This is a genomic window from Catellatospora aurea, assembly GCF_042663325.1.
Lineage (GTDB): Bacteria > Actinomycetota > Actinomycetes > Mycobacteriales > Micromonosporaceae > Catellatospora > Catellatospora aurea.
The window spans coordinates 278,804-335,107 of sequence record NZ_JBHTAC010000001.1 but is presented as its reverse complement, the minus strand read 5'-3'; the positions used below and the strand labels follow the sequence as shown (position 1 = coordinate 335,107).

At 71.5% G+C, this 56,304-nt stretch carries 51 protein-coding genes and 1 pseudogene (2 of these 52 only partly in view); 31 read left to right on the top strand and 21 right to left on the bottom strand.

The genetic code is table 11. From position 1 onward, the window contains the following. Window positions 1–411 carry the end of a pirin family protein gene (locus ACFQO7_RS01570; protein WP_376804631.1) on the top strand. Its footprint begins 594 nt before the window's first position, so 411 of the gene's 1,005 nt are visible here — the last part of the coding sequence; the start codon falls outside the window, past its left edge; it ends in the stop codon at window positions 409–411. Between the two features lie 89 nt (window positions 412–500). On the opposite strand, the gene ACFQO7_RS01565 is transcribed toward ACFQO7_RS01570, so the two are convergent. After that, the gene (locus tag ACFQO7_RS01565) at window positions 501–674 is read right to left on the bottom strand and encodes a hypothetical protein (protein WP_360529100.1); all 174 of its coding nucleotides are present in this window, start codon (window positions 672–674) and stop codon (window positions 501–503) included. A gap of 306 nt (window positions 675–980) precedes the next feature. Between ACFQO7_RS01565 and pulA the strand changes: the two genes are divergently transcribed. Next, window positions 981–6,680 (top strand): pullulanase-type alpha-1,6-glucosidase, encoded by a 5,700-nt coding sequence (pulA, locus tag ACFQO7_RS01560; RefSeq protein ID WP_417281889.1) that lies wholly within the window; start codon window positions 981–983, stop codon window positions 6,678–6,680. A gap of 135 nt (window positions 6,681–6,815) precedes the next feature. Here the strand turns inward: pulA and ACFQO7_RS01555 are convergent, their stop codons facing one another. Both ACFQO7_RS01555 and ACFQO7_RS01550 read right to left on the bottom strand, forming a co-directional pair. Next, window positions 6,816–7,400 carry a calcium-binding protein gene (locus ACFQO7_RS01555; protein WP_376804630.1) on the bottom strand — a complete coding sequence of 195 codons (585 nt, stop codon included), beginning with the start codon at window positions 7,398–7,400 and terminating at the stop codon, window positions 6,816–6,818. 290 nt (window positions 7,401–7,690) lie between these two features. Next, window positions 7,691–9,136 (bottom strand): aminopeptidase P family protein, encoded by a 1,446-nt coding sequence (locus tag ACFQO7_RS01550; RefSeq protein WP_376804629.1) that lies wholly within the window; start codon window positions 9,134–9,136, stop codon window positions 7,691–7,693. Window positions 9,137–9,208: 72 nt separating this feature from the next. Between ACFQO7_RS01550 and asnB the strand changes: the two genes are divergently transcribed. The 4 genes from asnB to ACFQO7_RS01530 all read left to right on the top strand — a co-directional run bounded on the left by asnB (window position 9,209) and on the right by ACFQO7_RS01530 (window position 12,846). Beyond that, on the top strand, window positions 9,209–11,224 hold the full coding sequence (gene asnB / locus ACFQO7_RS01545; protein WP_361039433.1) for an asparagine synthase (glutamine-hydrolyzing): 2,016 nt from the start codon (window positions 9,209–9,211) through the stop codon (window positions 11,222–11,224). A 118-nt stretch (window positions 11,225–11,342) separates the two neighbouring features. Then, a complete protein-coding gene (locus ACFQO7_RS01540; RefSeq protein WP_376804628.1) occupies window positions 11,343–11,828 on the top strand; it encodes a hypothetical protein in 486 nt (161 codons plus the stop codon). Between the two features lie 9 nt (window positions 11,829–11,837). Next, window positions 11,838–12,272 (top strand): hypothetical protein, encoded by a 435-nt coding sequence (locus ACFQO7_RS01535; protein WP_376804627.1) that lies wholly within the window; start codon window positions 11,838–11,840, stop codon window positions 12,270–12,272. Next, complete coding sequence (locus tag ACFQO7_RS01530) at window positions 12,259–12,846, top strand: carboxymuconolactone decarboxylase family protein (RefSeq protein ID WP_376804626.1); 588 nt, start codon at window positions 12,259–12,261, stop codon at window positions 12,844–12,846. The genes ACFQO7_RS01535 and ACFQO7_RS01530 overlap by 14 nt, the downstream gene beginning before the upstream one ends. Window position 12,847: 1 nt before the next feature. On the opposite strand, the gene ACFQO7_RS01525 is transcribed toward ACFQO7_RS01530, so the two are convergent. Continuing rightward, the gene (locus ACFQO7_RS01525; RefSeq protein WP_376804625.1) at window positions 12,848–13,699 is read right to left on the bottom strand and encodes an MBL fold metallo-hydrolase; all 852 of its coding nucleotides are present in this window, start codon (window positions 13,697–13,699) and stop codon (window positions 12,848–12,850) included. Beyond that, window positions 13,696–14,082, bottom strand: coding sequence for a thioesterase family protein (locus tag ACFQO7_RS01520; protein WP_360529073.1), 387 nt, complete (start codon window positions 14,080–14,082; stop codon window positions 13,696–13,698). Before ACFQO7_RS01520 ends, ACFQO7_RS01525 begins: the two co-directional genes overlap by 4 nt. Window positions 14,083–14,262: 180 nt before the next feature. Here ACFQO7_RS01520 and ACFQO7_RS01515 point away from each other — a divergent pair, with 180 nt between their 5' ends. Beyond that, complete coding sequence (locus ACFQO7_RS01515) at window positions 14,263–14,889, top strand: hypothetical protein (protein ID WP_376804624.1); 627 nt, start codon at window positions 14,263–14,265, stop codon at window positions 14,887–14,889. Here ACFQO7_RS01515 and ACFQO7_RS01510 read toward each other — a convergent pair whose 3' ends face one another. The 4 genes from ACFQO7_RS01510 to ACFQO7_RS01495 form a co-directional block, all read right to left on the bottom strand. Further along, window positions 14,890–15,054: a hypothetical protein gene (locus ACFQO7_RS01510; protein WP_376804623.1), complete on the bottom strand. Its 165-nt coding sequence runs from the start codon at window positions 15,052–15,054 to the stop codon at window positions 14,890–14,892. It lies immediately after the preceding gene. A 75-nt stretch (window positions 15,055–15,129) separates the two neighbouring features. Further along, on the bottom strand, window positions 15,130–16,464 hold the full coding sequence (locus ACFQO7_RS01505; protein WP_376804622.1) for a PH domain-containing protein: 1,335 nt from the start codon (window positions 16,462–16,464) through the stop codon (window positions 15,130–15,132). Then, complete coding sequence (locus ACFQO7_RS01500; RefSeq protein WP_376804621.1) at window positions 16,461–16,991, bottom strand: PH domain-containing protein; 531 nt, start codon at window positions 16,989–16,991, stop codon at window positions 16,461–16,463. Before ACFQO7_RS01500 ends, ACFQO7_RS01505 begins: the two co-directional genes overlap by 4 nt. An 18-nt stretch (window positions 16,992–17,009) precedes the next feature. Beyond that, on the bottom strand, window positions 17,010–17,210 hold the full coding sequence (locus ACFQO7_RS01495; protein WP_376804620.1) for an acetone carboxylase: 201 nt from the start codon (window positions 17,208–17,210) through the stop codon (window positions 17,010–17,012). A 280-nt stretch (window positions 17,211–17,490) separates the two neighbouring features. On the opposite strand from ACFQO7_RS01495, the gene ACFQO7_RS01490 reads away from it, so the two are divergent. From ACFQO7_RS01490 to ACFQO7_RS01460, 7 genes are all read left to right on the top strand, one after another. After that, window positions 17,491–18,543, top strand: coding sequence for an AAA family ATPase (locus ACFQO7_RS01490; protein WP_376804619.1), 1,053 nt, complete (start codon window positions 17,491–17,493; stop codon window positions 18,541–18,543). Then, complete coding sequence (locus ACFQO7_RS01485) at window positions 18,540–19,550, top strand: DUF58 domain-containing protein (RefSeq protein WP_376804618.1); 1,011 nt, start codon at window positions 18,540–18,542, stop codon at window positions 19,548–19,550. The genes ACFQO7_RS01490 and ACFQO7_RS01485 overlap by 4 nt, the downstream gene beginning before the upstream one ends. Further along, window positions 19,547–20,506: a VWA domain-containing protein gene (locus ACFQO7_RS01480; RefSeq protein ID WP_360529052.1), complete on the top strand. Its 960-nt coding sequence runs from the start codon at window positions 19,547–19,549 to the stop codon at window positions 20,504–20,506. The genes ACFQO7_RS01485 and ACFQO7_RS01480 overlap by 4 nt, the downstream gene beginning before the upstream one ends. A gap of 658 nt (window positions 20,507–21,164) precedes the next feature. Further along, the gene (gene fabG / locus ACFQO7_RS01475) at window positions 21,165–21,878 is read left to right on the top strand and encodes a 3-oxoacyl-ACP reductase FabG (RefSeq protein WP_120315934.1); all 714 of its coding nucleotides are present in this window, start codon (window positions 21,165–21,167) and stop codon (window positions 21,876–21,878) included. 100 nt (window positions 21,879–21,978) lie between these two features. Continuing rightward, window positions 21,979–22,740: an enoyl-ACP reductase FabI gene (fabI, locus tag ACFQO7_RS01470; RefSeq protein WP_360529048.1), complete on the top strand. Its 762-nt coding sequence runs from the start codon at window positions 21,979–21,981 to the stop codon at window positions 22,738–22,740. Between the two features lie 185 nt (window positions 22,741–22,925). Next, on the top strand, window positions 22,926–23,969 hold the full coding sequence (locus ACFQO7_RS01465) for a ferrochelatase (protein ID WP_376804617.1): 1,044 nt from the start codon (window positions 22,926–22,928) through the stop codon (window positions 23,967–23,969). Further along, window positions 23,966–24,775, top strand: a complete 810-nt coding sequence (locus ACFQO7_RS01460) for an HAD-IIA family hydrolase (protein ID WP_360529042.1) — start codon at window positions 23,966–23,968, stop codon at window positions 24,773–24,775. The genes ACFQO7_RS01465 and ACFQO7_RS01460 overlap by 4 nt, the downstream gene beginning before the upstream one ends. On the opposite strand, the gene ACFQO7_RS01455 is transcribed toward ACFQO7_RS01460, so the two are convergent. Continuing rightward, the gene (locus tag ACFQO7_RS01455; protein ID WP_376804616.1) at window positions 24,772–25,554 is read right to left on the bottom strand and encodes a hypothetical protein; all 783 of its coding nucleotides are present in this window, start codon (window positions 25,552–25,554) and stop codon (window positions 24,772–24,774) included. The two genes, ACFQO7_RS01460 and ACFQO7_RS01455, sit on opposite strands and share 4 nt — an antisense overlap. Before the next feature lie 90 nt (window positions 25,555–25,644). Here ACFQO7_RS01455 and ACFQO7_RS01450 point away from each other — a divergent pair, with 90 nt between their 5' ends. Beyond that, the gene (locus tag ACFQO7_RS01450) at window positions 25,645–26,460 is read left to right on the top strand and encodes a DUF3097 domain-containing protein (protein ID WP_376804615.1); all 816 of its coding nucleotides are present in this window, start codon (window positions 25,645–25,647) and stop codon (window positions 26,458–26,460) included. A gap of 19 nt (window positions 26,461–26,479) precedes the next feature. Here the strand turns inward: ACFQO7_RS01450 and ACFQO7_RS01445 are convergent, their stop codons facing one another. Further along, the gene (locus ACFQO7_RS01445; protein ID WP_376804614.1) at window positions 26,480–27,796 is read right to left on the bottom strand and encodes a serine hydrolase domain-containing protein; all 1,317 of its coding nucleotides are present in this window, start codon (window positions 27,794–27,796) and stop codon (window positions 26,480–26,482) included. A 109-nt stretch (window positions 27,797–27,905) separates the two neighbouring features. After that, a pseudogene (gene tnpA, locus ACFQO7_RS01440) lies at window positions 27,906–28,137 on the bottom strand (IS200/IS605 family transposase); the annotation flags it as partial. 13 nt (window positions 28,138–28,150) lie between these two features. Between tnpA and ACFQO7_RS01435 the strand changes: the two are divergent. The 3 genes from ACFQO7_RS01435 to ACFQO7_RS01425 all read left to right on the top strand — a co-directional run bounded on the left by ACFQO7_RS01435 (window position 28,151) and on the right by ACFQO7_RS01425 (window position 30,997). Beyond that, window positions 28,151–29,359, top strand: a complete 1,209-nt coding sequence (locus tag ACFQO7_RS01435) for an RNA-guided endonuclease InsQ/TnpB family protein (RefSeq protein ID WP_376804706.1) — start codon at window positions 28,151–28,153, stop codon at window positions 29,357–29,359. 232 nt (window positions 29,360–29,591) lie between these two features. Continuing rightward, entirely contained in the window at window positions 29,592–29,990 is a 399-nt protein-coding gene (locus ACFQO7_RS01430; RefSeq protein ID WP_376804613.1) for an NfeD family protein, read from the top strand. Further along, entirely contained in the window at window positions 29,990–30,997 is a 1,008-nt protein-coding gene (locus tag ACFQO7_RS01425) for an SPFH domain-containing protein (RefSeq protein ID WP_203694539.1), read from the top strand. The genes ACFQO7_RS01430 and ACFQO7_RS01425 overlap by 1 nt, the downstream gene beginning before the upstream one ends. A gap of 75 nt (window positions 30,998–31,072) precedes the next feature. On the opposite strand, the gene ACFQO7_RS01420 is transcribed toward ACFQO7_RS01425, so the two are convergent. Further along, a complete protein-coding gene (locus ACFQO7_RS01420) occupies window positions 31,073–31,810 on the bottom strand; it encodes a polyprenol monophosphomannose synthase (RefSeq protein WP_376804612.1) in 738 nt (245 codons plus the stop codon). 56 nt (window positions 31,811–31,866) lie between these two features. Between ACFQO7_RS01420 and ACFQO7_RS01415 the strand changes: the two genes are divergently transcribed. The 8 genes from ACFQO7_RS01415 (at window position 31,867) to ACFQO7_RS01380 (ending at window position 41,993) form a co-directional block, all read left to right on the top strand. After that, window positions 31,867–32,766 (top strand): TrmH family RNA methyltransferase, encoded by a 900-nt coding sequence (locus tag ACFQO7_RS01415; protein ID WP_376804611.1) that lies wholly within the window; start codon window positions 31,867–31,869, stop codon window positions 32,764–32,766. 323 nt (window positions 32,767–33,089) lie between these two features. Further along, complete coding sequence (locus ACFQO7_RS01410) at window positions 33,090–34,940, top strand: PucR family transcriptional regulator (protein ID WP_376804705.1); 1,851 nt, start codon at window positions 33,090–33,092, stop codon at window positions 34,938–34,940. A 195-nt stretch (window positions 34,941–35,135) separates the two neighbouring features. Further along, window positions 35,136–36,437: an aspartate aminotransferase family protein gene (locus tag ACFQO7_RS01405; protein WP_376804610.1), complete on the top strand. Its 1,302-nt coding sequence runs from the start codon at window positions 35,136–35,138 to the stop codon at window positions 36,435–36,437. Then, window positions 36,434–37,927: a CoA-acylating methylmalonate-semialdehyde dehydrogenase gene (locus tag ACFQO7_RS01400; RefSeq protein WP_376804609.1), complete on the top strand. Its 1,494-nt coding sequence runs from the start codon at window positions 36,434–36,436 to the stop codon at window positions 37,925–37,927. The genes ACFQO7_RS01405 and ACFQO7_RS01400 overlap by 4 nt, the downstream gene beginning before the upstream one ends. A gap of 373 nt (window positions 37,928–38,300) precedes the next feature. Then, the gene (gene ngcE, locus ACFQO7_RS01395; RefSeq protein WP_376804608.1) at window positions 38,301–39,731 is read left to right on the top strand and encodes an N-acetylglucosamine/diacetylchitobiose ABC transporter substrate-binding protein; all 1,431 of its coding nucleotides are present in this window, start codon (window positions 38,301–38,303) and stop codon (window positions 39,729–39,731) included. 71 nt (window positions 39,732–39,802) lie between these two features. After that, a complete protein-coding gene (locus ACFQO7_RS01390) occupies window positions 39,803–40,714 on the top strand; it encodes a carbohydrate ABC transporter permease (protein WP_376804607.1) in 912 nt (303 codons plus the stop codon). Further along, window positions 40,711–41,646 carry a carbohydrate ABC transporter permease gene (locus ACFQO7_RS01385; protein ID WP_376804606.1) on the top strand — a complete coding sequence of 312 codons (936 nt, stop codon included), beginning with the start codon at window positions 40,711–40,713 and terminating at the stop codon, window positions 41,644–41,646. The genes ACFQO7_RS01390 and ACFQO7_RS01385 overlap by 4 nt, the downstream gene beginning before the upstream one ends. Before the next feature lie 155 nt (window positions 41,647–41,801). After that, on the top strand, window positions 41,802–41,993 hold the full coding sequence (locus tag ACFQO7_RS01380) for a PspC domain-containing protein (RefSeq protein WP_203694529.1): 192 nt from the start codon (window positions 41,802–41,804) through the stop codon (window positions 41,991–41,993). Window positions 41,994–42,064: 71 nt separating this feature from the next. Here ACFQO7_RS01380 and ACFQO7_RS01375 read toward each other — a convergent pair whose 3' ends face one another. The 4 genes from ACFQO7_RS01375 to ACFQO7_RS01360 all read right to left on the bottom strand — a co-directional run bounded on the left by ACFQO7_RS01375 (window position 42,065) and on the right by ACFQO7_RS01360 (window position 46,364). Beyond that, window positions 42,065–43,591, bottom strand: coding sequence for an ATP-dependent DNA ligase (locus tag ACFQO7_RS01375; RefSeq protein ID WP_376804605.1), 1,527 nt, complete (start codon window positions 43,589–43,591; stop codon window positions 42,065–42,067). Window positions 43,592–43,627: 36 nt separating this feature from the next. After that, window positions 43,628–44,860, bottom strand: coding sequence for a GNAT family N-acetyltransferase (locus ACFQO7_RS01370; RefSeq protein ID WP_376804604.1), 1,233 nt, complete (start codon window positions 44,858–44,860; stop codon window positions 43,628–43,630). Window positions 44,861–44,926: 66 nt separating this feature from the next. Next, complete coding sequence (locus ACFQO7_RS01365; RefSeq protein WP_376804603.1) at window positions 44,927–45,247, bottom strand: DUF6300 family protein; 321 nt, start codon at window positions 45,245–45,247, stop codon at window positions 44,927–44,929. 139 nt (window positions 45,248–45,386) lie between these two features. Continuing rightward, the gene (locus ACFQO7_RS01360; RefSeq protein WP_376804602.1) at window positions 45,387–46,364 is read right to left on the bottom strand and encodes an N-acetylglucosamine kinase; all 978 of its coding nucleotides are present in this window, start codon (window positions 46,362–46,364) and stop codon (window positions 45,387–45,389) included. A gap of 271 nt (window positions 46,365–46,635) precedes the next feature. Here ACFQO7_RS01360 and ACFQO7_RS01355 point away from each other — a divergent pair, with 271 nt between their 5' ends. The 4 genes from ACFQO7_RS01355 to ACFQO7_RS01340 all read left to right on the top strand — a co-directional run bounded on the left by ACFQO7_RS01355 (window position 46,636) and on the right by ACFQO7_RS01340 (window position 51,014). Then, window positions 46,636–47,562, top strand: a complete 927-nt coding sequence (locus ACFQO7_RS01355) for a MurR/RpiR family transcriptional regulator (RefSeq protein WP_239167626.1) — start codon at window positions 46,636–46,638, stop codon at window positions 47,560–47,562. A gap of 222 nt (window positions 47,563–47,784) precedes the next feature. Further along, entirely contained in the window at window positions 47,785–49,203 is a 1,419-nt protein-coding gene (gene ngcE, locus ACFQO7_RS01350) for an N-acetylglucosamine/diacetylchitobiose ABC transporter substrate-binding protein (protein WP_360535863.1), read from the top strand. Window positions 49,204–49,229: 26 nt separating this feature from the next. Then, the gene (locus ACFQO7_RS01345) at window positions 49,230–50,135 is read left to right on the top strand and encodes a carbohydrate ABC transporter permease (RefSeq protein WP_376804601.1); all 906 of its coding nucleotides are present in this window, start codon (window positions 49,230–49,232) and stop codon (window positions 50,133–50,135) included. Window positions 50,136–50,147: 12 nt separating this feature from the next. Further along, complete coding sequence (locus tag ACFQO7_RS01340) at window positions 50,148–51,014, top strand: carbohydrate ABC transporter permease (protein WP_376804600.1); 867 nt, start codon at window positions 50,148–50,150, stop codon at window positions 51,012–51,014. Between the two features lie 100 nt (window positions 51,015–51,114). Here ACFQO7_RS01340 and ACFQO7_RS01335 read toward each other — a convergent pair whose 3' ends face one another. Next, entirely contained in the window at window positions 51,115–51,762 is a 648-nt protein-coding gene (locus ACFQO7_RS01335) for a class I SAM-dependent DNA methyltransferase (RefSeq protein ID WP_376804599.1), read from the bottom strand. A gap of 66 nt (window positions 51,763–51,828) precedes the next feature. Between ACFQO7_RS01335 and ACFQO7_RS01330 the strand changes: the two genes are divergently transcribed. Next, window positions 51,829–53,490, top strand: coding sequence for a bifunctional 3'-5' exonuclease/DNA polymerase (locus ACFQO7_RS01330; protein WP_376804704.1), 1,662 nt, complete (start codon window positions 51,829–51,831; stop codon window positions 53,488–53,490). A gap of 3 nt (window positions 53,491–53,493) precedes the next feature. Here the strand turns inward: ACFQO7_RS01330 and ACFQO7_RS01325 are convergent, their stop codons facing one another. From ACFQO7_RS01325 to ACFQO7_RS01315, 3 genes are all read right to left on the bottom strand, one after another. Continuing rightward, window positions 53,494–54,306, bottom strand: coding sequence for a metal-dependent hydrolase (locus ACFQO7_RS01325; RefSeq protein ID WP_376804598.1), 813 nt, complete (start codon window positions 54,304–54,306; stop codon window positions 53,494–53,496). Window positions 54,307–54,427: 121 nt separating this feature from the next. Next, the gene (locus ACFQO7_RS01320; protein ID WP_376804597.1) at window positions 54,428–56,191 is read right to left on the bottom strand and encodes a M91 family zinc metallopeptidase; all 1,764 of its coding nucleotides are present in this window, start codon (window positions 56,189–56,191) and stop codon (window positions 54,428–54,430) included. A gap of 79 nt (window positions 56,192–56,270) precedes the next feature. Then, window positions 56,271–56,304, bottom strand: partial view of a hypothetical protein gene (locus tag ACFQO7_RS01315; protein ID WP_376804596.1) — the 3' end only. It continues 278 nt past the right edge of the window; 34 of the gene's 312 nt are visible here — the last part of the coding sequence; its start codon lies off the right edge, out of view — the gene reads right to left on this strand; it ends in the stop codon at window positions 56,271–56,273.

Here is a 56,304-nt window from a genome sequence, read left to right as displayed (position 1 = left end):
CCGATCGCGCTGGTGCACGCCACGCTCGCGCCGGGCGCGCAGCTGCGGCTGCCGTGGCGGCCGGACTTCAACGCGCTGGTGTACACGCTGGCCGGGTCGGGTTCGGTCGGCGCCGAGAAGCGGCCGGTGAAGCTGGGCGATCTGGCGGTGTACGGGGCCGGTGACGTGATCACCGTCGAGGCCGACGCGTCGCAGGAGAGCCGCAACGCGGCCGGCATGGACGTGCTGATCCTGGGCGGGCTGCCGATCCGCGAGCCGGTGATGGCGTACGGCCCGTTCGTGATGAACACCAAGGCCGAGCTGATCCAGGCGTTCGAGGACTACCAGGCGGGCAAGCTGGGTGTGATCCCGAGCGAGCCGCGCCGGGTCGACGTCGGCGAGGGCGACCACCCGGGCCACGACGTCCTCTGAGCAGGGCCTGCGGGCCGTAATGGTTAAGAAGGGCACCTTCTATAACGCGGAGCGTTAAGAAGGTGCCCTTCCTTGCTCTCGGTCCGGCGTCACGGGACCGGGGGCAGGGGCGGGAGGCCGGGGACGGGGAGTTCGGGCAGGCCGGGTACGGGCGGGAGGCTCGGGTCGACGGGCAGGCCGGGTGCGGCGCCGCCGAGCACGATGGAGATCAGGCTGGCCAGCAGGTCGTTGATGCTGGTCAGCAGTTCGGTGATGGCATCCATGGGACCCACCTTCCGGTAGCGGTCGCGGAGGTGTATCGACCGATTAGGACTATTTGATTACTAATACCCGACATGTGGCAAGGGTTGCCCTGCTTCCGGAGGACCACGGTTGGGGGAGGGTGTCGGCGGCGATCTTTCAGCCTCCTGCTGTTTACACGTCAAAGATTGCAAGGCCTTGCGGAAACATTTCAGTTACCCGTATGTTGCCGCTGTTGCTCGTGTGACGCCCCCGACACTTCACCCTCCCGGAGAAGGCCCATGGCAGCCCTACGCGCCCTCGTGCGCCCCGCGGCACTTCGCAAAGAGTTGAGAAACCCCCGGACCCTCCTCATCGGACTGCTGGCGGTGGTGCTGGCCGTGGCCCCATTCGTGGTGATCCGCTCGCTGACCGGCGGCGGCCCCGCGCAGTGGGTGCAGGCCGGTGACACCTACTGGGCCGACGAGCCCGCGGCGGCGGCGCTCGCCGCGGCCGGCACGCCGCGCCGCCAGGCGGAGCAGTTCTACTTCGTGCTGCCGGACCGCTTCGCCAACGGCGACACCCGCAACGACAAGGGCGGGCTGTCCGGCGACCGGCTCAAGACCGGCCTGGACAAGACCGACAAGGGCTTCTACCACGGCGGCGACCTGGCCGGCCTGATGGACAAGCTCGACTACATCGAAGGCCTGGGCACCACCGCGATCTGGCTCGCCCCGGTGTTCCAGAACCGCCCGGTGCAGGGGACCGGCGCGGACGCCTCGGCCGGCTACCACGGCTACTGGATCACCGACTTCACCCAGGTCGACCCGCACTTCGGCACCAACGCGGACCTGAAGAAGCTGGTCAAGCTCGCACACCAGCGCGGCATCAAGATCTACCTCGACGTCATCGTGAACCACACCGCCGACGTCATCGCGTACGAGGAGAACCAGTACTCGTACGTGGACAAGAAGACCAGCCCGTACACCGACACCGCGGGGCGGGCGTTCGAAGACGTCAACTACGCCGATGGAAAGAGCGGGTTCCCCAAGACGGACCGCTCGTCGATGCCGTACACCCCGGTCTTCAAGAGCGCTGCCGACGCCAAGGCCAAGACGCCCGCCTGGCTGAACGACCCGACGATGTACCACAACCGGGGCGACTCCACCTTCTCCGGCGAGAACAGCACCTACGGCGACTTCTTCGGCCTCGACGACCTGTGGACCGAGCGGCCCGAGGTGGTCCGCGGCATGACCAAGGTCTACTCGGACTGGATCGAGTCCACCGGCGTGGACGGCTTCCGCCTGGACACCGCCAAGCACGTGAACATGGAGTTCTGGCCGCAGTTCAGCCAGGGCATCGCGGTCGACGCCCGCAAGGCCGGCAAGCCCGACTTCTTCATGTTCGGCGAGGTCTACTCGGCCGACCCGAACATCATGTCGAGTTACGTGCGGCAGGGCCGCCTGCAGGCCACGCTCGACTTCGGCTTCCAGGCCGCCGCGCAGGGCTTCGTCACCGGCGGCTCCGGCCAGGGCCTGGGCGACCTGTACGCCGCCGACGGCCTGTACACCTCACCCGGCACCGACGCGTCCACGCTGCCGACCTTCCTCGGCAACCACGACATGGGCCGCATCGGCACGTTCATCAGCAACGTCGAGGCTGACGCCACGGTCGCCCTCCAGCGCGACCGGCTCGCCCACGAGCTCATGTTCCTGACCCGCGGCCAGCCGGTCGTCTACTCGGGCGACGAGCAGGGCTTCACCGGCAACGGCGGGGACAAGGACGCCCGGCAGGACATGTTCGCCAGCCAGGTCGCCGACTACCTCGACGACGACCTGCTCGGCACCGACCGCACCCACGCGGCCGACCAGTTCGACACCGTGCACCCGCTCTACCGCGCGATCGCCGAGCTGGGCGCGCTGCGCAAGGCGCACCCGGCGCTGCGCGACGGCGTGCAGGTGACCCGGCACGCGGGCGACGGCGTGTTCGCCTTCTCCCGCATCGACCCGGCGCAGCGCTTCGAGTACCTGGTGGCGTCGAACAGCGGCACCGCCCCGAAGACCGTCACCGTGGACACCGCCACCGCGAGCGCCGTGTTCGGGCAGCTCTACCCCGCTGCGGGCAACGGCCCGACGGCCGGGGCGGACGGCAAGGTGACGATCACCGTGCCCGCGCTGTCCAGCATCGTGCTGCGCGCCGACCGGGCGCTGCCGAGCGCCGGCGACCCGCAGATCACCATCACCGCCCCGGGTTCGGGCGCGGAGGTCGCCACCCGCGCCGCCGTCACCGCCCAGGTCACCGGCGACCCGCTCGCCACGGTCACGTTCGCGGCGCAGGTCGGCGACGGCCCGTGGAAGCTGCTCGGCACCTCGAAGGCGGTCGGCGAGCACACCGTGTTCCACGACCTGACCGGCCTGGCCGGTGGCACGGCCGTCACCTACAAGGCCGTCGTCCGCGACGGCGCGGGCCGCACCGCGTCCACGACCAGCGCCATCACCGTGGCCTCGCCCGCGCAGGCCGCGCAGCGCGAGTACGTGCTGGTGCACTACCAGCGCGGCGACGGCGACTACGACCCGTGGGGGCTGTACACCTGGGGTGACGTCGACGGTTCGATGCAGCACCCGTGGCCGCAGGGGCAGCCGTTCGCGGGAGAGGACTCGTACGGGCGCTTCGCCTGGGTGAAGGTCAAGCCGGGCGCGACGAACGTCGGGTTTCTCGTGGTCAACGGCTCGGGTAGCAAGGACGTCGAGGCCGACCGCAGCGTCGACCCGAGCCGGGTCGGGGAGATCTGGCTGAAATCGGGCGACGCGACGATCTACCCCTCCCGTGCCGCCGCGACCGGCAAGGTGGACATGCACTACCGCCGGGCCGACGCGAGCTACCCCGGCTGGGGCCTGCACCTGTGGGGTGACGGCCTGGCCGCCGGAGCGGGCACGGACTGGTCGAGCCCGCGCCAGCCGGACGGCACGGACGCTTTCGGCGCACACTGGAGTGTGCCCGTCGGCGACGCGACCAAGCCGGTGAACTTCATCGTGCACCGGGGCGACGAGAAGGACCCGAACGCCGACCTCGCCATGGACATGGGTGTCGGCGAGGCGTGGATCGCGTCCGGCGACGCGACCGTGCACCCGACCCGGGCCGCCGCCGAGAAGACCGCGGTGCTGCACTACCGCCGGGCCGACGGGAACTATGCCGGCTGGGGCCTGCACCTGTGGGACGGCAACGCGAATCCGGTCGAGTGGGGCAGCCCGATGCAACCGACCGGCACGGACGCGTTCGGCGCGTACTGGCGCATCCCGCTGGTGGACGGCGCGACCGGGGTGAACTACATCATCCACAAGGGCGACGAGAAGGACCTGCCGAGCGACCAGCGGCTGGACTTCGCGACGTTCGGCAACGAGGCCTGGATCCTGTCCGGGCAGCAGGCCTACCTGCGGCCGTCGGTCAAGGGCGCGGCGCTGGACATCGACCTGAGCAAGTCGTACGCCCACTGGCTGGACCGCGGCACCATCGCGTGGAACAAGCACGACCCCGACGGCAAGGTGTACGACCTGGTCGTCGCCCCGAACGGCGGGCTGTCCGTGGTGGACGGCGCGCTGGCCGGCGACTTCACTAAGATCCGGCTGTCCGCGTCCGGCGGCCTGTCCGAGGCGCAGCGCCAGAAGTTCCCGCACCTGTGGGCGTACGGCGCGTTCGACGTGAACGCCACCCTCGCGAGCATCAAGAACGCGCTGCGCGGGCAGCTCGTGGTGACCGAGAGCGACCACGAGGGCAAGCTGCTGTCGGCGACAGGGGTGCAGATTCCGGGAGCACTCGACGACGTCTACTCCGGCGCGGCCAAGGCGGCGCTGGGCCCGGTGTTCGCCAAGGGGAGGCCCAGCCTCGCGCTGTGGGCCCCGACGGCGAAGGACGTGCAGCTGGAGCTGTTCGACAGCCCGTCGGCGACGCCGCGGACCGTGTCGATGCTGCGCGACGACAACACCGGCGTGTGGAAGGTGACCGGGTCGAGTGACTGGACCGGTAGGTACTACCGGTTCCGGGTCAGCGTGTGGCAGCCCGCCAAGGCGCAGGTCGTCACGGCGTCGGTGACGGACCCGTACGCCGTCGCGCTGTCGGCGAACTCGACGCACGGCCAGCTGATCGACGTGGCGAAGCTGCCCGGCGCGGCGGTGAAGGCCCCGTCCTACACGGGCCGGGCGCAGATCCAGGAGCTGTCGGTGCGCGACTTCTCGGTCGCGGACTCGACGGTGCCGCAGGACAAGCGCGGTACGTACGCCGCCTTCACCGACCCGCGGACCGCGGGTATGCGGCACCTGAAGTCGCTGGCCGACGCCGGGGTCTCGCACCTGCACCTGCTGCCGGTGTTCGACTTCGCGACGATCCCCGAGAAGCGGACCGACCAGCAGCAGCCCGCCTGCGACCTGCCGTCGCTGCCCCGGGACTCGTCCCAGCAGCAGGCCTGCGTGGCGGGGGTCGCCGCGACCGACGGCTACAACTGGGGCTACGACCCGCTGCACTACACGGTGCCCGAGGGCGGCTACGCGACCGAGCCCGAGGGCAAGGCCCGCAACGTGGAGTTCCAGTCCATGGTGGACGGCATCCACCGGGCCGGGCTGCGGGTGGTGCTGGACGTCGTCTACAACCACACCTCGGCCGCCGGCGACGACCCGAAGTCGGTGCTGGACCGGATCGTGCCCGGCTACTACCACCGCCTGCTGGAGGACGGGGCCGTGGCCACCTCCACCTGCTGCGCCAACACCGCGCCCGAACACGCGATGATGGGCAAGCTGGTCGTCGACTCGCTCGTCACCTGGGCGAAGACGTACCGGGTGGACGGGTTCCGGTTCGATCTGATGGGCCACCACCCGAAGCAGAACCTGCTCGACGTCCGCGCGGCACTGGACAAGCTCACCCTGGCCAAGGACGGCGTGGACGGCAAGGCGATCCTGCTCTACGGCGAGGGCTGGAACTTCGGCGAGGTCGCGAACGACGCCCGGTTCGAGCAGGCCACCCAGGCGAACATGGCGGGCACCGGCATCGCCACGTTCAACGACCGGCTGCGCGACGCCGTACGCGGCGGCGGCCCGTTCGACGGCAACCCGCGGCTGCAGGGCTTCGCGTCCGGGCTGTTCACTGACCCGAACGGCGACGCGGTCAACGGCACGGCCGCCGAGCAGAAGGCCCGGCTGCTGCACCAGCAGGACCAGATCAAGGTCGGCCTGACCGGCAACCTGGCCGGGTTCACCTTCACGGACTCGGCGGGCAACCAGGTCAGCGGCGCGGAGGTGGACTACAACGGCGCGCCGGCCGGGTACACCAAGGCCCCGGCGGAGGCGATCACGTACGTCGACGCGCACGACAACGAGATCCTGTTCGACGCGCTGGCGTACAAGCTGCCCGCGGCCACCCCGGCGCTGGACCGGGCGCGGATGCAGGTGCTGGCGCTGTCTACGGTGGTGCTCAGCCAGGGCACCGGGTTCGTCACCGCGGGCTCTGACCTGCTGCGCAGCAAGTCGCTGGACCGTAACTCGTACAACTCCGGCGACTGGTTCAACGCCATCCGCTGGGACTGCGCGAGCGGCAACGGGTTCGGGCTCGGCCTGCCCCCGGCTGCGGACAACGAGAGCAAGTGGGCGTACGCCAAGCCGCTGCTCGCGGACCCGGCGCTGGTGCCGACGTGCGAGGCGATCGGCCTGGCCGGGGACCGGTTCGCGGAGCTGCTGCGGGTCCGCGCGTCCAGCCCGCTGTTCTCCCTGCGTACGCAGGCCGAGGTGCAGCAGGCGGTGTCGTTCCCGCTGTCCGGGGCCGCCGAGACCCCGGGCGTGATCACGATGGTGATCAAGAAGGACGGCAAGACGGTCGTGGTGGTCTTCAACGCCACCACGTCCAGCACCACCCAGACCGTCGCATCCCTGAAGAACGCACGCCTGGGCCTGCACCCGGTCCTGGCCGCCTCGGCCGACCCACTGGTCCGCCAGTCCGCGTACACCTCCTCCACGGGCGCCTTCACCGTGCCCGCCCGTACCGTGACGGTCTTCGTCACGAAGTGACACAAAGGGGGCGGCCCGCCACGCACGGCCGCCCCGAGCAAGGAAGGGCACCTTCACATCGCTATGCGTTGTAGAAGGTGCCCTTCCTATCGCCCTGGTGCGGCGTGAGCCGTGATGGAGCTGGTCAGGGCCGGGTCAGGGGCAGCCGGGGCCGATGGACGGGCGGATGCACGTGTCGGTGCCCGTGCCGCCGTCGTTGGTGTTCGTGCCGTCGCCGCCGTTGAGCAGGTCGTTGTTGGCCCCGCCGAACTGGTTGTCGTTGCCGCCCCCGCCGAGCAGGTAGTCCTCGCCGTTCCCGCCGATCAGGACGTCGCTGCCGGCGTCGCCGCGCAGGTAGTCGTTGCCGTCGGCCCCTTCGAGGGTGTCCGTGCCGTCGCCGCCGACGAGGTAGTCCGCGCCCGCGTTGCCGCAGAGCAGGTCGTCGCCGCCACGGCCGTCGATGTAGTCGTTGCCGCCCAGGCCGAAGATCACATCGGGACCCGGGGTGCCGACGAGGTAGTCGGCGCCGTTGGTGCCGACCCGGGTCGGCGTGGCGGTCGCGCAGGTCACCAGGGCCGCGGCCCGCTGGGCGGCGCTCGCCACGTCGTCAGGGGCCAGCGCATCGGCCGTGGTCGGCCCGGCCAGGCCGCCCGCCACCAGTCCGGCGGCGACCATCAATCCGGTCGCCAGCGTACGCACCCACGTGCGGCGGCCCTGGAAGTCTTCACTCCTCGCGAGCATCGCTCACCCCCGGACGGACCGTTCACGCCGGGCGATGACCCGCCCCGCGCAGGTCGGCGTGTGTATTGGCCGTCCGATGTGCTCCAACGCGAAGCTTCTGACCAGGTTACGGCCATGATCGGAACACGTGTGCGGGCGGGCTGCCGCACTCGCCGCCCACTCTCACGGCAAAGGGCGGGCGCCCCGTGGGGGATGCCCGCCCTTTGCCGTGCTTTCCTCGATCATGAAGTTGTTCCCATGACACGCCGTCGAGCCGTGCCATAAGTTCATGATCGACTCGTTTCGGGGGGTCAGCCGGGGAGGCGGGGGCCGGCCTCGCGTTGGGTGGCGAGCCAGGTTTCGACCTCGGTGGAGGTGCGGGGGAGGCCGGCGGAGAGGTTGACGGCGCCGGTCTTGGTGACCAGGACGTCGTCCTCGATGCGGATGCCGACGCCGCGGAGTTCGGCGGGGACCAGTTCGTCCTCGGGCTGGAAGTACAGGCCGGGCTCGACGGTGAGGACGTAGCCCTCGTCGAGCGCGCCGTCCTTGTACGCCTCGTGCCGGGCGTGGGCGCAGTCGTGCACGTCGATGCCGAGCATGTGGCCGAAGCCGTGCAGGGTCCACCGGCGGTAGATGGTCGACTCCTTGGACATCGCCTCTTCGACGCTGACCGGGAGGATGCCCAGGTCGTGCAGGCCCTCGGCGAGCACCCGCATGCAGGTGGTGTGCACGTCGGCGAACTTCACGCCCGGCTTGATGAAGTCCATGCCGGCCTGCTGCGAGGCGTGCACGATGTCGTACACCTGGCGCTGCAGCGGGGTGAACGTGCCGCTGACCGGCAGGGTTCGGGTCACGTCGGCGGTGTAGAGGTTGCGGTTCTCCACGCCCATGTCCAGCAGCAGCAGCTCGCCCGGGGTCGTCCGGCCGTCGTTGCGGATCCAGTGCAGCACGGTCGCGTTGCGGCCCGCGCCGACGATCGAGCTGTACCCGACGGTGTTGCCGTCGTGGCGGGCGCGCAGGCCGAACACGCCGTCGATGAGGCGCTCGGAGACCGGCCGGTCGGCCGGGATGATCCGAGCCACGTCCTCGAAGCCGCGCACGGTGGCGTCGATCGCGTCCTGCAGCTGGGCGATCTCCCACTCGTCCTTGACGAGCTTCATCTCGGAGATGGTCCAGGCCAGCTCGCGGTCGCGCTCCGGGTTCGTCGGCCGGACCAGGCCGTCGACGTGCGGGTCGAGGCCGCGCAGCACCCGGGTGCGGCCCGGGGCGAGGTCGTTGAGCACGTCGGGCAGCGTGTCCAGGTGGGCGGTCTCGACGCCCAGCTCGGCGGACTTCTCGCGCAGCGTGTGGCGGCGGCCGATCCACAGCTCGCCGTAGCGGCGGTCCTTGAAGAACTCGTCGGTGTCGCGTGGCGAGCGGGGGCGCACGTACAGCACGGCGTCGTGGCCTGAGCCGTTGGGGCGCAGGACCAGCACGCTCTCCGGGTCGTGCTCGCCGGTCAGGTAGACGAAATCGCTGCCCGGGCGGTACGGGAAGTCGGTGTCGTTGGCCCGCACCATCTCGTGCCCGGACGGGATCACCAGCGTCTCGCCGGGGAACGCCGCGGACAGCGCCGCGCGCCGCTTGGCGTGGTTCGGGGCCTCCGCCCGCAGGGTCACCGGGAGCTCGGTGTCGCTCCATCCGGTGCGCATGAACTGCAGGAACTTCTCCGGGTACGCAGGGTCGTGCGACTCGGTGCCCTTCTTCTCTTCAGTCATATTGCCGCCTCCGAGCATGGTCTTCGTGTGTTCCGAGCCTATCGCCCGCTGGTAGCTGGCATGATTGCCCACGTGTGTGGACTTTTGGCCTTTTTCAGTAGTCAGGGCACGGTTGATGCGTACTCGGGCCCCCTTGGCGAGGCCCTGGAACGGCTGCACCACCGGGGCCCCGACGACACCGGGCTGGACGTCGTCGACACCGACGCGATCTTCGCGCACAAGCGGCTGGCGATCATCGACGTCGAGTTCTCCAAGGAGCCGCTGCCCTGGTCGCCGCCCGGCCCCGACAGCGCCGACTCCGCCGAGGCCCGCTACCTGCTCACCTTCAACGGGGAGATCTACAACTACCTGGAGCTGCGCCAGGAGCTGATCGACGAGTACGGCGCGAAGTTCGCCACGCAGGGTGACGGTGAGGTCATCGTGGCGGGATACCACTACTGGGGCGAGGCGGTGCTGGACCGGCTGCGGGGCATGTTCGCCTTCGTGATCTGGGACCGGCAGGAGCGGCTGGCCTTCGGCGCGCGCGACGCGTTCGGCATCAAGCCCCTGCACTACCTGCAGACCGTGGACGGGCTGTTCCTGGCCAGCGAGAAGAAGGCGCTGCTGCCGTTCGCGCCCAGCGCCGCCGCGGGCAACGCCGGCATCGACCCGGTGCAGCTGTCGCACCTGCTGACCTTCCAGTACGTGCCGGAGCCGCACACGCTGCACCACGGCATCGAGCGCATCGGCTCCGGGGAGTGCCTGACCTGGCGGCCCGGCCCGGCCGGCGAGCGCACCGGCGGGGAGCTGACCAAGCGCCGCTGGTTCCGGCCGGTGCTGCGGCCCCGGCTGTCGATCGACGACCCGAAGCGCCTGTTCGCGCAGATCCACGAGACGCTGCGGGAGAGCGTACGGCTGCACATGCGCTCCGACGTGCCGGTCGGCGCGTTCCTGTCCAGCGGCATCGACTCCACCGCCGTCGTGGCGCTGGCCCGGGAGTGGAACCCGAACATCCTGACCTTCACCGTCGGCTTCGACGTGCCCGGCTACTCCGAGATCGACGTGGCCCAGGAGTCGGCCCGGCACCTGGACGTCACCACCATCCCCACCAAGATCGGCGCGCGGGAGATGATGGAGGCGCTGCCGCGCATCGTCTGGCACCTCGACGACCCGGTCGCCGACCCGTCCCTGGTCCCGCTCTACCACGTGGCGCAGACCGCCGCGAAGCACGTGACCGTGGTGCTGTCCGGCGAGGGCGCGGACGAGTTCTTCGGCGGGTACGGCATCTACCGCGAGCCGCTGTCGCTGGCCCCGCTGACCCGGCTGCCGCACTCGTTCCAGCGCGGCCTGCGGGCGGTCTCCAAGGCGATCCCGCGGGGCATGCGCGGCAAGAGCTACCTGGAACGGGGCACCACCCCGCTGACCGAGCGCTTCTCCGGCAACTCGCGGATCTTCACCGAGGACGCCGAGATCCGCCGCCTGCTGCGCCGCCGCGAGTCGGTCGAGGCGGCGGCCCGGTTCACCGACGTCACCGCGCCGCTGTACGCCGAGGCGGCCGCCGACGGCCTCGACGACGTGGCCACCATGCAGTACGTCGACATCCACACCTGGCTGCGCGGCGACGTGCTGGTCAAGGCCGACCGCATGTCCATGGCGCACTCGCTGGAACTGCGGGTGCCGTTCCTGGACCGCGAGGTGTTCGCGGTCGCCTCGAAGATCCCCCTGGAGCTCAAGGTGCCGCCGCGCTCCAACGCCACGAAGTACGCCATGCGCAAGGCGCTGGAGCAGGTCGTGCCGCCCGCCATCGTCAACCGCCCGAAGCTGGGCTTCCCGACCCCGACCCGGGTCTGGCTGGCCGGCGAGATGTACGACTGGGCCCGGGAGATCCTGCACACCTCCGGCGCCGACGACCTGCTCGACCTGACCTATGTGGACGGTCTGCTCAAGGAGCACCGGGCCGGGGGCGCGGACAACTCCCGCAAGATCTGGACGGTGCTGGTCTTCTGCGTCTGGCACTCCATCTTCGTCGCCCGCACCCTGGATCCAGGCGTGGGACGCAACGAATCCGCCCTGCTGACGAAACCCGTCGTCGGCTCGATGGTTTCCTGACCGTTACGTCCGTGCCATGCTTGCTCTGACAACCCACGCCGTGCCCGCGTCCGCCGTGTCACACCGTCCAGGTGCGACACCGCAGGTCGGGGCCGGTGGAGCCGTCAGGGGAGGCGGGATGGCGCAGCCGGTCCTGGTGCAAGTCTCGTCCCTGCTGAGACCCGACGCGCTCGTGGCCGCCCGGGGGCTCTGGCGGGTGCCGGGGCCCCCGCGGCTGCTGCACGCCGACGTCGCGGCCCTGCCGGACAGCGCGCTGCCCTGGCTGTGGGACGTGGCCGAGGAGTTCGGCCGCGACGCCGACCTGACCGTGCTGAGCAGCGCCGACGTGCTCGCTCGGCACGGCGCGGTCCCGCCGTTGCGGGCGGCGCGGCGGCTGCGCGCCCTGGGCCGGGGCGCGGTGCTGCTGGCGTGCGGCCCGGCGGTGTCGATCCTGATCTGCGACGACCCGGACTCCCGCCCGCGCGCGGACGGGCCCGCGGACATCCTGATCGGACTGCCGTTCACGCCGACGTTACCGAATCTGCAGGCAGCGTTGGGTTTCAGCGGTGTGCCGTGGGACGCACCGGGCTGGTTGGATCTAGCGGAGAAGGCCGCCGCGGCCTAAGGTGCCTTCGTGCCCCTCGTACCAGACGACGACGACACCGTGCCCGAAAACCTTTTCGCCGTACTGCGCCACGCGGTGCTCGACGGCCCCGGATCGACGCCGTCGCGGGTGCGCCACGTCGTCGCGCACGCGAAACTCGACGAGGTCTCGCACGAGTTGCGCGGCTACGTGGACACGATGCGCGAGCACGCCTGGCGCAGCACCGACGAGCAGGTGCGCGAGCTGCTGGCGGTGGGCTGGTCGGAGGACCAGGTATACGAGCTGACCGTGGCCGTGGCGCTGGGCGCCGGGCAGCGGCGGCTGGACGCGGGACTCGCCGCGATCGCGCAGGCGCAGCAGCGCTCGTCCGGCGAGCAGGCCCCGGCCGTGCGGGCGGTGCCCGTCCCGTCGGCGGCGGCGCTCGCTGCCGCTCAGGCGGAGGTGACCCGGCATGCGGCTGCCTAGCCTGGGTCGGTCCTGGCGCTTCAGCGACCGGGTCAAACTGAAGATGATCAGGATCGCCAGCGGGCGTCCGCCGGCCGACATCCTCAAGATGCTGCACTACCGCCGGGAGTTCTTCGGCGAGCCCTTCACCGCCTGGGTGCACCGGGTGCTGCGCGGGCCCTCCGAGTGGAGCATCGGCGAGCGCGAGCTGATGGCGACCTTCGTGTCGAACCTCAACCACTGCCGCTTCTGCGCGGGCAGCCACGGCGCGGTCGCCGACGCGACGCTCGGGCCGGAGGTCACCGCCGCGGTGCTCGACGACTGGCGCACCGCCCCGCTGCGGCCGTCGCTGCGGGCAGCGTTCGCGCTGCTGGAGGTGCTCACCCTGCGCCCGGACGAGGTCGGCCCGGAGCTGGTCGAGGCGGCGTACGCCGAGGGCGTCACCGAGCAGGGGGTGCGCGATGTGGTGCACGTCTGCGCGATCTTCTGCACCATCAACCGGGTCGCCGACGCGGTCGACTTCGCGATCCCGGACGACAAGGGCTTCCAGGGCGACGCGTATCAGCTGCTCAAGCGCGGATACGCGATCAGCTGAGCTAGCCGATGGTGTTCGGCGTGGCCGCGTCCAGCTGGGCGTAGCCGCGCCGGACCGCGTGCTCGGCCTCGCGTAGCCCGGCCTCGCCCCAGCGGGCCAGCGAGCTGGCGGCGGCCACCTTGGCCACGTCGCCGCTGTCGCCGTGGGCGTCGCGGATCAGCCAGTCGAGAGCGGCCAGCTCGTCGTGGGCGATGGTCAGGAACTCCGCGTCGACGATCTCGCCGTGGCCGGGCACCACGACGGTGTCCGGCCCGGCCGTGCGCGACAGCGCGAGCAGCGTCTCCGGCCAGTCCAGCGGGAAGGAGTCGGCGAACCCCGGCGGGGCGCCCTCCTCGACCAGGTCCCCGGCGATGAGCACGTCGTCCACGCGTACCACCAGGTCGCCGGCGGTGTGGCCGCGGCCGTGCCAGGACAGGCGCACCTGCCGCCCGCCGATGTCGATCAGGTCCTCGCGCTCGACGGGCCTGTCCGGCGCGCGCAGCACGACCCGGCCCAGCTCGCGGGCGATCCGCTCGTCGTCGGCCAGCAGTTCCTGCTCCCAGGAGCGCTGCCACTCGTGGCCGTGCTCGCGCAACTCGCGCACGCACTCGCGGTGGCCCCAGATGGGGGTCGCGGGCCCGGCCAGGGTCGCGTTGCCGAAGCAGTGGTCGAAGTGGAAGTGCGTGTTCACGATGCCCAGCGGCTTGGTGGTGACCCGTAGCACGGCTTCCTGCAGCTCCCGGGCCTGGGACCCGGTGGACAGGGTGTCCACCAGCAGCGCGCCGGTCTGCCCGGTGATCAGCGTGCAGTTCACCCGCAGGTACGGGTACACCAGCACGAACACCCCGTCGGCAAGCTCGGTGAACTCGGTCATGACGTAGTCGCCTTCTCCACGAAGCGGTGCCGGTCCACCAGGACCCGCTCCACCCGACCCTCCGCCGCGACGGTCTCGCCGTCGCGCACGGTCACCTCGAAGGTGAGCTTGCGGCCGTCGACCTTCGTCAGCAGCGCCTCCGCCACCACGGTACGGCCTACCGGCGTCGCCGACCGGTGATCCAGCTCGACACGCGTCCCGACCGTGGTCTGCCCGGATTCCAGCACCCGCGCGGTCGCCGCGACCGTGGCCGCCTCCGCCAGCGCGACCACCCGCGGCGTGCCCAGCACTCCGACGTCGCCCGAGCCCAGCGCCTGCGCCGTGTCCGCGTCACTCACCGTCAACTGCACCTTCGCCGTCAGGCCTGCCGTGAGCTGCTGCATGCGCCACAGCCTAGGCGTTCGCCCGGCCGCCCGCACGCTCGCGACACCGCCCGCCGAACCTGCCGATCGCGGGCGGCATCGCGCGAGCTGGACGCACTCGGGCGGCCCTGGTCACCCGTGTCACCCCGCCGGGGCGGCAGGATCGGCGGCCACGAGGCACAGTGGCGGTACACATGGGAGGTGGCGGTGCTGGTCGACTTCGACGGGGAGCTGCTGGAGGTGGTAGCGGCCGGCGGGCTGGCCGCGGCGCACACGGCGCAGATCCGGCAGGCGGTCTACGACGGGCGCCTGCTGCGCTTCCCCGACCCGGCGTGGCGGTGCGCCTACCTGGGCGCGGGCGAGGAGAAGGCCTGCTTCGGCGTACGCGACGGCGACGGGCGCATGTTCGTGCTGGAGGTCATCGACGAGCGCACGTACCTCAACGGGCGCTTCGTGGGCGGGGCCTACTTCGGCGACCACCGCGTGCCCGGCCTGGCCGGGGTGCCCAAGTCGGCGCGGGCGACCGTGGGGCTGCGGTTCACCGGCCTGGTCAAGGCACGGCAGTGGGTGCACGGCCACGAGTGGGCGCGTTTCCCGTGGCGGCCGGACCGGCGCAGCCGCCTCGACGGGCTGCTCACCGGATACCTGCGGCTGGTGCTCGGCGGCCGCTACGAGCGCTACCGGCGGCGCTACTCCGACGTGCACGAGCGCAACGTGATGTTCGAGGTGCGCCCGGCCGGTGCCAAGGGGGCGCCGGTGCTCGCCCGGGATCTGTCCGGCCGGATCAGGCTGGTGCGGGTCGGCCTGCAGCCGATCGACCTGCGCTGATCAGAGCGGGGCGACCCAGTAGAGCTGCTTGTGGCCGCGCGCCTCCATCTCGGCGGCCAGCTGCTCGGCCTCCGCACGGGTGTCGCACCGGCGCACCTCGTACCGGTTGCCGTTGTCGTCCTGCCGCCACACCACCCAGCGCTGCGAAGCCCGTTCGGCCTGCACTTCGTCCCCCCCGCTCCCCGGATTCTCCGGCCGCAAGCGCGACGAAGCTGGTCGATGCCGGAAGGGTAAGTCGACTTACACTTCTGCGCGGGCCGCGCGGGCGCGGGTGGTCAGCTCGTCGGCCCAGGCGAAGGCCTCGGCCAGCGGCCGGTGCGCGGCTGCGGCAGGGGTCGCGCCGGCGACGTCGACGTACACCGTGGCCAGGCCGAGGCGGCGCTGCCAGGGACCCTCGGTGACGCGGACGCTCTGGATCCGGGCGTACGGCACCACGGTCAGCTGCCGGGTCATCAGGCCGTCGACGGTGGCGAACGCGTGCTCGGTCAGGCCCGCGGCGAGCACCCGGCGGCGCAGCGGGGCCAGCCAGCGGGCCCGGTGCGGCACCGGCGACAGGGGCAGCGCCGTGATGTCCAGCCCCGGCAGGGCCAGCGGCACCAGGGCCCGCGCGGTGTCCACGGTCGCCACGGGCAGCAGGCGGTCGGTCTCGGCCCGGCTCTGCTGGCCGTCGGCGCCCACCGAACTCTGCCCGGCGACGGCGAGGGTGATCCGCAGCCAGCCCTTGCCGCGCCACAGCAGCGGCCAGGTCACCGTCAGCGACTGGATGCGCTGCGGGGCGACCACCTGGCTGCGGGTCTCCAGCAGGCCGTGCCGGATGCGCAGACGCTCGTCGGCGGCCCGGCCGATCCGGAAGTTCCAGAAGTTGAGGATGCGCATCACGGGCGCGCCGATGGTGCCCGCCACCGCGGTGACCATGCTGGCGACCGCGAAGACGCCGAAGTCGCTGTTGAAGGCCAGCTGGCCGACGATGTACAGGATGGCCAGCGGCGTGAACATCACCGGCGGGGTCAGGAACTGGCTGACCGTCACGTCGTTGTTGTCGACCCGGTAGAGGTCGGGCTGCTCGGGCCGCGCCGCGGACGGCTCCGGCTCGGCCGGGGCCGTCTCGTCCGTCGGGGCCAGGGTCCGGGTGGCCAGCGCCAGCAGGCGGGTGCGCAGCACGTCGGCCTCGGCCAGGGGCAGGAAGGCCAGCGGAGCCTCGGCCTTGCCCGCGCCGGCCACGTCCAGTTTCAGTTCGGCGAGCCCGGCCAGGCGGGCCAGCACCGGCTGCACGACCTCGATCGCCTGGAGCCGTTCCAGCGGCACCGCGCGGGTGCGCCGGAACAGCACGCCCTCGTGGATGCGCAGCTCCCGGCCGACCACCTCATAACCGGTGAAGCGCCAGGCGACGGCGGAGTAGAGCAGCACCAGCACCAGCAGGCCGAGCAGCACCAGGGCGTACCGGCCGGGGCCGAGGTTCTGCAAGCCGCGCCAGGACACGGCGGCGATGACCAGGACCAGGGTGCGCACGCTCTTGAGCACCGGGCTGAGCGGGTGCAGCCGCTGCCGGGGCAGCATCTCGGCGGGTGTGGTCACAGGCCCTCACCGGCGTCCTCGCCGAGTGCGGCGAGCCGGTCGCGCAGGCGGGCGGCCTCGGCGGGTTCCAGGCCGGGGATGGTCGCGTCGGAAGCCGCCGCGGCGGTGTGTAGCTGCACCGTGGCCAGCCCGAACGAGCGCTCCAGCGGGCCGGCGGTGACGTCGACGTACTGCATGCGGGCGTACGGGACGATGGACAGGTGCCGGACCATCCGGCCGTGCCGGACCAGCAGGTCGCGTTCGCGCTCGGCGTAGCCGTAGGAACGGGCGGCGCGCACCGCGACCACACCCCGCACGACGGTGAACGCCAGCACCGCGACGGCCGCGAACAGGACCCAGCTCGAACCGGTGAAGGCCCAGACCACGCCGCAGACGGCGAGCAGAACCGCGGTGCTGATCGACACTCTGGTGAGTTCCAGCGCGACCAGGCGCGGCGAGACGGGACGCCAGGCGAACTCGCCCGGCCACGGGTCGAGGGCGCTGCGCGTCGCGGTGTGCACGGGTGCTTCGGAGCGCGGGTCGGTCACCGTTCCGACGATAGACGATCAGGCCAGGGGCAGCGTTTCGCGCAGGAAGCCCCGCGCGGACAGGAAGTCGGCCAGGGTCTGCCGGTGCTCGTCGCAGGCGAGCCAGCTCTTGCGCCGCTCCGGGTCGTGCAGCTTGGGGTTGTTCCAGCGCAGGTCCCAGAGGGCCGCGGCGCGGCAGCCCTTGCGTGAGCAGATCAGGGGAGCCTCGGCCTCGATCACGTCGTGGAGCCTACCCGCGCAACAAAAAAGCCCGAGCAGGGCTCGGACTGTGTTGGCGTGCCGGGCGGCCACGGGGGAAGCCGCCCGGCAACGCACGAATATTAACCACGCGCCGGGCGCGGAGGGAAGAGTGGCGGGGCATCCGTTCGGATGAAATGAAAAGCCGACACGCCGCGCTTCCGCAACCGATGGTTTCGCCGGAATAACGGCACTATGCCGCATAAGTCGGCTGTTCGTGCGAGGCTGGGGCAGATCAGGAACCCGTCGGTAACGAGGAGCCGTGGTGCAGCCCATCACCTACGACAACACCACCGGCCCCGAGCTCACCGGCAGCGCCGGCCCCGTCGCCACCCCCGCGCAGGACGCCACGCTGCTGGAACGCGCACTGTTCGAGGTCAAGAAGGTGATCGTCGGCCAGGACCGACTGATCGAGCGCATGTTCACGGCGCTGCTCGCCCGCGGGCACTGCCTGCTGGAGGGCGTGCCCGGGGTGGCCAAGACGCTGGCCGTGGAGACCCTGGCCACGGTTGTGGGCGGCTCGTTCGCCCGGGTGCAGTTCACGCCGGACCTGGTGCCCGCCGACATCGTCGGCACCCGGATCTACCGCACCGGCAGCGAGCGCTTCGACGTCGAACTGGGCCCGGTCTTCGTCAACTTCCTGCTCGCCGACGAGATCAACCGGGCCCCGGCCAAGGTGCAGTCGGCGCTGCTGGAGGTCATGGCCGAGCGACACGTGTCGCTGGGCGGGGTCACCCATACCGTGCCGGATCCGTTCCTGGTCATGGCCACCCAGAACCCGATCGAGCAGGAGGGCGTGTACCCGCTGCCCGAGGCGCAGCGCGACCGCTTCCTGCTGAAGGTGCTGGTGGGCTACCCGACCGACACCGAGGAACGCGAGATCGTGTACCGGATGGGCGTAGCGCCGCCGCGCGCGGTGCCGGTGCTCACCACCGAGGCGCTGCTCGGCCTGCAGGAACGCGCCGACCAGGTGTTCGTCCACAATGCACTGGTCGACTACTCGGTGCGGCTGGTGCTGGCCACGCGCGCCCCGGCCGAACACGGGCTGCCCGACATCGCCCGGCTCATCCAGTACGGCGCCAGCCCGCGCGCCTCCCTTGGCCTGGTGCGGGCCACCCGGGCGCTGGCACTGCTGCGCGGGCGCGACTACGCGCTGCCGCAGGACGTGCTCGACATCGCCCCGGACATCCTGCGCCACCGGCTGGTGCTCAGCTACGACGCGCTGGCCGACGAGATCCCCGCCGACCACATCGTCGCCCGCGTGCTGGCCGCGGTGCCGCTGCCCTCGGTCGCCCCGCGTCAGCAGGCGACATGAGCGTGACCTCGGCCGCCCCCGAGCGCACCGGTGGCCAGGCCGCGCTGCGGCGGCTGCAACTGCTGGTCAACCGGCGTTTGGACGGACTGCTTCAAGGCGACTACCTGGGCCTGCTGCCGGGGCCGGGCAGCGAGGCCGGGGAGTCGCGGGAGTATCGGGCGGGCGACGACGTGCGGCGGATGGACTGGCCGGTCACCGCCCGCACCACCGTCCCGCACGTTCGGCTCACCGTCGCCGACCGGGAACTGGAGACCTGGCTGGCCGTGGACCTGTCACCCAGCCTCGACTTCGGCACCGCCCGCATGCTCAAGCGCGACCTGGTGCTGGCGGCGACCGCGGCGATGACCCACCTGACCGTGCGCGGCGGCAACCGGGTCGGCGCGGTGATCAACGCGGGCGGCCCCGAGCTGGTCCGCCGCCCCGCCCGGCCCGGCCGGCGCGAGGCGCAGGGACTGCTGCGCACGGTGGCGCGACTGATCGACGAGGCCGGCGCGGCGCGGGCAGCGGAACGTGGGGAGTCGCCTGGCGCGCCGCGAGAGCGGCGGCGCGCCGGGACGAGCCATGTTCCGAAGCGTCCCGCCGACAGCCTCGCGCCGCTGATCGAGGCGCTGAACAGCCCCCCGCGCCGGCGCGGGCTGGCCGTGGTCATCTCGGACTTCCTCGACCCGCCCGAGCGCTGGGCCTGGCCGCTGCGCAAGCTCGCCACCCGGCACGAGGTGCTGGCCGTCGAGGTGCTCGACCCGTGCGAGCTGGAGCTGCCCGCAGCCGGGGTGCTGGAGCTGCGCGACCCGGAGACCGGCATCGTGCACGAGGTGCAGACCGGCGACCGTGACCTGCGCCGCCGCTACGCCCAGGCCGCGCTGCGCCAGCGCGAGTTGATCGCCGACGCGGTGCGCACCGCCGGGGCCCGGCAGGTGCGGCTGCGCACCGACTCCGATTGGCTGCTCGACCTGGTGCGATTCGTGGCCGCGCAGCGACACCGCCGTACCCGCGGGGGGAGCCGATGATCCGTTTCCTGGATCCGATGTGGCTGCTGGCGCTGATCCCGGTGCTGGCCCTGGCCGGGGCGTACGCCGCCCGGCACCTGCTGCGGCGGTTCCGCCGCGACACCGCGCTGCCGTTCAGCAACCTGGAGCTGCTGCGCTCGCTGGTGCCCCGAGGGCTGGGCTGGCGGCGGCACGTGGCCGCCGGGCTGTTCCTGGCGGGACTGTTCTCGCTGGTGACGGCGCTGGCGAGGCCGTCGGTGGAGGTCGACGAGCCGCTGGAGCGGGCGACCATCATCCTGGCCATCGACGTGTCGCTGTCGATGCAGGCCGACGACGTGACCCCGACCCGGATCGAGGCGGCGCAGGAGGCCGCCAAGCAGTTCGTGCAGGAGCTGCCCGGCTCGTACAACCTGGGGCTGGTGTCGTTCGCGAAGTCGGCGAACGTGCTGGTCTCGCCGGGCAAGGATCGCGCGGCGGTGACCGAGGCGATCGACGCGCTGGAACTGGCCGAGGCCACCGCGACCGGCGAAGCTGTGTACACCTCGCTGGATGCGATCAAGGCTGTTCCCGGAGCCGGGGCCGAGGGCCCGCCACCTGCCCGGATCGTGCTGCTGTCCGACGGTTACCGCACCTACGGCCGGGCGATCGAGGACGCGGCCGTCGCGGCGGTCGAGGCGAACGTGCCGGTGACCACGATCGCCTTCGGCACGGATGCCGGCATGGTGGACATCGCCGGGCAGCTGCAGCGGGTGCCGGTGGACCGGCAGGCGCTGGCGGAGCTGGCCGAGACGACCGGGGGCTTCTTCTACGAGGCGGCGTCGGCGGCCGAGCTGACCCAGGTGTACCAGGACATGGGTTCGTCGATCGGCCACAAGACGGTGCCCAAGGAGGTCTCGCAGTGGTTCGCGGCGGCGGCGCTGCTGCTCGGCCTGGGCGCGGGGGCGCTCAGCCTGCTGTGGACCTCACGCCTGCCCTGACGGCGGCTTTGCTCTGCACCCATTCGCTTGCTCTGCACCCGTCCGCGCAACCATCGTGGTGTTGCGCGGGCGGGTGCAGAGCGGAGCCGGTGGGTACGGCGCGCCGGCGGCGTCGCGGGCGCGGGCCGGTGGCGCTCAGCGGGCGCCGACCAGCACGAAGATGGCCACCACCCAGGTCGCGGCAAGGGTGAAGCCCAGCGGGGCGAGGTAACGGTTCATGACGAACTCCGGTGACTGTGTTGTGCACGCAACTACAGGGACACGCGGGTGTGAGTCATGACCAGGTCACGGCGCAGGCCTCCCAGCCGGTGGCAGACACCGGCTCGGTTTCACGGGAGGACGCGCGGGGATGCGAGAGCTGTGGCGCGGTCAGCGCACTGCGGCTCGCGGGACCCGGCCATGACTCGGAGGATCGCTATCTCGCATAGCGATCACCTCCTTAGGCCGAAATCCAGCTCGCAAACGTCGTGATCATACCGTATGGGCGATCGTGATCCGCATCAGCCGTACCGGCAGGGTTTCCGTGTCCACCCGGACGGAGCAGTCTGTGGGAATCCCACAAAGATTATAGTCGGATTTAGTCACGGCCCCGTACCAGCCGCCTTCCGCGCAGCGTCCTAGGCTCAGGCGGAACAACCCTGATCGCGAAGGAGTAACCGTGTCTCGTACCGTCCTCGTCACCGGCGGCAACCGCGGTATCGGCCTGGCGATCGCGCAGGCGTTCGCCAAGCAGGGCGACCGTGTGGCGATCACCCACCGGGGCACCTTCGACCAGTCGCTGGCGCCGGAGATCCTGGGCGTCACCTGCGACGTCACCGACCCCGCCGCGGTCGACGCGGCGTTCACCACCGTGGAGAACGAGTTGGGCCCGGTCGAGGTGCTGGTCGCCAACGCCGGCATCACCGACGACACGCTGCTGATGCGCATGTCGGAGGAGCAGTTCGGCCGGGTGCTGGACACCAACCTCAGCGGCGCGTGGCGCTGTGCCCGCCGCGCCTCGACCAAGATGGTCCGCGGACGCTGGGGCCGCATGATCTTCATCTCCTCGGTGGTCGGCCTGTACGGCGGCGCGGGGCAGGTCAACTACGCGGCGAGCAAGGCCGGCCTGGTCGGCATGGCCCGCTCCATCACCCGCGAGCTGGGCACCCGCAACATCACCGCGAACGTGGTGGCCCCCGGTTTCATCGAGACCGACATGACCGACAAGCTCACCGACGAGCGCAAGGCCGAGATCCGCAAGGCCATCCCGGCCGGCCGCATCGCCGCGGTCGACGAGATCGCCGGCGTCGTCACCTGGCTCGCCGGCGACACCGCCGGCTACATCTCCGGCGCGGTCATCCCCGTCGACGGCGGCCTCGGCATGGGCCACTGACCCGCCTTTGCGCGCGGTCGATCATGAACTTACGGACGTGCTGGGCGGCGTGTCGCCACCCTGGCACCGTGCTCAACGAGATTTCGAATGAGGAGTAGACGTGCTGCTCGAAGGTAAGCGCATCCTGGTCACCGGTGTGATCACGGAGCAGTCGATCGCGTTCAACGTCGCGAAGATCGCCCAGGAGCAGGGCGCGACCGTGGTGCTGACCGGCTACGGCCGCCTGTCGCTGGTGGAGCGGATCGCCAAGCGGCTGCCCGTCACCGCGCCGGTCATCGAGCTGGACGCGACGAACCCCGAGCAGCTGGCGGCCCTGGCCGACAACGTGCGCGGGTACGTCGACGGGCTCGACGGCGTGGTCCACTCGATCGGCTTCGCGCCGTCCACCGCGCTCGGCGGCACGTTCCTGCAGACGCCGTGGGAGGACGTCGCCACCGCGGTGCACGTGTCGACGTACTCGTACAAGGCGCTCGCGATGGCCACCCTGCCGCTGATGCCCAACGGCGGCTCGATCGTCGGCCTGACCTTCGACGCCACCGTCGCCTGGCCGGTGTACGACTGGATGGGGGTGGCCAAGGCCGGCCTGGAGTCCGCCTCCCGCTACCTCGCCAACTACCTCGGCGACCAGGGCATCCGCAGCAACCTGGTGTCGGCCGGCCCGCTGCGCACCATGGCCGCCAAGTCGATCCCCGGCTTCGAGAAGTTCGAGGAGTCCTGGACCGAGCGCGCCCCGCTGGGCTGGAACCTCACCGACACCGTGCCCACCGCCAAGGCCGTCTGCGCCCTGCTGTCCGACTGGTTCCCCGCCACCACCGGCGAGATCATCCACGTCGACGGCGGCTACCACGCCCTCGGCGCATAACCGCCCGGAGCGACTCTTGACGAGTCGCGCCGTCCGGACCTCACCCAGGCCGCAGCTCTTTCAGAGTTGCGGCCTGGGGCGTCTGGGCCTCGGCCCAGGTCGTGGCCGCGCGCGTGCTGTGACGTGTGTGGGATGGCGGGTGGGTGATGTGTGGGCGGTCCGGGTGGGGTTCTAGCCTTTTACGCATGTACGACGCCTTCCTGCTGTTGTCGTTCGGTGGTCCGGAACACCCGGACGAGGTGCTGCCGTTCCTGCACAACGTGACGCGGGGCCGGGGCGTGCCCCCGGAACGCCTGGCCGAGGTCGCCGAGCACTACCTGCGCTTCGGCGGGGTGTCGCCGATCAACGAGCAGTGCCGGGAGCTGGTCGCCGCGATCCGGGCCGATTTCGCGGCCAACGCGGTGGACCTTCCGGTGTACTGGGGCAACCGGAACTGGCGGCCGATGCTGGCCGACACCCTGGCGCAGATGCGCGACCACGGCATCGGGCACGCGGTGGCGCTGGCGACCAGCGCGTACGGGTCGTACTCGTCGTGCCGGCAGTACCTGCAGGACATCGCCTCGGCGCGGGCTGCGGTCGGGCCGCGCGCCCCGGTCGTGGACAAGCTGCGCCACTTCCACGACCACCCGGGCTTCGTCGAGCCGTTCGCCGACGCGGTCGCCGCGGCGCTGTCGACGCTGGACGTGACCCAGCACGCGACCACCCGGCTGGTGTTCACGGCACACTCGATCCCGGTGTCCATGGCGGAGTCCAGCGGCCCGTCCGGCGGGCGCTACGAGGCGCAGCTGCGCGAGACCGCCCGGCTGGTCGCCGAGCGGGGCGCGCCGGGCCTGTCCTGGGACCTGGTGTGGCAGAGCCGCTCGGGCGCGCCGCACATCCCGTGGCTGGAGCCCGATGTCAACGACCACCTGGAGGCACTGGCCAAGGAGGGCGTGACCCAGGTGGTGGTGAGCCCGATCGGGTTCGTCTCCGACCACCTGGAGGTGCTGTGGGACCTCGACGAGGAGGCCGCGGCGACGGCGCGCCGGCTGGGCCTGGGCTTCGCGCGGGCGGGCACCCCCGGCGCGGACCCGCGCTTCGTGGCGATGGTGCGCGACCTCGTGCTGGAGCGGATGGCGCCGCCGGGGGACCGCACCCGGGCCGCGCTCGGTAGGCTCGGGCACTGGGATGTCTGTGCGAGCAACTGCTGCCCGCCGCCGGTGCGCAGCAACAGAGAGGGAACCCGATGACCGACCGCAAGCCGATCGCCGCCTGGTTGACCGACATGGACGGCGTACTGGTCCACGAGGGTGAGCCGGTGCCGGGCGCGCCGGAGTTCATCGGCCGGCTGCGGGCCTCGGGCGTGCCGTTCCTGGTGCTCACCAACAACTCCATCTACACCCCGCGCGACCTGCACGCGCGCCTCACCCGGCTGGGCTTCGACCTGCCGGAGTCGGCGATCTGGACGTCGGCGCTGGCCACCGCCCAGTTCCTGGCCGACCAGCGGCCGGGCGGCACGGCGTACGTCATCGGCGAGGCGGGCCTGACCACGGCCCTGCACGCGGCGGGCTACATCATGACCGACTACGAGCCCGACTACGTGGTGCTGGGCGAGACCCGCAACTACAGCTTCGAGGCGATCACCACGGCGATCCGCCTGATCAACAAGGGCGCCCGGTTCATCTGCACCAACCCGGACGCCACCGGACCGTCCAACGAGGGCGCGCTGCCGGCCGCGGGCTCGGTCGCCGCGCTGATCACGAAGGCCACCGGCATCGAGCCGTACTTCGTGGGCAAGCCGAACCCGATGATGATGCGCTCGGCGCTCAACAAGATCGGCGCGCACTCGGTGCAGGCCGCGATGATCGGCGACCGGATGGACACCGACGTGCTCTGCGGCCTGGAGGCCGGGCTGCACACGATCCTCGTGCTCACCGGCATCGCCACCAAGGCCGATGTGGAGCGCCACCCCTACCGGCCGTCGCGGGTCATCAACTCCGTCGCCGACCTGATCGACGAGGTCCAGCCGCTGCAGGCCGAGGCGGAGGCCGCCTAGCTCTCGAACGGGGCGTTGCAGGCGGCGACGAGGGCGGCACGGCAGGCGGCGGCGAGCGGGCGCAGGGCCTCGTCGCGCTGCTGGGCCTCGAAGCTGTTCAGCGCCCCGCCCGGGGCGGCCTGGCCGGCCAGCGTGAGCACCCGGTCGAGCACGCAGGCGCGGGCGTAGAGCCGTCGGGCCCGCGGGTCGTAGCCCGGGGGCAGGTCGGTCTCGGCGTCGGGCTTGCGCAGCGCCTGCAGCGCCCCGGCGAGTTCGGGGCGCCACTGCGCCACGTCCAGGCGTACCAGCCGGGTGGTGGTCTCGGTCAGCGCCTGGCTCAGCGCGCCGTCGGCCTCGCGCACCCCCGGCAGGTGCGCGCTCGGGGCCTCCGACAGCTCGAACGCGCGCCACAGCACGGTGGTGAAGGTGACGCCCGACCCGGATGTGTGCTGCCGCGCCTCGGGCACCAGGCCGAGCCGGCTGGCGATGACCCCCTCACCGTTGACCAGCGCGTGGCTGGTGAACGGGCCGGGACCGGGCAGCCCGCGCGGGTCGCCGGGCACCGGCAGCACCAGCCGGATCTCGTCGGGGTGCAGCTTGGCCAGCGCGGGCAGGGCCTCGCGCAGCTCGACCTCCTCGCGCCACTGGCCGGGCAGGTCGCGCACGTGCTGCTCCTCCTCGGCGGTCAGATCGTCGAGGATCTCGTCGAAGGACACCAGTCCGGCGCGCCAGGCCCGGGTCCACGCGACGAAGCGGGCGGACCGGCGCGTGGTCAGGGTCACCTGCGCTGCGGGGGACATGCCGACCAGGGTACGTGCTGTTCCTGGGGTTTGTCCCGGACCGGCGCGTCATTGAGCGCGCGACGCCCGCGGGGACTAGGGTGCCGTCGCATGCGCTACAGCGATGATGTGCTCGATTCCTTCGACCGCCGCAAGCCCCGCCGGGTGACCCCCGAACACGACGCTGAGCTGGGCATGGTCGTCGAGGACGCGGGCAGCGGGTTCTGCGGGGAGATCGTGGGTTTCGAGTACGGCGCGGTGACCCTGGAGGACCGCCACGGCCGCCGCAGGCACTTCCCACTGGACCCCGCCGCCTTCCTACTGGATGGGACGGTGGTCACGCTGCGCCGCCCGCAGTCCTCCGCCGCGCCCGCGCAGCCGCGGCGCACCGCGTCCGGTTCGGTCGCCGCCGCGCCGGGCCGCGCCCAGGTGGCCCGCGCCGGGCGGATCTGGGTCGAGGGCCTGCACGACGCCGAGCTGCTGGAGCGCATCTGGGGCGACGACCTGCGCGCCGAGGCGGTCGTGGTGGAGCCGCTGCACGGCGTCGACGACCTGCCCGCCGCGGTGCGCGAGTTCGCGCCCGGCCCGGGACGGCGGCTCGGGGTGCTGGTGGACCACCTGGTCACCGGCACCAAGGAGGCCCGGCTCGCGCAGGCTGTGGACAGCCCGCACTGCCTGATCGCCGGACACCCGTACGTGGACGTGTGGCAGGCGGTGAAGCCGTCCCGGCTGGGCATGGAGGAATGGCCGGTGGTGCCGTACGGGCACCCGTGGAAGGAGGGCATCTGCGCCGCGCTCGGCGTCAAGGAGCCCGCGCTGTTCTGGCGGCGGCTGCTGTCGCGCGTGGACAGCTACCACGACCTGGAGACGCCCCTGGTCAACTCGGTGGAGCGCCTCATCGACTTCGTGACCGCGCCGCAGGAGTAGCCGCCGCGCCGCAGTCCGTTCAGGGCTGCCGGGTGTGCAGGAACGTCGCGATGTCCAGCTCCACCGGGGTACGCTCGGCGTCGCGGCGGACCCGCATCACCTCGCCGTCGTTGCTGCCGCTGTGGCAGCGCCACACGTCCGCGCCCTCCGTGGTGAACCGCCACGGGGTGCCCGGCACCGTGACCGGGGTGAAGACCAGCTCGCCCGCGTCGGCGTCGAAGCGGGCGGCGAACTCCCGGCCCATCCACCACCACGTGCCCTCCAGCTCGTGCGGCTGCCCGGCGGGCTGCGGCTGCCACGGCGCGGGGCGCTCCGGCTCTGCGTCGAGCACCTCGGTCAGCAGCTGCCGGCTCAGGTCGGCCATCCGCCGCCCGTGCAGCGTGTACGCGTTGGCGAAGGCGACCACGCCGGTCCGGCTGGGCCGGTGCGTCCACAGGTGCGCCAGGTAACCGGGCATCGAGCCGCCGTGCCCGGCGAAGATGCGCTCGCCGCTGCGGATCAGTTCCAGCCCGAGCCCGTGGCCGGTGGTCCAGGCGTCCAGGTCGGTCATCACGACCGGGGCGCACATCTCGGCCAGCGTCGCCGGGGCGAGCACCGCCGGGTCCGGCTCGGCCAGGAACGCGGACCACTTGAGCAGGTCGTCGGCGGTGGACCAGAGCTGCCCGGCGGGGGCCATCGCACCGGTGTCGGTGCGCGGCTCCTCGTTCAGCGTGCCGTGCCAGGGGTGCACCACGTAGCCGCGGGCGAACGGCTCGACCTCGCAGTAGCTGGTGCGGGTCATGCCCAGCGGCTCCAGCAGGCGTTTGGTGACCAGCTCCGTCCAGTGCAGACCGGTCAGCTTGTGGGCGACCGCGCCGAGCAGCCCGTACGCCAGATTGGAGTAGTGGTAGGCGCGATGCGGCGGGTAGGCCAGCTTGTCCGGCGTCAGCGCGGCCAGGAAGGTGTCCATGTCGGGTCCGTCGTGCCGCTCCCACCAGAGGCCGTCGGGTTCGCGCTGCAGGCCGGAGATGTGCCCGAGGAGTTGGCGGATGGTGATGGCGCTGCCGACCGGAGTGCCGGGCAGGTGCCGGTAGAGCAGGTCGTCCAGGGCGAGCGCGCCCTCGTCGCGCAGCTGCATCATCAGCACGGCGGTCAGCGTCTTGCTGATCGAGCCGATGCGGAACTGGGTGTCGCCGGTGGGCGCGAGCCCGGTCGCCGGGTCCGTGCCGGCCACAGCCAGGTGGGCCGGTCGCCCGTCGCGCACCACGGCCGCCACCAGGCAGGGGGTACGCCCCTGCGCCTGCGCGCCCGCGACCAGCTCGTCGAAGCGGGCCGCGGTCTGCGTGTTCAGCATCATCCAGAAACCTTCCGTGGAAACCACCGGCTCTAGCCGTGAGGAGGAAGCGGAACCCCTGCGGAGCAGGTTGGGGATAGCCCATCCGCCGTCAGGGCGGATGGGCGTCGGGTTAGGCGTTGCGCTGGTGCTCGGCATACCTGTTCGCGATCTCCTGTGTTGCGCCGCTGACAGTTGCGAGGAAGTACAAGTTGGTCCACAGGGTCGGTATTCGGGACTTGAGGTGCGGAACTCCGCGCGCAGCAGCCGCGACGACCCGCCCTCGGTTTGCTTTACCAGCCGGTGATGCCGTACCGGGGGTTGCAGGTGACCAGCAGGTGCACGTGGTCGGGCTGGGTCTCCACGGCTCTGGCATATATGGTGATCGACGTGTTCGAGATAGTGCGCTACACCTACCGCCTGCGGCCCGGCCGCACGGCAGAGGCAGCACTGCTCGACGAGTGGGGCCGCTGCCGGTGGCTGTGGAACGAAGCCGTCCACCAGCAGAGGACCGGCCGCAAGCCGACGTTCAGCAGCCTGTCGAAGATGTTGACCGAGGCCCGGGCCGGTAACGCCTGGCTGCGCGCCGGTTCCCAGGTCGCCCAGCAGCAGAGCCTGCGTACCTACGCCATCGCCCTGGACCACTCGTTCAAGGTCAAAGGCCGGGGCCGGCCGAAGGCCAAGCGCCTCAAGGACGCGCCGGCGAGCCTGGAGTACACCACCCGTGGCTTTCGGATCAAGGCCGGGGTCCTGTGCCTTCCCGGCAAGGTCACCGTTCCGGTCGTCTGGTCCAGGGAACTGCCGTCCGAGCCGACCAGCGTCCGCGTCTACCGGGACAACCTTGGGCACTGGTACGCCTCGTTCGTGGTCCGCCGTGCCCGTGCCGACACCCCCGAAGCGGACCTGCCTGCCATCGGCGTGGACTGGGGCGTGAAGACCACGGCCGCGACTACCGACCCCGCCTTCGACCTGCCGCACCTCGGGCACCGCAAGCGCTGCGCCGCCGAACGCGGCAAGGCTCAGCGCAGGATGGCCCGCCGTCGCCGTTCGAAGGGGCAGCCCCCGTCGAAGGGTTACCTGAGCGCGAAGCGGCTGGCCGCCCGGATCGAGAAGAAAGCTGCCCGGCAGAACACCCACGACGCCCGCGTCTGGGCCAAGAGTGTCACCGACCGCCACGCCATGATCGCCGTCGAGGACTTCAAGCCGAAGTTCCTGGCCAAGACTCGGATGGCTCGTAAGGCCGCCGACGCCGCGATCGGTGCGTGCAAGCGGGAACTGATCGACCGTGGTACGCGGGCGGGCCGGAAGGTGGTGCTGGTGCCGCCCGCCTACACCACGATGACCTGCTCCGAGTGCGGCGCGAGAGCCAACCTCCGCCTCGGTTTGGGTGTCCGCATCTTCGAGTGCGCGGCCTGCGGGTACACCGCCGACCGCGATCTCAACGCCGCGAGGACGATCCTCGCCACGGCTGAGCGCAACCGTGCCAGTGCCGACGACATCAGACATGCGATCGCCTCCTTCCGGGACGGTGGATCGGATGCGGTCCGAGCTGGGAATCCCCCGGATTCATCCGTGGGGAGCCGTTAACGTCACTCCACCCTGTGCCCACTCGCCAGCACCGTTTCCGCCTCGTGAGATCCCGACTGCGCTGGACAACCTATGCGGACAACGGCGTCCGGGCCAAGGCGTTACCCCGGCTGGCTGGGCGTACCTCCTGATCTGTCCGAACGGACGAGGAGATCCACACCCCCCAACACTGGCGTGCGCGTGACACGATCAGCACGTGGAAGATTGGATGTGGTGGCTACTCCTCGCAGCGGTGGCGGTGATCGCGGAGCTCTTCACCGGCACGTTCGTGCTGCTGATGCTGGGCGCCGGCGCGCTGGTCGCCTCGCTGGTGGGTCTGGGCGGGGCACCCGGCTGGATCCAGGGCATCGTGTTCATCGGGGTGTCGGTCCTCTCGCTGGCGGTGGTGCGCCCTTGGATGAAGCACCGCTGGTTCCGGCAGGATGCCGATGCCGCCTCGATGGGGCTCGCGGTCACCGAGGGCGCGGACGCGCTCGTGGTGGAGCGGGTCGACGCCGACAACGGCCTGGTCAAGATCGGCGGGGAGCTCTGGCGGGCTCGGCCGTACGACGCCACGAAGACATATGTCCCGGGTGACCGGGTCCGGGTAGTGAAAGTGGACGGCGCAACCGCGCTGGTCTGGAGGGATTGATGGAGACTTTTATCACCGCGCTGGTGGCGATCATCGCGCTGATCGTCCTGATCACTTTGATCAAGATGGTCAAGATCGTGCCGCAGCAGCGCAACGACGTGGTCGAGCGCCTCGGCAAGTACAACCGCACGCTGACGCCCGGTCTGAACATCCTGGTGCCGTTCATCGACGCCGTGCGGACCAAGGTCGACCTGCGCGAGCAGGTGGTCAGCTTCCCGCCGCAGCCGGTGATCACGTCGGACAACCTGGTGGTCTCCATCGACACCGTGCTGTACTTCAAGGTCATCGACCCGGTGCGGGCCACCTACGAGATCGCGAACTTCCTGCAGGCGATCGAGCAGCTGACCGTCACCACCCTGCGTAACGTCATCGGCTCGATGGACCTGGAGCGCTCGCTGACCAGCCGCGAGGAGGTCAACCGGCAGCTGTCGGCGGTGCTCGACGAGAACACCGGCCGCTGGGGCGTCAAGGTGACCCGCGTCGAGATCAAGGCGATCGAGCCGCCGCCGAGCATCCGCGACTCCATGGAGAAGCAGATGCGCGCCGAGCGTGACCGTCGTGCCGCGATCCTCAACGCCGAAGGCCACAAGCAGTCGCAGATCCTCACGGCCGAGGGTGAGAAGCAGGCGGCGGTGCTGCGCGCCGACGGTGAGCGGCAGGCCCGCATCCTGCAGGCCGAGGGCCAGGCCAAGGCGATCAAGCTGGTCGTCGACGCCATCCACGTGTCGTCGCCCGACAACAAGGTGATGGCCTGGCAGTACCTGCAGGCCCTCCCGCAGATCGCCGCCGGCGCCTCGAACAAGCTCTGGATCGTCCCGGTCGAGCTCACCAAGGCCCTCGACGGCATCGCCGCCACCTTCGGCGGCCTGCGCCCCGACCCCGCCGCGGCCGAAGCCGCCCGGGAATCCGGCGCGGAAGCCGAGGCCGAGGCCCAGCGCGTCGCCGAGGCGGCCGCCGCCGCCGTCAAGGAGATCGAGATCGAGACCAGCCGCCTCCCCAAGGAGTGACGGTCCCGTCGGGATCTTGGTGGTACGGAGAAGGGCCGGCAGCGTCAGCTGCCGGCCCTTCTCACGGTCACGGGGTCAGTGCGGGTCGCGGCCCAGGAGGAGTTTCCAGGGGACCAGGGCGGACTCGATCTGGACGCCGAGGCTCATCTTGGAGACGCCCTCTTCGCGCTCCTCGAAGCGGATCGGGACCTCGGCGATGCGCAGGCCCTGGCGGACCACGCGGTGGTTCATCTCGACCTGGAAGGCGTAGCCGTTGCTCTGGACCGAGGCGACGTCGATCGCGCGCAGGGTGGCCGCGCGCCAGGCCTTGAAGCCGGCGGTGGCGTCCTTGACGCGCAGTCGCAGGATCGCGTTGACGTAGAAGTTGGCCCAGGCCGACAGCGCCTTGCGGTGCCACGGCCAGTCGCTGGCGACCGCGCCGCCGGCGACGTAGCGCGAGCCCAGCACGACGGCCGCGTCGGTGTCCGCCAGCGTCTGCAGCATGGCGGGGATGGCGGTGGTCGGGTGGGACAGGTCGGCGTCCATCTGGATCACGATGTCCGCGCCCTCGTCCAGCGCCTGGGTCATGCCCGCCACGTAGGCCCGGCCCAGCCCGTCCTTGGCCGTGCGGTGCAGCACCGTGACCGGGGCGGGCCCGTCGACGGCCAGCTTGTCGGCGACCTCGCCCGTGCCGTCCGGCGAGTTGTCGTCGACCACCAGCACGTGCAGGTTCGCCACCGGCAGGGCCGCCAGCAGGTCGACGAGCTTCGGCAGGTTGTCGCGCTCGTTGTACGTGGGCACGACCACGGTGATCTTCGGAGCGGTGCTCTTCATCGATACCTCAGGATTGGGGGCGTCCGACCGGCTGAGCGGGTCAGGGCAGACGGCCGATGGACGGGCGGCGGTGGCCGATCCTACCTTCCGGCGGGGCCGAACGCCCCAAGCGCGGTGTCGCCGCCGGGCCGTGCCGCCCCGGACGGCAGAATCGGGACGTGGAACTGATCACCGATCCGGGCGACGAACGCATCGCTGACTACCGGGCGCTGACCGACGTCGAGCTGCGTACCCGCTGGGAGCCGCCGCACGGGCTGTTCATCGCCGAGGGGGAGCTGGTGCTGCGCCGCGCGCTGCGGGCCGGCTACCGGCCGCGCTCGTTCCTGGTCGAGGCCAAACGTGCCGGGCAGGTCGCCGACCTCGACGGCGCGCCGGTGTACGGAGCCGAGCCGGAGGTGCTGGAGCAGGTAACCGGGTTCCACGTGCACCGGGGCGTGCTGGCGAGCTTTCACCGGCAACCGGCGCTGGCGGCCTCGGAGGTGCTGGCCGCGGCCCGGCGCGTGGTCATCTTGGAGGACATCAACAACCATACGAACATCGGGGCGATCTTCAGGGGCGTGGCGGCGCTGGGCGTGGACGCCGTGCTGCTGTCGCCGACCTGCGCGGATCCGCTCTACCGGCGCAGCGTGCGGGTGAGCATGGGCGAGGTGTTCGCGATCCCGTACGCGAAGCTCGATCCGTGGCCGCAGGCGCTGTCGGAGGTGCGGGACGCGGGGTACACGATCCTGGCGATGACCCCGGCTGCCGACGCGGTGCCGATGCAGCAGCTCACCGACACCCAGCGGCTGCGCCCGGCGCTGCTGCTCGGCGCGGAGGGGCCGGGCCTGTCCCGGCACGCCCTGGAGGCCAGCGACGTGCGGGTGCGGCTGCCCATGCGCCGGGGCGTCGACTCCCTCAACGTCGCCGCCGCGACTGCGGTCGCCTGCTGGGAGCTGACCCGCGACGACCCCGCCTGACCGGACTGCGTCCCGTTCCGCGCAAGATCTGTTTTTGTGGACGCTGAGTGCCCCCACAGGGGCGTCAGGCGTCCACAAAAACAGATCTTGACCGGCGAAGCGGTCGGGTCTGCGCGGGATGGCGGCCGGTGCCTACACTGCGCGCCATGATTCGCTGGCCGACCGTCACGAGCGGGTGGAGACCGCCGCGTCGTGACCGGCTGGTCGGCGCGGCGCGGCGGCGTGGTTAGGCTGAACGCACCATAGGGCTGTCGAGGTCGGGGTATGGCCAGCTGTTGCAGACGTGCCGGGCGTGACGCCACGGCGGGACCGCGGTGACCGCGGTGTTCCCGACGGTGCGTGAGGTGATCGCGCTCGACCCCGTGCGGATCGGCGCGCCGCGGCTGGTCGCGGGGGAGTCGGGGCTCGACCGGCCGGTGCGCTGGGTGCACTCGGCGGAGGTGCCCGACATCGCGACCCTGCTGCGCGGCGGCGAGCTGGTGCTGACCACCGGCATCGGCCTGCCCGCCGACGACGCGGGCGTGCGCGCGTTCGTCAACGACCTGGCCGAGGTCGGCGTGTCCGGGCTGATCGTGGAGCTGGGGCGGCGGTACACGGCGAGCGTGCCGCGGGTGATGGCGGCCGCCGCGCAGAAGGCCGGCCTGCCGCTCGTCGAGCTGCGCAGGCCGACCCCGTTCGTGCAGATCACCGAGGCGGTGCACGCGCTGATCGTGGACGCGCAGCTGGCCGAGCTGCGCGCCACCGAGCAGATCCACCAGCGGTTCACCGAGCTGAGCGTGGACGGCGCGGAGCCGGCCGAGGTGGTGCACCAGGCGGCGCAGCTCGCCGGCTGCCCCGTGGTGCTGGAGAACCTGGCCAGGCAGGTGCTGGCCTACGATGCGGCCGGAGATCGCGCGGAGATGCTCCTGGACGGCTGGGAGCAGCATTCCCGGCGGATCAAGGCGCAGCCGTCGGGCAGCGGGCGCACCGGATACGACCCGGACACGGGCTGGCTGGTGACCCCGGTCGGGGCGCGCGGGCAGGACTGGGGGCGGCTGCTGCTGCGCTGGCCCGCCTCGGGCACGGCGCGGGGCCTGGCGGCCTCGGCCGGCCCGGCCCGGGTGGACGCCAGGTCAGGCGCAGCTCAGACCACGTGGCCGGAACACCCGGCCGGGGTGGGCTCGGCAGAACGCGGAGAGGCGACCCGGCCGGCCGGGTCGCAGGCGCCCGCGGACCGCTCAGGGCCGGGCGGGCCGCCGGGTCTATCCGTCTCGTGGGAGGAGCCCGACGCGGGCTTGGCCACCCCGTCGTCCACACCCCCGACGCGGCTGATCATCCTGCTGGAGCGGGCCGCGTCGACGCTGGCACTGGGCCGGCTCATCCGGCGGGACGCCGAAGGGCTGGAACGGCAGTTGCACGGCACCCTGCTGTCGGCGCTGCTGGACCACAGCCTGCCGGTGTCGGAGGTGGCGCTGCGGGCCGCGGCGCTGGGCGTCCAGCTGGAGCGCCGCCGCCTGGTCGGGGTGGTGGTGCGGCACCGGGACGAGTCGCTGGCGGCGGGCACCGAGGCGGGCCAGGCCGCGCTGCGCGACCTGGCCGACGCCGTCTCGCAGGCGCTGCGCGAGGCCAAGCAGACCGGGTTGACCAGCGCCGTCGACGACCGGGCGGTGGGCGCGCTGCTGGCGGTACGCGGGGAGGAGGAGCCCGCGCTGGAGTCCTTCGCCGCCGCGCTGCGCCGGGGACGGGCCGGCACGCTGCTGATCGCGGCCGGTTCGGGCGTGGACAGCCTGCGCGAGGCCCGGCGCTCGCTGGTGGAGGCGCGCCAGGTCGCCGAGGCCGCCCGGCACGACCCGGCCGGGCCGGACGTGCACCGGCTGCCCAACGTGGGCCTGCCTGGGCTGCTGCACCTGCTGCGGGACGAGCCGCGGCTGCAGACGTTCGTGGAGCGCCAGCTCGGGGCGCTGCTGGCGTACGACGCCGAGCATCGCAAGGACGCGCTGCTGCCGACGCTGCGGGTGTTCCTGGAGCACGGGCGCAACAAGTCGATCGCCGCGGGTGCGGCGCACCTGTCCCGGCCCGCTTTCTACGAGCGGCTGGCCCGGATCGAGCGCATTCTGGGAGTGGACCTGGACTCGGTGCAGGTGTGCCTGTCGCTGCACGTGGCGCTGCTGGCGAGGGACGTGTTGCGGGGCTGACCCACAGAAAAACCGAGGTGCAGCCTTCGATTCTTCGGCGAGAAGCGCGGCGCACACCCTCCCGGCTTGACGATCTGTCAGGTGGACACGGCGGCGGCTGGCACGATGTAGCTTGCCCGGGGCTCCCGGAGCTGGGAGCGTCCAGGGTGATCCGAGCCACAGCCCTATACCGCCCGCCGAAGGACGTGTTAGCCCATGAGCACCGACGAACTGCTCAACCGCCACCGTGCCGTCATGCCCAACTGGATCAACCCGCTGTACGCCGACCCGATCGAGCTGGTCTCCGGCTCCGGCTGCCGGGTCACCGACGCGGCGGGGCGCACGTACCTTGATTTCTTCGGCGGCGTGCTCACCACGATGATCGGGTACGACATCCCGGAGGTCTCCGACGCGGTGCGCCGGCAGCTCGACAAGGGCATCGCGCACTCCTCGACGCTGTACCTGATCCGCAAGCAGGTCGAGCTGGCCGAGAAGATCGCCAAGGTGTCCGGCATCGCGAACCCGAAGGTGTTCCTGGCCAACTCCGGCACCGAGGCCAACGACACGGCCCTGCTGCTGGCCACCCAGTACCGGCGCAGCAACCAGATCCTCGCGGTGCGCAACAGCTACCACGGCCGCAGCTTCGCCGCGCTCGCCGTCACGGGCCAGCGCAGCTGGTCGGCGACCTCGCTGTCCCCGGTGAACGTCAGCTACCTGCACTCCGGCGACCGGCTGCGGGGCGTGTTCGCGGGCCTGTCCGACGCCGAGTACATCGCGCGCTCTGTGGCCGACCTGCGCGAGGTGCTGGCCACCACGACCGCGGGCGACGTGGCGTGCCTGATCGCCGAGCCGATCCAGGGCGTCGGCGGCTTCGTCGCGCCGCCCGACGGCTACTTCAAGGCGGTCAAGGAGGTGCTCGACGAGCACGGCATCCTGTGGATCTCCGACGAGGTGCAGACCGGCTGGGGCCGCACCGGTGAGCACTTCTGGGGCTACCAGGCCCACGACGCGGTGCCGGACATGCTGACGTTCGCCAAGGGCATCGGCAACGGCTTCACGCTGGGCGGCGTGGTGGCCCGCGGCGAGATCATGGACTGCCTGAACGCGGTCTCGTTCAACACGTTCGGCGGCAACCCGATCAGCGCCTCGGCGGGCCAGGCGGTGCTCGACTACGTGCTCTCCCACGACCTGCAGTCCAACGCGGCCCGGGTGGGCGAGGTGCTGCACGGGGGCGTACGCGGGCTGAACTGCCCGATCGTGGCGGAGGTGCGCGGCAAGGGCCTGATGCTGGCGTTCGAGCTGGTCCGGCCCGGCACCCTCGATCCGGCCCCGGAGCTGGCGCTGCGGGTGCTGGAGGAGACCAAGGCCAACGGGCTGCTGGTCGGCAAGGGCGGCCTCTACGGCAACGTGATCCGGATGGGCCCGCCGCTGACCCTGACCGAGGCCGAGGCCAAGGAGGGCCTGGACATCCTGGCCGCCGCACTGGCGGCAGCACATCGACAGGCGGTAGCAGCATGACTGGATATATCACCCATTTCGTCGACGGCAAGCCGTGGGAGCACGGTGCGACCCGGCAGGGCGAGGTGTACGACCCGGCGACCGGCGCGGTGGCCGCGCTGGTCGACTTCGCGTCGGCGGCCGAGGTCGGCACTGTGGTCGGCGTTGCCGACCGGGCGGCGCGGGCCTGGCGGGACGCGTCGCTGGCCAAGCGGACCGCGGTGCTGTTCGCGTTCCGGCAGCTCATCCACGAGCGGCGGGACGAGCTGGCCGCGGCGATCACGGCCGAGCACGGCAAGGTGCTCTCCGACGCGGCGGGGGAGGTGCAGCGCGGCCTGGAGGTGGTCGAGTTCGCCTGCGGCATCCCGTCGGCGCAGCGCGGCTCGTTCAGCGAGAACGTCTCGACGGAGGTGGACTCGTACTCGATCCGGCAGCCGCTGGGCGTGGTCGCGGTGATCACGCCGTTCAACTTCCCGGCGATGGTGCCGCTGTGGTTCGCACCGATCGCGATCGCCTGCGGCAACGCGGTGGTGCTCAAGCCGAGCGAGAAGGACCCGAGCGCGTCGGTGCTGCTGGCCTCGTGGTTCGCCGAGGCGGGCCTGCCCGACGGGGTCTTCAACGTGGTGCACGGCGACAAGGAGGCCGTGGACGCGCTGCTGACCCACCCGTTGGTGAAGGCGGTGTCGTTCGTCGGCTCGACGCCGATCGCGCGCTACGTGTACGAGACGGGCACCGCGCACGGCAAGCGGGTGCAGGCGCTGGGCGGGGCGAAGAACCACATGGTGGTGCTGCCCGACGCCGACCTCGACCTGGCCGCCGACGCGGCGGTCAACGCGGGCTTCGGCTCGGCGGGCGAGCGCTGCATGGCGATCTCGGTGGTGGTCGCGGTCGACCCGGTCGGCGACGAGCTGGTCGGCAAGATCTCCGAGCGGGTGGCGGGCATCCGCACCGGCGACGGCCGTCGGGGCTGCGACATGGGCCCGCTGGTGACGAAGGTGCACCGGGACAAGGTCGCCTCGTACGTCGACGCGGGCGAGCGGGCCGGCGCGAAGCTGGTCGTCGACGGCCGCACCGTGCGGCCGGACGCGGACGGGTCCGGGTTCTTCCTCGGGCCGACGCTGTTCGACCAGGTCACGCCGCAGATGTCGATCTACACGGACGAGATCTTCGGGCCGGTGCTCAGCGTGGTCCGGGTCGGCTCGTACGACGAGGCGCTGGCGCTGGTCAACGGCAACCCGTACGGCAACGGCACGGCGATCTTCACCAACGACGGCGGGGCCGCCCGGCGCTTCCAGCACGAGGTGGAGGTCGGCATGATCGGTGTGAACGTGCCGATCCCGGTGCCGATGGCGTACTACTCCTTCGGCGGCTGGAAGGCCTCGCTGTTCGGCGACACCCACGCGCACGGCGCGGAGGGCGTGCACTTCTTCACCCGGGGCAAGGTGGTCACCAGCCGCTGGCTGGACCCGCGCCACGGCGGGATCAACCTGGGCTTCCCGACCCAGCACTGACCCGCGACCGAAACCCCGTCCATGCGGCCTGAGCTGCATGGACGGGGTTTCGTCTTTGTGAGAGGATCGCCGCGCACTGCTCTGATCTTGCTGCTCAGGCGCTTGATCGGAGCTTCTGTCATGTCCGCGCGGGGGAGTTGGTGAAAACTTTCACCGCCGCGGGTAGGGGATCATCCGATGATCCTGTGGGTTCGTGAACAGGCGGTCACCTGGTCATGAACGCCTGGGGGCGAATTATGGGGGTTCTGTAGAAAGTCTGCGTAACGTTTCTGCGGCGAGACCTTGCCTAGTGACGACGGCGGCCGTAAGAATCCTTCAGAACACGGCCGAAACTTGTAGGGAAATACCAGACCGTCTCTGGCAAGGAGTGGGAATGGCACAGTCCGACCTGACCCGGCGTACGGTGCTGCGGCGTGCTGCCGCGGCGGGCGTCCTCGCCGGTCCGGCCGCGGGGCTGCTCAGCAGCTGCGCGCTCGGCGACGACACCTCCGGCGACACGTCCGGCAAATACGAGGGCACCAAGAGCGACAAGAACCCGCTGGGCGTGAAGGAAGACGCCCCGCTCGACGTCGTCATCTTCAACGGCGGCTTCGGCGAGGACTACGCCAAGGCGCACGAGGCGATGTACAAGGAGACCTACCCCAAGGCCGAGGTCAAGCACTCGGCCGTGGTGGAGATCAACAAGGAGCTGCAGCCGCGCTTCGTCGACGGCACCCCGCCGGACTTCGTGAACAACTCCGGCGCGGGCCAGATCGACCTCGGCGGCCTGGTCGCCCAGGGCGCGCTCGCCGACCTCACCCCGCTGCTGGACGCGCCGAGCCTGGACGTGCCCGGCAAGAAGGTGCGCGAGACCCTGCTGCCCGGCACGGTCGAGAGCGGCAGCTTCGACGGCAAGACGTACGTCCTGAACTACGCGTACACCGTCTACGGCATCTGGTACTCCAGCAAGCTCTTCACCGAGAAGGGCTGGGAGTACGCCAAGACCTGGGACGAGCACATCGCCCTGTGCAAGAAGATCAAGGCCGCCGGCATCGCGCCGTGGACCTACCAGGGCAAGCACCCGCGCTACATGTCCTGGCCGGTGATCTCCACGGCGATCAAGTTCGGCGGGCCGCAGGTGGCCATGGCGATCGACAACCTGGAGCCGGGCGCCTGGACCTCCGACGCGATGAAGGCCGCCGCCGAGGCGTGGTACCAGATCGTCAAGGACAAGTACATCCTCGAAGGCTCCCCGGGCCTGGACCACAAGCAGTCCCAGACCGAGTGGTGCAAGGGCAACGCGGCGTTCATCTCCTGCGGTTCCTGGCTGGAGAGCGAGCAGAAGGCGGTCACCCCCGAGGGCTTCAACATGGCCGTCGCCCCGACCCCGAGCCTCGGCTCGGGTGACAAGCTGCCGTTCGCCGCCATCCGCGGCACCGCCGGCGAGCCGTTCGTGGTGCCCGCCAAGGCGAAGAACGAGCGCGGCGGCATGGAGCTCATGCGGCACATGCTGTCGATGAAGGGCGCGAAGGACTTCACGGGCAAGGTGTCCAGCCTGTCCGTGGTGGCCGGCGCGGCCGAGGGGGCCACCCTGCCCTACGGCCTGACCACCGCGGTCAAGGCGCTGGCCGACTCGGGCAGCAACGGCTTCAACTGGGTCTACAACGTGTACTACCGCAAGCTGGAGCGCGAGCTGGTGGACGCGGCGTGCGGCGAGTTCTTCTCCGGGCGCACCACGCCCGCGGAGTTCCTCGCGGCCTGCCAGAAGGGCGCGGACCTGATCGCGGCCGACACCACCTTCAAGAAGTACAAGCGCAGCGCCTGACGCGCTGACCCCGGCGCCCGCCACGCCTGATGTGGCGGGCGCCGGTCCGCACTCGACGAGGAGGGCACGACGTGAGACACGGGAAGTATCCGCTGCTGGCAGCGTTCCTTTTGCCGCCGTTGGCGCTGTACGGCTACTTCGTGGTGTCCCCGTACGCCCAGTCGTTCCTGATCGCGATGACGAACTGGCAGGGGCTGTCGCCGGCGTACGAGTTCGTCGGGTTCGACAACTTCAAACGAATGATGGGCGACGAGTACGTCTGGAACGCCCTGCTCAACAACCTGTGGCTGCTGGTGCTGCTGCCGCTGCTGACCATCGCGCTCGGCCTGTTCCTGGCGACCATGCTCAACGTGGGCGGCCGGGGCGGGCGCAGCACGGTCACCGGCGTGCGCGGCTCGGCGCTCTACAAGGTCATCTACTTCGCGCCGCAGATGCTGTCGGTGTCGATCGTCGGCGTGCTCTGGGCCGAGGTCTACAACCCGCGCAGCGGCCTGGTCAACTCCGCGCTGCGCGCGGTCGGCCTGGACGGGCTGGCCAAGGTCTGGCTCGGCGATCCCGCGTACGCCTTCTGGGCCGTGCTCGCGGTCATGGTCTGGGCCAACGTCGGCTTCTACGTGGTGCTGTTCGGCGCGGCCATGCAGTCCGTGCCGCGTGACATCTACGAGGCCGCCGCCCTGGACGGGTCGAGCCGGCTCAACACCCTGGTGCGGATCACGATTCCGCTGCTCTGGGACACCATCCAGGTCGCCTGGGTGTACCTGGCCATCCTGGCGCTGGACGGCTTCGCGCTGATCCACGTGATGACCCGCGGCGGCCCGAACTTCTCCACCGACGTGGTCGGCCTGCGGCTCTACACCGAGGCGTTCGGCGACTACAAGTGGGGCTACGCGTCGGCCATCGGCGTCGTGATGTTCTTCGTGACCCTCAGCGTCACCGTGCTGTCCCTGCGCCTGACCCGCCGCGAGAGGATCGAGCTTTCATGAGCGAGCAGACGATGGATGCCCCGGTCGTCGAGCGCGGCCTGACGGCCGCCGAGGCGGACCGCCCGGTCAAGGCCGCCACCGGAGAGCCCGGACGGGGCCGCAAGGCCGTCGACGGCACGCTCAACGTGTTCTCGCACGCCTTCCTGGTGCTGTGGGGCCTGCTGACGGCGCTGCCGCTGCTGTGGGTGGTGCTCAGCTCGTTCAAGGACGACGCCGAGATCCTCGGCGACCCGTGGGGGCTGCCCAGCGCGCTGCGCTTCGACAACTTCGCCCGCGCCTGGACGCACGGCCACATCGGGCAGTACTTCGTGAACACCGGCATCGTGCTGGTCGGTTCGCTGACGCTGACCATGCTGCTCGGCGCGACCGCCGCGTACGCCCTGGCCCGCTACAAGTTCCTGGGCAGCCGACTGGTGTACTTCGTGTTCGTCGGCGGCATGATGTTCCCGGTCGTGCTGGCCTTCGTGCCGCTGTTCAAGATCGTCGGCGGGGTCGGGCTGCGCGACACCCTGCCCGGCCTGATGCTGATCTACACGGCGTACTCGCTGCCGTTCACGGTCTTCTTCCTCACCGCGTTCTTCCGCACCCTGCCCGACGCGGTCGCCGAGGCGGCCTACATCGACGGGTGCGGGCCGTTCCGGACCTTCTTCCGGGTCATGCTGCCGATGGCCAAACCCGGCCTGATCAGCGTCGGCATCTTCAACTTCCTCGGCCACTGGAACCAGTACCTGCTGCCGGTCGTCCTGATCACCTCGGACGAGAAGCAGGTGCTCGCCCAGGGCCTGGCCAACCTCGCCATCAGTGAGGGCTACCGCGGCGACTACTCGCGGCTGTTCGCCGGCCTCACCCTGGCCATGCTGCCGGTGCTGGTGGTGTACGCGGTCTTCCAGCGCCAGGTGCAGTCCGGCCTGACCGCCGGCCAGATGAAGTAGGTGAGTCTTAGCACAGCCGCGCCATAGGGGACGCCCGTACGGGCCACGACCAGCGTGAATCCATCTGCGGGCCGAGGGCGGGGGTGACCCCGCCCTCTACCGTCGAAGACAGCCGCGGCGAACACGCCGCACCGCTCTTCGGGGAGTTGACCAAGATGGCCTCAACGGCTCGGCGGCTGTACCGGCCGCGCCACGGACGCTGGATCGCGGGTGTCTGCGCCGGTCTGGCGTTACGCTTCAACCTGCCGGCCTGGCTGGTCCGACTGCTGTTCCTGCTGTCGTGCCTGCTACCGGGACCCCAGTTCATCGTCTACATCGCGATGTGGGTGATCGTTCCCGAGGAGTGAGCGCGGGGCGTCCGCGTCGGATGATCAGCGAGGGCGGTGCCGGGGGCCTCCGGCACGGCCCTCGTGCCGGGTCAGGCGTCGGCTTCGGTCGCGCCGAGCGCGCGTACCGCGTCCAGGGTGTCGGCCTCGGCCGCGCTCTTGTCCTCGCGATAGCCCAGCACCCGCGCGAAACGCAGGGTCACCCCGCCCGGGTAGCGGGTGCTGCGCTGCACCCCGTCGAACGCGATCTCCACGACCAGTTCCGGTCGCACTGTGACCTGGAAATCGTCGCGCTCGACCGCCAGCTCCAGCAGTCGCTCGGTCTGCCAGGCCAGCATCGCGTCGGTCAGGCCCTTGAAGGTCTTGCCCAGCATCACGAAGCCGCCCTGCGGATCCCGCGCCCCTAGATGCAGGTTGGACAGCCGGCCGCGCCGCCGCCCGTTGCCCCACTCGGCGGCGAGGATGACCAGGTCGAGCGTGTGCCGCGGCTTCACCTTCACCCAGCCCGCGCCGCGCCGCCCCACCTCGTACGCCGCCTGCGCCGCCTTCACCACCACGCCCTCGTGCCCGGCCGCCAGCGCCGACGCGAACGCCTGCTGCGCCTGATCGGGGGTCTCGGCGAGGGTGCGCTCGACCCGCATTTCGGCGGGCAGCATCGTGTCCAGCGCGGCCCAGCGCGCCGTGCCCGGCTCGTCGATCCAGTCCGTGCCGTCCAGGTGCAGCAGATCGAAGAAGTACGAGGTCAGTGCGCCTGACGCCCGCTGCGCCGCCCGGCCCGAGGTCTCCTGGAACGGGCGCGGCCGCCCGCGCTCGTCGACCGCGATCGCCTCGCCGTCCAGCACGACCGAGCGCACCGGCAGCGCGCGCACCGCGGCCACGATCTCGGGCACCCGGGCGGTGATGTCGTCGAGGCTGCGGCTGAACACGGCGACCTCGTCACCGTCGCGGTGCGCCTGGATGCGGATGCCGTCCAGCTTCGCGTCCACGGCCGCCGGGACACCGGTCGCGGCCAGCGCCTGCTCTGGGTCCGGGGCGGACTGGGCCAGCATCGGGGCGAGCGCGGTGCCGACCGACAGCCGCAGTGCGGACAGCCCCGCCTCACCCTCGGTCAGCGCCGTCGCGGCCACCGCCTTCAGGTCCCCGGACAGCAGCAGCGCCCGGCGTACCACCGCGGCGGGCACCGCCGCGGCCAGCGCGACGGCGTCGGCCAGCAGGCCCGCCTGCGCGCCCTGGCGCAGCTCGCCGCCGATCAGCGCGGTCAGCAGTCGTTGCTCATCCGCGGTGGCCGCGCCGAACAACGCCCCCACCGCCGCGCGCCGCCGGGCCCGCGAACCCTGGCCGTTGATCATGCCCATCGACTCCAGCGCCGCGTCGACCGCTCGCACGTCGAGGGTCGCCGACTCGGCGGGCGGGGGCAGGTCGCGCAGCCCCGCCCAGCCCACGCCGATCTGCCGCTGGCGCAGCTCACCGCTGAGGTAGGCGGCCCCAGCCGCGATCTCGACCGGATCGCCGCCCGCCGCCAGCTCCCGTAACGCGGCGGCCAGCAGCTCCACCTTCGCCTTGCGGCCCGAGGTGGCGGTCACGGCGGCCGACGTCGCGGCGATCCCGGCGAACAGCATGTCCCCATCCTCGCAGCCCACCCCGACACGCAGTGGTCAGAAGATCTCCAAGGCGTGGGGGGCCCGGGTCCAGGTGAAGGCCGGTGCGGTGGTGGCGACGGCGCCGGGGCGCAGTTCCGCGACGCGGCCGGCGGCGGCCAGCGAGCCGAGGCTGTTGCCGCCGAGGTAGACGGCGGCCAGGGCGGACGTGTCCAGGCGCAGGTCGGCGGCGTCGGCGGTCGGCTCGCAGGTGGCGTGGTCGGGGCCGCCGCGCAGCCGGAACACGCCCCCGCAGCCGGGCAGCAGCTCGTCGACGACCTCCAGCACCACGTCGACCTCAGTGGCGTACCGGCGGCCGGCCAGCGCGGCGGGCACGTCGAGCAGGCGGGCCCACAGGCCGTCGCCCATGCCCATGCCGAGCCGGCGCACGTCGTTGACGAGATACTGCAGGGGCTCGTCGATCGCGCCGAGCCACATGCCGACGGTGCGGGTGAGGTCGACGTTAAGCAGGAAATCCCAGAGCATGGTGTACGCCGCCGGGGTCGCCGTGACCGTCTCCATGACGCCGACCTCGCCGTTCGGTCCGCTGTCGTTCCAGTTGGACCGGAACCGGTAGAGGGCGTACCCGACCGGGGTGTCGCCGTCGAAGCAGACGACGGCCTGCAGTGGTCCGGCCCCGCCCCGATGCCAGGCCTGGTCGGCGAGGCGGTAGTCCCACCAGCGGTCGTCCCGGCTCGCGAAGCCGGGGCGGGACGGGCGCACCCGCTCGTAGACCTCGGCGACCCGGGCGCGGTGCACGGCGGCGGGTGCGGCCCGCAGGCGCAGCCCGTCCAGGCGGGACTTGTCGAACCGGGAGCCGTCGATGCGCACCTCGCGGCGGTCGATCTCGAACCTGAGGCGGCGGCTGGCCAGGCCGTAGCCGTACCGGCCGTAGATGCCCGCCTCGCTGGCCCACAGCAGCGCCAAGGCCTCGCCGCGGTCGCGGATCTCGCGGAGCTGGCGGGTGAGCATCGCCGAGGCCAGGCCGCGGCGGCGGTGCGTGCCGGCCACGGCGACGACGGTGACGTAACCGGCCGCCAGCACGCCGCCGGGCACGGTCAGGTCCCGGGTGAACGTGCCGACGTGGCCGACGACCTGGTCGCCGTCCACGGCCAGGACGGACCGGTCGGGCTCGAACAGGGCCTGTTCCTCGGCCCACTCCCGCCCTTGCGTGTCGTTGAGGAAGGCGCGTTGGACCAGTTGGTTGACCTCGTCGTAGTCGCCCTCGACGCCGGTTCGGAATGTCACCATGGGAGGTTCATAACCCGCGGCCGCGTCCGCGGCAACCCTATTCACCGGCGTGGCGTCGCCGGGCGGTCAGCCCGCTCGGCCGGTCCACCAGGCCTCGACGTCGGCGGCCAGCGAGCCGTCCCGGTCGGCCCGCTCGGTGAGCGCCTCCAGCCAGCGCCCGACCAGCTCGGAGACCTGGTGCAGGTCCTCGGGGCGCACCTGGGGGTGCTCGGCGAAGTATGCCAGCAGGCCCTGGGTCTCGGGGCGGCCGGCGTCGCACTGCGGGCAGAGCCCGACGGTGCGGGTGCGGCTGGAGCGGGGCAGTGGCACCTGGGCGGTCAGGTACAGCGCCTCGGCGCAGCTGCCGCAGCGGGTGCCGCCGGCGGCCCGGACCTTCACGTCCGTCATCGCGACGCCTCGGGAGCTAACTGGCAGACCTGCACCGGAGCAGGTTACCGGGCGCGGCCGCCCGCACCCCGCCAGCCCCACGCAGTCCCACGTCCGCGCCGCCCGCGTACACCCGTCCGGGCGCGGCCCGCAGGCCGGGTCAGGCCGGGGTGAGCAGGCGGGTGTGCAGGGCGACCGGGTCGGGGGCGGTGGGCAGGGCGGCGAGCCAGGCGGCTGCCGCGGCGGCGTCGCCGGCCGGGCGCAGTGCCGTGTCCGGCCAGCTCACGGCGATCGCGGCGGCCAGTTCGGCGGCGAGCGGGGTGTCGTTGGTGAGCAGGCCGCCGCCGCGTACCAGGACGGTGGTCTCGCCGGGGGCGCGCACCATGGCCACGGTGTCGGCCAGGTGCGCCGCGCCGCGCTGGACGACGTCCACGGCGGCCGGGTCGTCGGCGTCGTAGCAGCGCAGCACCATCGGGGCGAGCCGGGCCAGCGCGATCGGGGATTCGGCGACGACGGCCTGGACCAGGTCGGCGGCGGTGTCGCGGCGGCGGGGCGCGATGGTGTCGGTGCCGAGCAGTTCGGTCAGCACGCCCGCGGCCAGCGCGCCCAGCGGGCGCTCCTTGTCCAGGTCGCGCAGGGCGCCGCGGACGGCCTCGCGGCCCAGCCAGTAGCCCGAGCCCAGGTCGCCGAGCAGCCAGCCGTGGCCGTCGGCGACGTGGTCGAGCCGGTGGCCGCGGACCCGGGCGGCGATCGCGCCGGTGCCGGCGACGATGACGGTGCCGTCGGGGTCGGGCGTGCCTGCGGCGTACGCCGCCAGCACGTCGCTGACCAGCTGGGGTTCGCAGCGCAGGCCGAGGCCGGTCCAGGCCTGGTCGAACGCGGCCCGCAGCGCGGGGGAGGCGCCGAGTTTGGTGTACCCGGCCATGCCGAGCACCGCCCCGGCGACCGACTCGGGCGCGGTGTCGCCGAGCGCGGCGCGGATGGCGCCGGTCAGCTCGGTCAGCGCGGCGGCCCCGTGGGTGGTGGGGTTGCCGCCGCCGGCCCGGCCGAAGCCGAGCCGCTGCCCGTCGGGCGTGGCCAGCACGGCCCGGGTGCTGGTTCCGCCGACGTCGAGCCCTAATACCAGCTTGTCCGACATGTCACCTCTTACCTCGTCCAAACGGTCAACGCTGGTGTGGCCTATGCGGCATTCATGCTCCCCAAAGTGGCCGCCGGGAGCAAGGGCCGGGCAGCATCGCCAGGTAACAGCTTTAAAAAGTTTGCCCGTGGACTTGACAAGAGGGGGTCGTCAGTAAGAACTTTTACCACTAACAGTTAACTTCCTTTCGGTTAACTGTTCGGGACCCGGTCAGTAGGAGAAGTCAGTGGTGGAGCGCGTGGAACCGGTTGCGGCGGCACAGTCCGCCCCGCTGGAGATCCCGCACGCCCGGCTCGGCCTGGACCGGCCGGACAGCGTGCTGGTGCGGGTACGCGCACAGCTGCCCGAGTTCACCGGGGCCCTGCAGCGCGTCGCCGAGCAGGTGCTGACCGACCCCGCGGGCGCGGCCCGCGCCACCATCGTCGAGCTGGCCGAGCGCTCCGGCACCTCGCCGGCCTCGATCACCCGCTTCTGTCGCGCGCTGGGCTTCGAGGGCTACGCCGATCTGCGCCTGGCCATCGCCGGCGAGACCGGCCGCGCCGCCCGCTCCGCGGGCTGGGCCGAGGACATCGGCCGGGCCATCGAGCCGGGCGACCCGCTGGAGCGCGTACTCGCGCAGATCATGGCGGCCGACACCCAGGCCATGCGCGACACCGCCGCGATGCTCGACCTCGCCGAGGTCGAGCGGGCCGCGGCCGCGATCTCCTCGGCCAACCGCGTCGACATCTACGGCGCGTCCGGCTCCGCCCTGGTCGGCGCCGAGATGCAGTTCTCGCTGCACCGCATCGGCATCGCCGCGTGGACCTGGCCGGACGTGCACAACGGCCTGGCCAGCGCCGCGCTGCTGCGCGAGGGCGACGTCGCGCTGGGCATCTCGCACACCGGGCAGACCCGCGAGACCGTGGAGATGCTGGCCGAGGCCGGTTCGCACGGCGCGGTCACCATCGCGCTGACCGGCTTCCCGCGCTCGCCGCTGGCCGAGCTGGCCGACATCGTGCTGCTCACCGCGAGCCAGGCGACCTCGTTCCGCCCGGACGCGCTGTCGGCGCGCCACCCGCAGCTGGTGGTGCTCGACCTGCTCTACATCGCGGTCGCCCAGCGCACCCACGACCGCTCCCACGCCGCGTTCCAGCGCACCGCCCGCGCGGTGGACGCGCACCGTTTCAGCAACGGCCAGAGCAAGGAGGGCGAGCTGTGACCGCCCCCGCCTGCGCCGTGCTGCCGCCGACCGTGCTCGACCCGATCGAGCACTGGGCCGACACCACATCGAGCAATGACGCTCGGTGTGGTGCCGCACTGATCCCCGGTGCGGCCGGGTCCGCCGCGGTTGCGGGTTCGCCCGTGACCGCGACTGCTACAGGCACCGCCTCACCACACCCTCGAGTCACCATCTCAGCGACCCGAATCTGAGGAGACAATGATGTCCAACCACACCGACAGCCCGTCGGAGCTGAGCCGTCGCAGCGTGCTGCGCCGGACCGCCGCCGTCGGCCTGCTGGCCACCCCCGCCGCCGGTCTGCTCTCCGCCTGCGTCGGCGGCGGCACCGACGAGCCCAACGCCTCGGCGACCGGCGACAAGAGCGCCGAGAACCCCCTGGGTGTCGCGACCGAGACCCCGGTCGAGGTTGTGATCTTCGATGGCGGTCTGGGCACCAAGTACGCCACGGACGTGCACATCCCGTCGTACAAGGCGAAGTTCCCGAAGTCGGAGGTGAAGTACTCCTCGACGCAGGAGGTCTCCACCACCCTGCAGCCGCGCTTCGCGAGCAACACCCCGCCGGACATGGTCAACAACGCCGGCTCGAAGCTGATGGACCAGGGCAAGCTCGTCGAGGCCGGCCAGGTCGCCGACCTGAGCGACCTGTTCGCCGCCCCGTCGCTGGACATCACCGGCAAGACCGTCGGTGAGACCCTGATCCCGGGCACCATCGAGCAGGGCACCTTCAACGGCAAGCCGTACGTGCTGAACTACGCCTACACCGTGTTCGGCCTGTGGTACTCCGGCAAGCTGTTCAAGGACAACGGCTGGACCGCGCCGACCACCTGGGCGGACTTCACCGCGCTGCTGGAGAAGATGAAGGCCAAGGGCATCACCCCGTACTCGTACGCGGGCGCCAACGCGGCCTACTACCAGTACCTGGTCATCCTCACCACCGCCGCCAAGATCGGTGGCGCGGACGTGCTCAAGGCGATCGACAACCTCGAGCCGAACGCGTGGAAGAACGACGCCGTCAAGCAGGCCGCCACCCTGTGGGGCGAGATCGGCGCCAAGTACGGCAACAAGGCTCACCTGGGCCTGAAGCACACCGAGGTTCAGCTGCAGCAGAACCAGTACAAGGTGGGCTTCTACCCGTCGGGTTCCTGGCTGGAGAACGAGCAGTCCAAGGACACCCCGGCCGGCTTCGACTACCAGGTCGCCGCCATCCCGGCCGCGACCGCGTCGGACAAGCTCCCGGCGACGGGCCTCTACGCCGCCGCGGGCGAGATGTACTTCGTCGCCAGCAAGGGCAAGAACGTCCAGGGTGGCAAGGAGTACCTGCGCCACATGCTGTCCAAGGCCGGCGCGAAGGGCTTCACCGAGCTCACCAAGTCGCTGACCGTCGTCACCGGCGCGGCCGAGGGCCTGACCCTCTCGCCCGGCCTGACCTCGGCCAACGCGGCGCTGACCGCGGCCGGTGCGGCCAACTTCAGCTTCCGCTGGGACGCCTGGTACAAGAACCTGGACGACGAGTGCCGCGCCGCCACCAACGAGCTGATGTTCCAGGGTGGCACCGCCGACAAGTTCTGCGACCGTATGCAGGCTGCGGCTGACAAGACCGAGAAGAAGTTCTCCCGCTAATCCCCCCGAAGCCGGAGTAGTTGATCATGCGGCAAGGTAAATACCCGTTCGTCATCGGGTTCCTGATCGCCCCACTCGCCCTGTACGGCATGTTCGTCCTGCGCCCGATCGCCGCGGCGGTCCAGGTGTCCATGACGAACTGGAGCGGTCTGTCCCCGGATTTCGATTTCGTCGGCCTGGAGAACTTCCAGAAGCTCCTCGACGACGACAAGGTATGGCTGGCGGCGAAGCACCACGTCTTCCTGTTGGTCACCTTGCCGGTGATCACGATCGCCCTCGCCCTGTTCTTCGCGTTCCTGTTGAACATGGGCGGGGGCACCCGCGGCGGCGTCATGACCGGGGTCTGGGGGTCGAAGTTCTACCGGGTGGTGTTCTTCCTCCCCCAGGTCCTGGCCGTGGTCATCGTCGGCGTCATCTTCGGCCGGGTGTACGCCCCGGACGGCAGCGGCATCCTGAACCGCTTCCTCGAGCTGTTCGGCGTGGACGCGGTGCAGTTCATGGCCGAGTACGGCCTATGGTCGATCCTCGGCGTGCTGGTCTGGCAGGCAGTCGGCTTCTACGTGGTGCTGTTCGCGGCAGGCATGTCGAGCATCCCCGCCGAGATCTACGAGGCGGCCGTGATGGACGGCGCCAGCCGGGTCACCATCTTCTTCCGGGTCACCATCCCGCTGCTGATGGAGACCGTGAAGGTCGCCTGGGTGTACCTGGGCATCCTGGCCATGGACGCGTTCGCGCTGGTGATGGTGCTCTCCATCGACGAGGGCGGCCCGGACGGGGCCACCACCGTGCTGCCGGTGCAGATCTACAAGTCGGGCATCCGGGAGTCGGACTACGGCTACGCGTCGGCGCTCGGCGTGGCGCTGGCCGTCTTCACCATCATCTTCGCGGTGCTGTCCCTGCGGGGCGGCAAGCGCAACGCGGTCGAGCACTGAGCGGGGTCTGTCGTGGCAAACAAGTCTGAGAAGCGCTCCAGCGCCGGCGTCCTGAACAAGCTGTCCCACGTCGCGCTGGCCGTCTGGGCGATCCTGATCATCTACCCGCTGATCTTCACGTTCCTGGCCGCGTTCAAGAACAACACCGAGATCTTCATCGGCAACCCGTTCGCGCTGCCGAGCCACTGGGACTTCAACTCGTTCGCCCGCGCCTGGACCGAGGCGAAGGTCGGCACGTACTTCCTGAACAGCCTGATCGTGGTGACCTGCTCGACGTTCGGCACCATGCTGCTGGGCGCGATGGCCGCCTACGTGCTGGCCCGCTACGAGTTCGTCGGCAACCGGATCATCTACTTCCTGTTCGTCGCCGGCCTGGCCTTCCCGGTCTACCTGGCCCTCACCCCGCTCTACATCGTGGTGCAGGAGCTGGGCCTGCTCGGCACGCACACCGGCCTGATCCTGGTGTACATCGCCTACTCGCTGCCGTTCACCGTCTTCTTCCTGGCCGCGTTCTTCAAGACGCTCCCGAACGCGGTCGCCGAAGCGGCGATGATCGACGGCGCCTCGCACACCAAGCTGTTCTTCCGGGTCATGATGCCCATGGCCAAGCCCGGCCTGATCAGCATCACGATCTTCAACATCATCGGCCAGTGGAACCAGTACGTCCTGCCGGTCTCGCTGCTCCCCGGTGGCGCCGAGGGCCAGGAGAAGTGGCTGCTCACCCAGGGCATCGCCAACATCTCCACTGCCGCCGGCTACCAGGCCGACTGGCCCGCCCTCTTCGCCGCCCTCTCCATCGCGATCATCCCCATGATCGTCGTCTACACCATCTTCCAGCGCCAGATCCAGTCCGGCCTCACCGCCGGCGCCGTGAAGTAACCCCGCACCACCCCGTTCTTCGCTCCAAGATCGCGACGATCTTGCGCGAGTGGCCCCTGACGCGTCCGCGTGGGGGTCACCCACGCAAGATCGTCGCTTTTCAGTAGGGGCGGGCGACGGTGCAGTAGGCGTAGAGGTGGGTTTGGGGTTGGGCGTCGACGGTGGGCAGGGCGGGTTCCCAGAGGTCGGTGACCAGGTCTTCGACGGTGAAGCCGTGGCGGTTGAGGAGGTGGCGGAGGTCATCGCGGGGGTACGCGGTGAGGGGGACTCGGGTGCCCAGGAAATCCCTCATCAGGTGGTCGGAGTCGCCTTCGACCATGCCGATGGCGAAGTAGCCGGTGGGGTCGAGGACGTGGTGGATGTCCTCCAGGGCCTTGTCTATGTCGGCGCGGGAGAGCATGAGCAGGGAGAAGAAGGCGACGACGGCGTCGAAGCGCTGCTGGGTGGGGTGCAGGCCGTCCAGGTCGAAGAGGTCGCGTTCGACGAAGATCGCCTCGGGGACGGTGTGGCGGGCGAGTTCGAGCATGACCGGTGAGGTGTCGATGCCGACGACGTGGCAGCCGCCGTCGATGAGCTGGCGGGCGGTGGGCGTGCCCGAGCCGCAGCCGACGTCCAGGACGAGCGGGTGTTCGCGGTCGGCGAGGCGGTCCAGCAGCCAGCGGCCCGCGGCGAGCTGGCCGGGGCGGTCCGCGAAGGCTTCGCTGTAGGTCGCGCCGATCCGGTCGAACACGGGCCTGGATTCGGTCATGACTTCTATATAGCCGTCCGTCGGCGTGGCTGGAGCCGATTCGGGATGTCTGCCCCGACCAGCACAATGGGCGGCGTGGCGGTGATCGCGGTGGTGGCGGACGGCAGCGGCGGGGGGCTGCTGCGGTCGCTGGACGCCGCGGGTGGGCCGAGCGGGCCCGTGGAGGCCGTGGAAGATCTCGCTGCCGCTGTCGTCGATCGGGAGCAGGCGGGCGGGCCGCGGTGGCTGTGGGGGTCTACGGAGCAGGTGTACGGGCCGCTGCTGGCGGCGGGGGTGCGGGTGCGGCGGTGCCACGACGTCGAGCTGGCCGAGACGCTGCTGCTGGGGTACGCGGGGCGGTACGGCGAGCCGCGGTCGGCGGCGGCGGCGTACGCGCGGCTGGTCGGGGCGCCGGTGCCCGCCGATCATGCGGCCCGTCCGGCCCAGCCGCCCGGGGATCTGCAGGGCACCCTGTTCGGGGACGCGCCCGCCCCGGTGGCCGTGCCGGACGGCGTGGACCCGCTGGACGCGCTGGCGGCGGTGTACCGCGACCAGCTCGCCCGGACCGCGGCCGTCGAGCACCCGGCGCGGATGCGGCTGCTGGTGGCGGCCGAGTCGGCGAGCGCGCTGATCGCGGCCGAGATGGGGCACGTCGGTCTGCCCTGGCAGGCCCGCGCCCATGACGAGATCCTGGTCGGGCTGCTCGGGGAGCCGTCGCCGGTGGGCGGGCCGCCGCGGCGGCTGGCCGAGCTGTCGGGGCGGATCGCCGAGCTGTTGAACGCCCCCGGGCTGCACCCGGACTCGCCCGCCGAGCTGCGCAAGGCGCTGCGCCGGGCCGGGATCGAGGTGCCGAACACCCGGTCCTGGGTGCTGAAGGCGGTCGACCACCCGGTCATCGAGGTGCTGCTGGAGTACAAGGAGCTCTACCGGATCTGGACCGCGCACGGCTGGAGCTGGCGGGAGCAGTGGGTGCGGGAGGGGCGCTTCCGGCCCGCGTACGTGCCGGGCGGGGTGGTCACCGGGCGCTGGGCGACCCGGGGCGGGGGAGCGCTGCAGATCCCCAAGGCGGTGCGCGGCGCGGCCCGCGCCGAACCCGGCCGGCGGCTGGTCGTCGCCGACGCGGGGCAGCTGGAGCCGCGCATTCTCGCCGCGGTGTCCGGTGACGCCGGACTGGCCCGTGCCGCGGCAGCCGGGGACCTCTACGCCGTGCTGGCCGCCGAGGCGTTCAAGGGCGACCGTGCCGCCGCGAAGCTGGCCCTGCTGGGCGCGATGTACGGGCAGACCGGCGGCGCGGCCGCTCCCGCGATCGCGGCGCTGCGCAGCAGCTACCCGAAGGCCTGGGCGTACGTCGAGGCGGCCGCCCGCACCGGGGAGACCGGCGGCCTGGTGCGCTCCTGGCTGGGCCGCACCTGCCCGCCGTCGTCGCTGGAGTCGTCGTGGGCCGACGAGGGCGCGTCGGGCCGCTCGCGGGGCCGCTTCACCCGCAACTTCGTCATCCAGGCCACCGCCGCCGAGTGGGCCGCGTCGCTGCTGGCCACGCTGCGCGCCCGGCTCTGGGACACCAGCGCCGAGCTGGTCTTCTTCCAGCACGACGAGGTCATCGTGCACTGCTTGGAAGAAGACGCCGACCTTGTCGTGGCCGCCCTGGAGGCCGGCGCCAAAGCGACGGGCGAGCTGCTGTTCGGCAGCTCGCCCGTGCGGTTCCCGCTCACGGTCGCCGTCGTGGACTCCTACGGCGACGCGAAGTGACGGTCAGAGTTCGATGTCGAAGCGCTTGAGCAGCGCGGGGGCCAGCAGGCCGGCACCCGCGACCAGCGAGATGATGGTGAAGACGGTGCGCAGCACGGTCGTCTCCACCTTGCTGCCGGCCTCGATCGCGAAGGTGTCCGGCAGGCCGATCATGCGCCACATGCGCCGACCGGTCGGGATCGGCCACAGGATCGGCACCCCGGCCCGGGTCACGATGTCGCCCATCAGGTGCACGATGCAGCCGACCCCCACCGCCAGGCCGATCATCGGGTACCCGCGGTTCTCGCTGGGCAGGAAGTTGAACGCGAAGTAGGCAGCGGCTCCCGAGGTGATCGTCACGATGACCCAGCCGGCCCGGTCGGCCCACTTGTCGAACAGGCCGCGCAGCGCGAAGCCGAACATGAAGAACAGGATGCCGATCACGGCCCACCGACCGTACCGGGTGCACAGCCAGATCGAGCCGAAGCCCATCAGCGCCGCGAACGGCAGCGTGTGGGTCAGCGTGCGGTGGCCGTTGTGCCGGTCGGGATCCTTGCTCAACTTGGTGGCCGTGTACACGCCGACCGAGATCTTCTCGATGACCTCGGCGACGAACAGCGAGGCCACGCCGAAGCTGCGGGAGACGGTCGAGCCGCCCTGGCCCTTGGTCACCTTGCCGGACATGTCCAGATCAGGCAGTAGTGCCCCACCCGCGCACACCGCGGCGCCGACGGCGATCGTGGTGGCCGACTGGGGGTAGTCGAAGAACTGCGCGGCCACCCAGGACCCGGCCAGCCACGTGGCCGCGCCGGACAGCGCGTGCTGTGGACCCATCATGATTACTGTTCCTCCCCTGACCACCACAACGTCGCGTTGCGATCAACGCGCGCACACTGTGTCAAACTATGGCGTCCGGATGCAATCGGCTGGACCTCCATAGCAGACGGTGGCGGCGGGGTCACGCACGGCGGCGCGGCGTGCCGTATGTTTGCCTGCCGGATACGCCCAGCTCATCGCGCAGCGCGTTCTCCGTCAGCGGGTACGGGTGATACGGGTCCAGCCGTTCCGGTGTTGTCGGATCCCCGTCATCGTCGATCGGCAGGCCGACGGCCGCCCGTTCCCGGTCGGGCACCGGCACCCAGCCTGAGCCGTTCCACATCACGTCATCGCGCGAGCCCGCCCCGGTGCGCTGGTGGCCGGCCAGGTCGTCCCAGACGTGCGCCAGTTCGTGATACAGCACCACGACCGGCGGCGCGTCGCCGGGCAGCCCCTGGAAACCCGGCTCGTATCCGATGACGTGCCGGTCGGTGTCGCCGGGCGCGACGCCCGCGAAGCCGTTGGCCGTGCCGAACGGCAGCTCCCTGACCTCCAGCGTGTCCGGCCCGTCGCCGGGCAGCCAGCCGTCGCCGGCGGCCAGGGCCGTGTCCAGCTCGGCCAGCATGCGGCGGCCGGTCGGCGAGGCGCGCAGCAGGTCCAGATCGGATTCGATCCGCTCGGCGAAGTCCGGCGAGCCGGTGACCGTGATCCCGCCGCCGGGCGTCACCTGCGGCGCGACATGCGAGAACTCGGCGTCGCCCGCCGGGTCGGCCAGGTCGCGGTAGGCGCGGTCGACCCCGGCCGCGCCGTCGAGCCGGTCCGCGCCCGCACCGCCGACCAGCACGTCGTCGCCGTCGCCGCCGATGACCAGGTCGTCGCCGCGCCCACCGGACAGGTGGTCCCGGCCCGTGCCGCCGCGCAGCGTGTCGTCACCGCTCAGGCCGTACACGGTGTCGTCGCCGAGCCCGCCGTCGGCCGTGTCGGCTCCCGCCCCGGCGTCGAGGTAGTCCCGGCCGTCGCCGCCCAGCAGCAGGTCGTCGCCGTCCCGGCCGAGCAGGGTGTCCGCGCCGTCCGCGCCGTGCAGCAGGTCTCCGCCGTCGACGAGGTCGTCGCCCGCCCCGGCGAGCACCGTCACCGCTGCCGCGACCGCGGGCTCGATCCGCACCCGGTCGTCGCCGGCACCGGTGCGCAGCACCAGCCGCCCGTCCGGCACCGCGGCCACCGTCACCCCGCCGACCAGCACCAGCGGCTGCCCGAAGGCGTCGACGGTGACCAGCACGTCGTCGCCGTTCGCGCCGGTGTTCACCAGTGTCACGCCGTCGGCGCGCACCACGACCGTCTCCGACGGCTCCGGCGTCGGCGGCTCGGCGGCGGGCGGGAACATGGCTGCCAGCCGATGCCAGCCCGCCGTGGCGGCGGCCAGCGCGGCTTCGGCCTGCCGGGTCGCCGAAGCGAGGTCGCCACGCAGGTCGGCCGCTTCGCCCGCGGCCGCGTGCACCCGTGCCGCGTGCGCCGGTCCCTGCGCGAAGAACAGCACTCGCTCCGCGCCGCCCTGGCAGGGCACCACCGCGGCGACCCGGGCCAGCGACTCGTCCAGGTGCCGCTGCACCGAAGACAGCCGCCCGGCCAGCGCCTCGAGCGCGGTGGCCGACCGCAGTGCCAGGTCGGCCGCGAGCGCTGCGCCTCGAACCAGGTTCCTGCGGCGATCCTCGAAGGCGGCGGCGTCCGCGCCGCTCCACCCGGCGCTCGCGGCGGTGGACTCGGCCAGCCCGTCGGCGGTCTGCCCGGCCGTCGCGGCGCAGGACCGCCAGCGCGTCGCGGCGGCCAGCAGCGGCGTCTGGTGCACGGTCAGCGACCACAGCGGCGGTAACGCCATCACGAGGACCGGCGGCGCGTCCGGCTTCATCGGGCACCCGTGCGCGGGTTCCGCGCATCGGCTCGGGCGGCGCACGGTTCGGCACACCGTCCCGGGTGCATGTGGCGCGTCACCACATGCCCCTCGGGTGGGCGGGTTCGTGC

Excerpts from the sequence above, each read along its gene's own strand:
- ngcE (WP_376804608.1), top strand. The coding sequence starts at position 38,301 with ATGGCACAGTCCGACCTGACCCGGCGTACGGTGCTGCGGCGTGCTGCC.
- ACFQO7_RS01400 (WP_376804609.1), top strand. The coding sequence starts at position 36,434 with ATGACTGGATATATCACCCATTTCGTCGACGGCAAGCCGTGGGAGCAC.
- ACFQO7_RS01405 (WP_376804610.1), top strand. The coding sequence starts at position 35,136 with ATGAGCACCGACGAACTGCTCAACCGCCACCGTGCCGTCATGCCCAAC.
- ACFQO7_RS01540 (WP_376804628.1), top strand. The coding sequence starts at position 11,343 with ATGGCGCAGCCGGTCCTGGTGCAAGTCTCGTCCCTGCTGAGACCCGAC.
- ACFQO7_RS01530 (WP_376804626.1), top strand. The coding sequence starts at position 12,259 with ATGCGGCTGCCTAGCCTGGGTCGGTCCTGGCGCTTCAGCGACCGGGTC.
- ACFQO7_RS01550 (WP_376804629.1), bottom strand. The coding sequence starts at position 9,136 with ATGACTGAAGAGAAGAAGGGCACCGAGTCGCACGACCCTGCGTACCCG.
- ACFQO7_RS01360 (WP_376804602.1), bottom strand. The coding sequence starts at position 46,364 with ATGTCGGACAAGCTGGTATTAGGGCTCGACGTCGGCGGAACCAGCACC.
- ACFQO7_RS01345 (WP_376804601.1), top strand. The coding sequence starts at position 49,230 with ATGCGGCAAGGTAAATACCCGTTCGTCATCGGGTTCCTGATCGCCCCA.
- ACFQO7_RS01420 (WP_376804612.1), bottom strand. The coding sequence starts at position 31,810 with ATGAAGAGCACCGCTCCGAAGATCACCGTGGTCGTGCCCACGTACAAC.
- ACFQO7_RS01565 (WP_360529100.1), bottom strand. The coding sequence starts at position 674 with ATGGATGCCATCACCGAACTGCTGACCAGCATCAACGACCTGCTGGCC.
- ACFQO7_RS01385 (WP_376804606.1), top strand. The coding sequence starts at position 40,711 with ATGAGCGAGCAGACGATGGATGCCCCGGTCGTCGAGCGCGGCCTGACG.
- ACFQO7_RS01375 (WP_376804605.1), bottom strand. The coding sequence starts at position 43,591 with ATGCTGTTCGCCGGGATCGCCGCGACGTCGGCCGCCGTGACCGCCACC.
- ACFQO7_RS01380 (WP_203694529.1), top strand. The coding sequence starts at position 41,802 with ATGGCCTCAACGGCTCGGCGGCTGTACCGGCCGCGCCACGGACGCTGG.
- ACFQO7_RS01460 (WP_360529042.1), top strand. The coding sequence starts at position 23,966 with ATGACCGACCGCAAGCCGATCGCCGCCTGGTTGACCGACATGGACGGC.
- ACFQO7_RS01450 (WP_376804615.1), top strand. The coding sequence starts at position 25,645 with ATGCGCTACAGCGATGATGTGCTCGATTCCTTCGACCGCCGCAAGCCC.
- ACFQO7_RS01425 (WP_203694539.1), top strand. The coding sequence starts at position 29,990 with ATGGAGACTTTTATCACCGCGCTGGTGGCGATCATCGCGCTGATCGTC.
- ACFQO7_RS01555 (WP_376804630.1), bottom strand. The coding sequence starts at position 7,400 with ATGCTCGCGAGGAGTGAAGACTTCCAGGGCCGCCGCACGTGGGTGCGT.
- ACFQO7_RS01320 (WP_376804597.1), bottom strand. The coding sequence starts at position 56,191 with ATGAAGCCGGACGCGCCGCCGGTCCTCGTGATGGCGTTACCGCCGCTG.
- ACFQO7_RS01525 (WP_376804625.1), bottom strand. The coding sequence starts at position 13,699 with ATGACCGAGTTCACCGAGCTTGCCGACGGGGTGTTCGTGCTGGTGTAC.
- ACFQO7_RS01520 (WP_360529073.1), bottom strand. The coding sequence starts at position 14,082 with ATGCAGCAGCTCACGGCAGGCCTGACGGCGAAGGTGCAGTTGACGGTG.
- ACFQO7_RS01435 (WP_376804706.1), top strand. The coding sequence starts at position 28,151 with ATGGTGATCGACGTGTTCGAGATAGTGCGCTACACCTACCGCCTGCGG.
- ACFQO7_RS01485 (WP_376804618.1), top strand. The coding sequence starts at position 18,540 with ATGAGCGTGACCTCGGCCGCCCCCGAGCGCACCGGTGGCCAGGCCGCG.
- ACFQO7_RS01365 (WP_376804603.1), bottom strand. The coding sequence starts at position 45,247 with ATGACGGACGTGAAGGTCCGGGCCGCCGGCGGCACCCGCTGCGGCAGC.
- ACFQO7_RS01325 (WP_376804598.1), bottom strand. The coding sequence starts at position 54,306 with ATGATGGGTCCACAGCACGCGCTGTCCGGCGCGGCCACGTGGCTGGCC.
- ACFQO7_RS01370 (WP_376804604.1), bottom strand. The coding sequence starts at position 44,860 with ATGGTGACATTCCGAACCGGCGTCGAGGGCGACTACGACGAGGTCAAC.
- ACFQO7_RS01455 (WP_376804616.1), bottom strand. The coding sequence starts at position 25,554 with ATGTCCCCCGCAGCGCAGGTGACCCTGACCACGCGCCGGTCCGCCCGC.
- ngcE (WP_360535863.1), top strand. The coding sequence starts at position 47,785 with ATGTCCAACCACACCGACAGCCCGTCGGAGCTGAGCCGTCGCAGCGTG.
- ACFQO7_RS01465 (WP_376804617.1), top strand. The coding sequence starts at position 22,926 with ATGTACGACGCCTTCCTGCTGTTGTCGTTCGGTGGTCCGGAACACCCG.
- ACFQO7_RS01480 (WP_360529052.1), top strand. The coding sequence starts at position 19,547 with ATGATCCGTTTCCTGGATCCGATGTGGCTGCTGGCGCTGATCCCGGTG.
- ACFQO7_RS01415 (WP_376804611.1), top strand. The coding sequence starts at position 31,867 with ATGGACGGGCGGCGGTGGCCGATCCTACCTTCCGGCGGGGCCGAACGC.
- ACFQO7_RS01445 (WP_376804614.1), bottom strand. The coding sequence starts at position 27,796 with ATGATGCTGAACACGCAGACCGCGGCCCGCTTCGACGAGCTGGTCGCG.
- ACFQO7_RS01330 (WP_376804704.1), top strand. The coding sequence starts at position 51,829 with ATGGGCGGCGTGGCGGTGATCGCGGTGGTGGCGGACGGCAGCGGCGGG.
- ACFQO7_RS01335 (WP_376804599.1), bottom strand. The coding sequence starts at position 51,762 with ATGACCGAATCCAGGCCCGTGTTCGACCGGATCGGCGCGACCTACAGC.